The sequence below is a fragment of the Flavobacterium arcticum genome, assembly GCF_003344925.1.
Classification (GTDB): domain Bacteria; phylum Bacteroidota; class Bacteroidia; order Flavobacteriales; family Flavobacteriaceae; genus Flavobacterium; species Flavobacterium arcticum.
Genome location: NZ_CP031188.1, coordinates 2,795,001 through 2,852,671, shown reverse-complemented (window position 1 = coordinate 2,852,671; position 57,671 = coordinate 2,795,001). Strand labels below are relative to the sequence as shown.

Genomic DNA, 57,671 nt, shown 5'->3' with positions numbered 1-57,671 from the left:
GCATGGTTATTACAATTTTTTTAGGAGAGGCTAGTAATGCTTTAATCGCCTCTATATCTTCTTTTATCATCATTTTGCGAATTTACACCTTTTTCCTATATGCTCAATGCGAGTATAGCAAAAGACAGCAAAAAGCAAACGTTTTATGTAGCCTTTATAGTATATATAGTAGTAGTATTGTTTTACATATTTAGCCTTAAAGTTATTACAAGTATTAATTTAAAGTATTTTTATGTATTAAAATTTTAACGACTCTAAGCATCGCGAAACGTCAAAGTAAAAACCTTCTAACTGGTATGAATTTTTGGCTAGTGTTAGGTAGTCATAGCCACCATCTATAAGTGATTGCTTTCCGCCAAAATCAAAACCAAGTAAATTCAATAATTCATATTCATTTGATGTGTTAATAACATAAAAACAAGTTTCTTTTTTAGTACCATCCCCACTACTTAGTATAGCATCTATAATAATTTCGGCTTGTATGTTTTCTTTCTCTACTTCGGCTATTTTTCCTAGCTCACGAAAAGAGTAAATACGATATTCTTTCATTCGTATACTAAAAGGATATTGTTTTAAAATAGCGTCGGTATATTCAATAATTTTTTCGAGGTCTTTTTTATCGGCATTTTCTTTTTGTAACAGTTCACGCAGTTTATTCTCTTCTTCAGCTCTACCATAGGGGGAGTATTCATCCTGAAAAGAATAGCCATAATATAAATGTCTTTTTTCTTCAAGCGTCATGGTGCTATCAGCTTGAGTGTAACGGTTAAAAAGAGTATCGAAGTATAGTGTAGATTTTTTGTCTTTTACATTCTTCTCGATTTTGCTGTAATCTGGAGGGAAAAACTCTTGCGTTTGTGCATAGATACAAGTACAAAAAGTAAAGAGTAGTAGTGCTATAGTATATTTTTTCATGACGTTGAATGTTATAGATTTAAAGATACTAAAAAAACTATATGTATTATATAAAACTCCTTTAGTCAATTTTTAAAGTTGTTAAAATCATAGAATGATGTAAATAAAAAAACGAAGTGACATTTTCATTTACCAATTTTATAGCTATTTTTGCGCATGCAACACAACGTACTAATTTTAGATTTCGGATCGCAATACACACAACTTATTGCGCGAAGGGTTCGCGAGTTAAATATCTTTTGCGAAATTTTCCCTTATAATAACCCTCCAACTGATTTATCCACCTACAAAGCTGTAATACTTTCGGGTAGTCCTTTCTCTGTAAGAGCAGAAGATGCACCGCATCCTGACCTTTCAGAAATTCGAGGAAAACTACCATTACTTGCAGTTTGTTATGGAGCGCAATATCTAGCTCATTTTCATGGCGGAGAAGTAGCACCTAGTAACACACGTGAGTATGGGCGTGCTAACCTTTCGTACCTAAAAGAACAAGAACCTTTTCTTGATGGTGTGCAGGCAGGTAGTCAAGTATGGATGAGTCATAGCGATACCATTAAACAACTACCCACGAATGGGATAAAACTTGCAAGTACTAAAGATGTAGAGAATGCTGCTTATAGAATAGATGGCGAAGATACCTATGCTATACAGTTTCACCCAGAGGTGTATCACTCTACAGATGGTAAGCAAATACTAGAGAACTTCCTTGTAAATATAGCCGAAGTACCTCAAAACTTTACCCCAGACACTTTTGTAGAAGATATTGTACAGGAATTAAAAGGTAAAATACAAAATGATAAAGTAGTACTTGGGCTTTCGGGCGGAGTAGATTCTACCGTGGCAGCAGTATTGCTACACAAAGCAATAGGGGCTAATTTATATTGTATTTTTGTAAATAACGGATTACTGCGCAAAAACGAATTTGAAAGCGTATTGCACCAGTATAAAGATATGGGCTTGAATGTGAAAGGTGTCGATGCATCTGACCGTTTCTTGTCGCAATTAGCAGGAGTTGACGACCCTGAAACAAAACGTAAAATTATAGGTCGTGTTTTTATAGAGGTGTTTGATGATGAAGCGCACCAACTTACTGATGTAAAATGGTTAGCGCAAGGTACTATATACCCAGATGTCATTGAGTCGGTTTCTGTAAAAGGACCATCGGCAACTATAAAATCACACCATAACGTGGGTGGTTTGCCTGATTTTATGAAACTACAGGTTGTAGAACCGTTACGTATGCTTTTTAAAGATGAAGTACGTCGTGTAGGAGCATCACTAGGTATAGACCCTGAACTGCTGGGTAGACATCCTTTTCCTGGACCAGGGTTATCTATAAGAATATTAGGAGACATCACTCCCGAAAAAGTACGTATTTTACAAGAAGTAGATGCAATATTTATTGAAGGACTGAAATCGCACGGACTTTACAACCAAGTATGGCAGGCAGGTGCAATATTACTTCCTGTAAACAGCGTTGGGGTAATGGGAGACGAGCGAACCTATGAAAAAGTAGTAGCACTTAGAGCAGTAGAGTCTACTGATGGTATGACGGCGGACTGGGTACACTTACCTTACGATTTTCTTATGAAGATATCAAATGAAATAATTAATAAAGTAAAAGGTGTTAATAGAGTGGTATATGATATTAGTTCTAAACCACCTGCTACTATTGAATGGGAATAATAACTCATTTTATATAAGTATGCCAATTATTTAATGATAAAATATATTGATATCGTATTATTCCTTGTTTATTTTCATTAAAATTGCAAAGAATATATTTGTTACCCCATGATTAGATAAAAATATATTAAGTTTTAAACCCTACCGTAAAAAGTTGAAGAGAATAAATATTTGTATCAATTTTTAACGGTAATTGTAATTAATTATAATGAAAAAGAATCTGGTTGCATTATTGGCCTTTGGTTTAATGTTCAGTAATGGTGCTTTTGCACAAGAATCGCATACAGTTGTATCTGAAAAGCAAGAAACAGAAGAAGTGATTAATCACAGAGTTACCTTAGGTGAAACTGTAGCATTGATTGCTAGAAGGTATGTTATACGCCCATCTGATATATATGAATTAAATCCTGATGCGGTTGAAGGTATAGCGCCTGGAGTTTTTTTGAGAATTCCTATAGGTAGAAGTATGTCTACCAAAGGTTCAAAAAAGACTAAACAATCTGTAAAAAGTAAAAGGGCAGTTGTACAACAGTCACAACCTATGGTTTTACCAGTAGAAAAGGATACTTTAGTTGTAGTTGATGAGGTCATAGATGATGAGATAGCACAAATAGGTGTTGAAGAAACTTTAGTTGAAGTTGCGCCTGTAGTTGTGCCCTATAAGCCTGTTGCATTGCCTGAAAATGGAGTGTTTGAAGTTAAGCACCAAGTAGTTTCTGGCGAAACATTAACAAGTCTTGGTAGGCGTTATAATACAACTATAACTGCAATAATGAATGCTAATGAAGCAAAGCTACGAAATGGATTAAAAATAGGGCAAGAGCTTACTATACCTGCAGGACCAACACCAGAAACGCTAGATGGAGTTATAGTTCATGAAGTAAAATCGGGCGAAACATTAATAGGGCTTTCTAGGCAGTATAACACGACTATAGAGGAGATTACCGAGTATAATAAGCGAAAACTAAGACATGGTCTTCAGGCAGGGCAAAAACTTAGTATTATGCCAGGACAACATGATTAGGTACTATTAAACTCTGTTTAGAAGAACTATTTGCTATTAAAAGGCAATATAATTTCATAATATAAGATTAAAGTTTATTATTAAGTCGTTACAAAAGTTAACTTTGTAACGGCTTAATTTTTTATATAGATACAATGAAAACAAGGTTAGTTTTATTTTTAGCATTACTACTTTTCTCAACAGTAGCTTTTTCTCAGGAGTATAAAAAACACACTGTAACTAAAGGGGAAACAGTAAGAGACATTGCAAAAAAATATAAAGTTACACCTTATGATATACACAGGTTAAACCCTGATGCTAAAAATGGTGTTAAAGATAATATGGTTTTGCTTATACCTACACAAGGAGCTGTAGTGCCACCAGTTTTGCCAAAAGAACAACCAACAAAAGTGGTAAATACAATTCATGTATTACAACCATCAGAAACATTTTATAGCCTTTCAAAAAAATATAATGTAGCTGTTGTTGATATTGAAAAAGCAAACCCTCATACAAGTATAGATGATTTACAAATAGGGCAAGAAATAGTTATCCCTATAAAAGGTAGTACTGTTGCTGCACAGGTTAAAAAAGTAGAAAAAGTTGATGCTAAAGAGAATGTTGATGCTTATATATATCATACTGTTGTTGTAGGAGAAACAAAATACTCTATAGCACGTGATTTTGGTATGACACTACAACTGCTTGAAGAGTTAAACCCAGAGGTAAAAGATTTATTGCCGCTAGGTTATGAGCTAAAACTGGTAAATAAAAAAATAGTAAACAATCAAACGGTTATTACCACTATAGTCTCAGACCCTAACTACATGACATATATTGTAAGACCAAAAGAAACATTTTATAACCTTGGTAAGAAAACAGGTCTTACCGAAGAGGAGATAATAGCGCTTAACCCTGATGCAAAAGAAGGGCTTAAAGAAGGTATGGAGTTAAAACTACCTAAAGCTAAAACGGTAAACGATACAATAGTAATAACAGATATAAAAGTCATTGACTTAAAAACAACATTAGTTAGGTCTATGCCTAAAGAAATAGCCTTACTAATACCTTTTAATCTTGAAAGAGTAGAGACTGATACAGTAAGAGCGCAATTACTTAGAAACGATAAATTCCTTAATATAACCCTCGATTTTTATGCGGGAGCACTTGTGGCTATAGACTCTGCAGAAGCATTAGGACTACCATTAAGAGTAAAAATATTAGACGCAAAAGAAACAAGAAATACATCAGATATTGCAGCTATAAAAAGCAGTCTTTATAATACTGATGTGGTAATAGGTCCTTTTTTTCCTAATAATGTAGAAACAGCAGCATCTATATTAGGTAATGTACCTGTAATATCGCCACTGTCTAAAGAGTATAGTAAGCAATACCCTAATCTTTTTCAGTCTATACCATCTCCTAATGACGCTAAAAAAGCATTATTAGATTATCTTACTGCGCAAGGAGGGAATATATTAGCCATTACAGATGCCAAAAAAGCAAGTTCTAGACAATATCTGAGAGAAAAATATCCAACAGTAAAAATGGTTGCTCTTAACGCCGAAGGAAAGATTGATGTGGCGGTATTAAAAGCAATGATGATAAAAGGTACAACAAATTATGTACTACTAGAAACAGAGCGTACTGCTATGGCTATAAATGTCACAAAATTACTTGCCGATTTGCTTCCTGAATATGCTATACAGCTTGCAGTGCCAGAAAATAATGAAATATTTGAAAATGCCGAAATACCAATTAGTAGGCTTACTGATTTAAAAATGATATATCCTTCTGTAACAAATGATAGCAAAACAGAGCAAGAGCAATTGTTTGTGAAAAAATTTAAGGAGAAAAATGGCTATGTGCCAAATCAGTTTGCAACAAGAGGTTTTGATGTGACTTTCGATATTATATTACGACTGTTTCAGCCAGAGTTGTTTGCGACGGTAATGGATACTGTAACAACAGAACAAGTAGATAATAAATTTTCATATAAATTAGAAAATGGAGGTTACCGCAATACAGGTATATATATCATGCAGTTTGACGACAATTTTACCATAAAACAAGCTGGTGCAAAACCTATAAACCCCTATACTACATTACCTATATTAAAACAAGGAGAATAAATTATGACATCAAAAGTAACCTATCTTGGCAATTTAAGAACATCATCTGTACACCTACAATCAGGTAATGAAATACTATCAGACGCCCCATTAGATAATAATGGTAAAGGCGAAGCCTTTTCACCTACCGATACTGTAGCTAACGGGCTGGCAAGTTGTATGCTTACCGTTATGGGGATAAAAGCCGGCGATATGAGTGTTAATATAGAAGGCTCTATAGCTGAGGTTACAAAATATATGCAATCAGAACCTCGTAGAATATCTAAAATAGAAGTAGTATTTACTATGAAATCTGATGCTGATGAAAAAGCAAGAACAATATTAGAAAGAACTGCTTTAACTTGCCCAGTACATAAAAGCTTGCACCCAGATATTGAAAAAGATGTAACTTTTAATTGGTAATATTTGGAACCGATCTCTACTAAGCAACAAAAAGAATTTTTAATAAAACTAGCGCATACTAAAATGCCTTTTGGTAAATATGAAGGGCGTTACCTTATAGATTTGCCTGAATATTATGTAGTATGGTATAGTAACAAGGGTTTCCCTAAAGGACAGTTAGGGCAGCAGTTACAATTAGTATACGAGCTAAAAGTTAACGGACTAGAAAATATAGTGCGAAATATTAAAGCACAATATAATAAACCATAAATTAGTGTAACATTATTATAATATTAGTTACTAATACCTAGAAGTAGTACTGTATTAAAAATCGTTGACTCTATTAATCCCATCAAGATTAATTTTCGTACTTTTGCCTCGTTTTTTACAACTACAACACAACAAATATTATAATGAATCAAACAAAGTATATTTTTGTTACAGGAGGTGTGACTTCTTCACTTGGTAAGGGTATTATTGCTGCCTCTTTAGCAAAACTACTGCAAGCAAGAGGATACAGAACTACAATACAAAAATTTGACCCGTATATTAATGTAGATCCAGGTACACTTAACCCATATGAACATGGAGAATGTTATGTAACAGATGATGGTGCTGAGACAGATCTTGACTTAGGGCATTATGAGCGTTTTTTAAATGTACCTACTTCGCAAGCAAATAACGTTACTACTGGTAGGGTATATCTTTCGGTGATTGAAAAAGAGAGAAGAGGAGAGTTTCTTGGTAAAACGGTACAAGTAGTACCGCATATTACTAACGAGATTAAAGACCGTATGCAACAATTGGGGCATAGTGGCGATTATGATATTGTAATAACAGAGATAGGTGGTACAGTAGGCGATATTGAATCGCTACCTTATATAGAGTCGGTTAGACAATTAGTTTGGGAACTTGGCGAAAACAATGGTATTGTTATTCATTTAACGCTTGTACCTTTCCTTGCTGCTGCAGGAGAACTAAAAACAAAGCCAACACAACACTCGGTAAAAACATTAATGGAAAGCGGTATAAAAGCCGATATCCTTGTTTGTCGTACAGAGCATGAACTTTCTAGCGACTTGAAGCAAAAACTAGCTTTATTTTGTAACGTAAAACGCGAAGCGGTAATACAGTCTATAGATGCTTCTACAATATATGATGTGCCTAACCTTATGCTAGAAGAAGGGTTAGATATAGTAGCGCTTAAAAAACTAGATTTACCAAAAAAGAACACACCCGATTTAAAACAATGGAATGAGTTCTTGTTTAGACTTAAAAACCCTAAACATACAGTAAATATAGGTCTTGTAGGTAAATATGTAGAATTACAAGATTCGTACAAGTCAATATTAGAAGCCTTTATACATTCGGGCTCCACTAACGAAACAAAAGTTAATGTTATCAGTATTCATTCAGAGTATATTGATAGAGAAAATGTAGCCGAAAAGCTAAAAGGGCTTGATGGTATAGTAGTCGCTCCTGGTTTTGGAGAGCGTGGTATAGAAGGTAAAATAGAAACTGTACGCTATGCAAGAGAGCACAATATGCCATTTTTAGGTATATGTCTTGGTATGCAAATGGCAGTTATAGAGTATTCTAGAAATGTATTAGGATTAAAAGATGCTAACTCTACAGAGATGAATGCGAGTACTAATAACCCTGTTATTAATATAATGGAAGCGCAAAAAAGCATAACCGATAAAGGCGGAACAATGCGTCTTGGCGCATGGAAATGTAACCTTGAAGAAGGTTCGCTTGCTAAAGAAATATATGGTGCTGCCGAAATACAAGAAAGACACCGCCATCGTTATGAGTTTAATAGCGAGTATAGAGAGGCTTTAGAGAAAGCAGGTTTAAAAGCATCAGGTATTAACCCAGATACAGGATTGGTAGAGGTAATAGAGTTACCAAACCATCCATTTTTTATAGGGGTACAATATCACCCAGAATATAAAAGTACAGTAGCCAACCCACATCCGTTATTTGTACACTTTATAAAAGCTGCTGTAGCAGGGAAAAAATAATTATATAACTGTTTGCAATAGGAATTAGATAAAAGAAACAATTTTTAAATATAGATGGAAGAAAAAAAATTAGACGTTAAAACGTTACTTGGGTTTGGTTTAATAGGGGCTCTACTTATATGGATGATCTACAACCAAACAGCTAATACCGAAGCACAGTTACAAGAAGAAGAAAAGAAGGAGCAGATAGATAAATCTAGCCAACAACAGTTAACAGAGACAAATGCTGCTATTGTAGAAAAAGATACTACTGTTAGCGACTCAGTAACTCTATCGCAGTATAAAAGTTCATTAGGGGCATTTGCATACAGTGCTACACTACCATCTGCAAAAGATAACATAACAGAAATTACAAATGAGCTATTATCATTAAGTATTGCCAATAAAGGTGGTTATATAAAAACGGCTACTTTAAATAATTTTGAGCAATTTCATAAAAACTCAAATGAAATAGTATCTCTTATAAAAGATAATAACGCTAATCTTAACCTGCAAATTCAGACTAAAGATAACCGTATACTTAACACAAGAGATCTTTATTTTGAACCTGTAGTAAGTAAAGAGGGAGAAAACCAAGTACTTACTATGCGTCTTAAAGCAGGACCGCAGCAATATTTAGAGTACCGTTATGTACTGAAACCTAATCACTACATGATGGATTTCTCAATCCGTACACAAGGACTTGCTGATATTGTTAATACGTCTAAACCAATGGATTTAGAATGGCAGTTAAAGGCTTATCGTAATGAAAAAAGTGTTACCTATGAAAATAGATATACTGATTTGGTTTATGAATATGAAGATGGTAAAGATGATGATTTAGGGCAAGGTAGTAATGAGGCAGAAACTGCCGAAGAAGTTACTTATGTTGCTTATAAACAACACTTCTTTACTTCTATACTATTGACAGATACTCCTTTTAAGACTGTCGATATGAAATCGGAAAACTTAGTTAAGGATGAAGAAGTAGATACATTATTTACAAAAAGTTTCTCTACTAAAATACCATTAGAGTTTAAAGGCGGTGAGTTGAGCTATAACATGAACTGGTACTATGGTCCTTCAGACTATAAGATATTAAATAGTTATGATAAAAACCTAGACGAGGTAATGCCATTAGGCTGGGGTATTTTTGGTTGGATAAACCGTTATGTTTTTATACCTCTATTTGGGTTATTAAGTGGTTTTATACCTTATGGTATAGCGATTATAATCTTTACTATACTAATAAGGCTTGTAATGTCGCCAGTTACTTATAAGTCATATTTATCTCAAGCTAAGATGAAGGTAATTCGTCCTGAAATCACAGAGCTTAACGAGAAGTATAAGAAAGACCCAATGAAAAAGCAGCAGGAAACAATGAAGCTGTACAATAAGGCAGGTGTGAGTCCTATGGCAGGATGTTTACCAGCCCTAATGCAAATTCCTGTATTCTATGCACTTTTCCAATTCTTCCCATCATATTTTGAATTGAGACAAAAAAGCTTCCTTTGGGCAGATGATTTATCATCTTATGATTCTGTTATACATTTAGATTTTTATATCCCATTTTATGGTAACCACGTAAGTTTATTTCCAATATTAGCCTCGCTAGCAATATTCTTCTATATGAAAATGACAACGGGCGACCAGAGTATGGCTCAGCCACCGCAAGAAGGTATGCCAGATATGGGTAAGATTATGAAGGTAATGATATACATATCTCCAGTAATGATGCTTATATTCTTTAATAACTATGCATCAGGGTTAAGTTTGTACTACTTTATATCTAACCTTATTACTATAGGTATTATGTTTGTAATTAAAAATTACATTGTAAAAGAAGATAAAGTACACGCTATGATTCAGGAACATAAAGCCAAGCCGAAAAAGCAAGGCAAGTTTCAGCAGAAAATGCAAGCCATGATGGAACAAGCACAAGAGCAGCAGAAAACAAAACAAGGCAAAAAATAATTTTAAAAAGCACTCTTCGGAGTGCTTTTTTGATTGGGCATATATTTTGCGTTATAATAAATAAACTATATTTAGGGATATAATAAAAAAGTATATAATTTTTAATATGAAGATAAAATTTGCAGTACTACTAGCTTTCCTCATAACTACTGTTAGTACATGGGCACAAGATAATAAGTTTGACGATAAAGGCAAGCGTCACGGTAAATGGGGTGATGTTTATGATACAACCAAGCTACCACGATATGAGGGTGCATTTAATCATGGTAAAGAGACAGGTGTATTTAAATTTTATCAAAACGATAAAAATAGTACCTTGATTGCCACACGCGATTTTAGTGCAGGTAACGGAGTATCATATACTATATTTTATGATGAGAAAGGTAAAAAACTAAGTGAAGGTAAAGAGGTAAACAGGCTTCGTGAAGGTGAGTGGAAGTTTTATCATCCTGGTAAAGAAGCGATACTTTCTATAGAACAATATAGCAAAGGAAAGCTAACAGGAATGCGAAAAGTATATTTCCCTAACGGAAATATTGCCGAAGAAGCCCAGTACAAAGATGGACTTAAAAATGGTGTATATAAAAAATATACAGAAGACGGTACGTTACTTGAAGAGTCTACATATAAAAATGATGTGCTACATGGTATGGCTATTTTTAGAGATGCAACAGGCGAAATATCTAGCAAAGGTGAATTTAAAAACAATATAAAAACAGGTGTTTGGGAATATTTTGAAAATGGTAAACTAGTAAAAGAAGAAGATAAAACCAATCTGAAAATAGAACTAAAAAGGATAAGGGAGTAATATTGAAAATTGCCGTACCTTTGCAGCAATTTTTAGAAAGAATAACAATGAAGCGTGTAGTAGTAGGATTATCAGGAGGGGTAGATTCGAGTGTAGCAGCCTATTTGCTTAAAGAGCAAGGCTATGAAGTTATTGGCTTGTTTATGAAAAACTGGCATGACGATTCGGTTACCATATCTGATGAATGCCCATGGCTAGAAGATAGTAATGATGCACTGTTGGTTGCCGAAAAACTAGGCATACCATTCCAAACAGTCGATTTGAGTGAGCAATATAAAGAACGTATCGTTGACTATATGTTTAACGAATATGAAAAAGGCAGGACACCTAATCCTGATGTGCTTTGTAATCGCGAAATAAAGTTTGATGTATTTATGAAAATAGCCCTCAGCCTTGGTGCTGATTATGTGGCTACAGGACACTATTGCCGTAAAGGAACAATAGAGAAAGATGGAGAAGAAGTATATCAGCTTTTAGCAGGAGCAGATGGCAATAAAGATCAATCGTATTTTTTATGCCAACTATCGCAAGAGCAGTTGAGTAAAGCATTATTCCCAATAGGAGAGTTGACTAAACCACAGGTGCGTGAAATTGCAGCAAAGATGGAACTAGTTACTGCGGATAAAAAAGACTCGCAAGGACTTTGTTTTATTGGTAAAGTACGCTTGCCTGATTTTTTACAACAACAACTTCAACCTAAAGAAGGAATTATATATGAAATAGCCGCCGATGCTGCTATTTATAATACAGATACACCTCAATTTACATCAGTAAAAGAGCAGTTAGCCTATGAAGCTAAAAAAACGGTTTATACTCCCGAAATGGGTAAACCTGTTGGTAAGCATCAAGGGGCACATTATTTTACCACTGGGCAGCGTAAAGGGCTTAATGTAGGCGGAACTAAAGAGGCACTTTTTATTATTGCTACTGATGTAGTTAGTAATGCTATATATACAGGGCAAGGTAATGCTCACCCAGGTTTATTCCGTAAGGCATTGTTTATTCAAAAGAATGAAGTGCATTGGATTCGTGAAGATTTAGCATTGAAAGATGGTGAAACTATGGAAGTCATGGTACGTATTCGTTACCGTCAGGACTTACAAAAAGCAACGCTTCATAAGTTTGATAACGGTATGTATATCTCTTTTGATGAGCCTCAAAGTGCTATTACCGAAGGACAGTTTGCTGCTTGGTATATCGCCGATGAGCTTATAGGTAGTGGGGTAATTTCGTAAGTGATTTATCGAATTTCATAGCGAAGATGCTCTACAACCTCCATACCCATAACTTTACTAATACCCCCAATATTTTAGAGGTAGTAAATCGCTACCCGTATGAGGCTATTGATGTACCTTATTTTTCTACAGGAATACACCCTTGGTATATTGATGAGGAAAAGGTAGAAGAGAATTTAGCAATTATAGAACAGCGATTGTAAATGGATAATTGCTTGGCGCTGGGCGAGTGTGGTTTAGATAAACGTATCGAGATATCTCTCGAAATTCAGGAAGCTATTTTTGAAAAGCAATTGCTATTAGCAAAAAAATACAATAAACCTGTAATTTTGCACATCGTTGCTGCATTTCAGGAATTGATTGCCATAAAAAATAAGATACAGCCCAATGTACCAATTATCGTACATGGCTTTTCTAAAAATGCACAAGTAGCAAAACAGTTATTAGATAATGGCTTTTACTTATCATTTGGTAAATACCTGTTGCGAAACCCTGAACTTTTAGAAGTGCTAGCTCAAGTACCTGAAAATCGTTTTTTCTTAGAAACTGATACTATTGAAGAAGGTATAGGCGAAGTGTATAAAAAGGCAGCAACGGCAAGAAATACAGATATAGAGAATATTAAAAATATAATAAATAACAACTTTAAAACGGTTTTTAGGAATGGCTGAATGGACAGAGCGTGCCGAGCTTTTGTTTAAAAAAGAAGGACTTGAAAGATTAAAAAATGCCCATGTGTTAGTAGTAGGGATGGGGGGTGTAGGCTCGTTTGCAGCCGAATTTATCGCTAGAGCAGGAGTAGGCAGTATGACTATTGTAGATGGCGATATAGTAGATATAACCAATATTAACAGGCAGTTGCCAGCATTACACTCTACAGTAAATAAACCAAAAGTAGATATTGTAGGCGATAGGCTAATGGATATAAATCCTGAGTTAAAACTGATAAGAATTAAAGAGTTTCTTTCGCCAGAACGTGCTTATGAACTAGTTACTAAAGATTATGATTATGTATTGGACTGTATAGATAGTATTACCCCAAAACTAAATTTAATCATGTCAGCAAGGCGGCAAAAAGTTAAAATAATCAGCAACATGGGGGCTGGTGGTAAATATGAAGCATCTAAAGTAAAAGTTACTGATATAAGTAAAACAGAATACTGTCCGTTAGCTAAAATCATTAGAAAACGGTTAAGAAGAGAAGGAATATCACGAGGAGTGAAAGTCGTTTTTTCTGTAGAATCACCCGATGAAACAAGTATAAAAACAACTGATGGTACAAACTATAAGAAATCATTTTATGGTACTAATAGCTGGATGCCCGCACTATTTGGGCTACATGCTGCCGAAACAGTTGTGAAATATATTATAAATAAAAATAGTAATATTCTGGCTTAATTTTCGGGTGTAGTATCATTTATCATACTGGCAGGAGTAGATGTTTTTTCTACTTCTTGCCTTGATGCTTGTTGTACAGGAGTTAGTCTTGCATTGGGTAGTATAACAGTTTTCGTTAAGCTATCAGTAATAGTTATCGGGAAGTAAATATCAGTAATCCATTCTGACGGATTTTTAGATTGATGCAATCCGTTGCGATATACCTCTACATAGTTTCTTGTAGTATCTATTACTAACGCTTTCTCTTCAATATACTTATTGGAAGTAGCCCATGCTTTTTTCAGGTTTAAGTAATCTCCTTTAAGTGTTGTTTTAAGAGCAGGGAATGATTGCAGTACTCCACCTTCAAATTCACTTCCTTCGGATGTAATAATTTCCTCTTCGATAGGAATACAAATAGTATAGATTGCTTTAGTAGTATTACGATTGTATTTTTTATCATAAATAACGAACGGTTCTCCTTTGGTGCTAATTCTATTTGTTTTTATAAAGTCTAATAACTTAGGCAGTACAGCAATTATATTTTTATCAATATTTTCGATACTTCCTGTTACAGTATAACCTAAATAGAAATTGTTTGTTTTTATGGTTTTACCCATTACCATTATGTTATAAGTGGTAAGTTCTTTTTCTATAAAATGACTCATTTTAGTAAGCCCTTGTTTTAATGCAGCTTCTGCACGATTCTCTATGCTACCTCTTATTATGGCATATGCTTTTTCTGTAAAAGTTAATTTACCTTTTATTCTTACACTTATTTTTGTGCTATTTAGTGTATCTTTAAATGTCCAAATTATTTCTTGTTTTTCATTATCAGTATAAGCATACTGTATAATACTGTCATGTTTTACAGTCTTTACAGTTTGTATTTCTCCTTCTCTTTCTCCTGTATTCCAGTTAGCTATTGCTCCTTTACCTATAGTTTTATCAGTAGGGTAGGTGTATACTGTAGTAGAATCAGTATCAGCAAGTATATTAATGGTATTCCAGTTGGTATAGTCGTTTATATAATTATACAACGAAGTTTTAGGTACTTTTATAAGCTTACTTTGCTTAATTTCATATTTGCCATCATGGGTGGCTATAAATACAGTAAATGCTACCGAAGCCAAAAGCAATAGTAAGAAAATATATTTTGCAATTTTCATATAGTGAAAATTTAAGTTCATGTAAAAATATAAATATTTCTTGTAAGATACTAACATAAAAAAAGCCCGTATAACGGGCTTGTATTTTAATGATCGCAGTCTAAAAAGTTTTCGGGATAAGGCGATAAGCTCAATTTATCTACCAATAAAAAAACATCTTCTTCTTTAGTATACACATCTGTTATATCACTTACTTTATTGGCATAAAGTGTTTTTCTGTGTGTAGTGATGTTATATTCTTGTAACTTATCTGTTACGTGATAGTTAAACGAAATAATTTGAGGATATTCATTTTTAAATTGTACTTGCCAATGGTGCTGTGTGCCGTTTTGACCTACATACTTTAGTCTGAAATTAACTTTACTATAGCAGTTAGTTTGTTCCCATTTTTGCCATCCGTTATCAGTTTGCGCTTGTGCGAGTATTATTCCTCCTAGTAAACAAAGTAATAAGAATATCTTTTTCATAATTATTTAATATTAAGTATGGTTACATAAAAGTCTGGTAAAGTTTGATATACCGTTACCGCAGTTGTTTCTTTACCTGGCTTTATCTTTTCGGTAATTTTATAATATTGCTTTTCTGCTTTTTGATTCATTTGGCTATCATAATACTCAAATTCATTTACTTCTATAAAACTGCGGTTAAAAGGTTTTTCAGTCACGGTAAAAGTAACATTAGACGTATCTTTATTATCAGATTGTAAGATTACTTTTTTTACATAAAACAATTTTCCGCCTCGATTTTCTGTTTCATACGTTACTTTATAAGATATACCATTACCGCCGTCTGTCCAAGTATTATACTTTGCAAGTACTTTATTGGTTACTGTTGTTTCTGGTTCAGACTTAGAAATAGGTTTTACTAATGCAGTCGTACCTTTTGATTGCTCGAAGCTATTTTTTTGTAGCGTTGTAGCACTAGGATTTTCAAGTAAAGGTTTTGCAACAGGAGTGTTGGGTATAACTTGTGTTCGTCCAACATCAAAATAACTTACAATTTGTAAACCACGTTTATAGGGGATATAAAGTGTATCGGTATCTACGCCCATTGGTCCATACTTACGGATTATAAATTTGTTTTCGCCTTCATGTAATGGTACACGTGTATAAGATATTGTGGCAGGTAATGTTTGCCAGTTTCGTGTATCTGCTTTTTCGGTTGCAGCTCCCGCTACATCAGCACCTAACTTTATTAGGTCGCCCCCTGTGTCTCCTAGTAGTTGTTTACCTATAGCACCTAGTCCTGCGCTTGTCGCTTTTTTTGCTGCAAACCGCGTTACAAGACCTATAGTTTCACGTAGCATTCTGTCTTTAAGACATTGTTTTGCTATGGGGTAAAAATCTTGTGCGAGGTTAAAGTTTTGCGGTTTTCCATTAACTATAATTTCAGCCTTATTGTAATAAGCACCTCTTTCGCGATATTTAGGTATAGCTATAGCATTTATACTACCAATATTTGCACCAGTAGGTATAGGAATAATAATTTCTTCTAGCATATCACCATCCATATAGCTGCCATAAAATATTCCGCTACCACCCGATGCTGTAATTACTATTTGATCTTTTGCAGGACCTACACCGTTTTCCCAAAATATAATAGCTTCGCTTGTTGGCTTTGCTTGATAATCTTCTGGAGTTGTTTTTTTTGGTGTGTCTTCTACAGCAATATTAAACTTAGTGCGATAATCATTATACTCTTGGGTAAACCCCATTAGTTTTGAGGTGCGCAATAAATCTTTTTTTAGCTGCTCTGGCATTGGTACGCCAAAAAAGTCGCCTCCATTTTTAGTATATATTTCTTCGGCATTACGATAGGCTATAAAAGCATTATTGATATCGCCTACTGACTCGTATATTATACCTTGCAATATCTGCGAAAAAGCATCTTCGCTATATTTGTTTTTATTTTCTTTATACTTCTCGTTAAGCTCATATAGCTTAATGTTTATCCTTTTGGCTTCTACAAGTGCTTCGTTGGGCTTGCCCAACATAAAGTAGTTTAAAGCTTTGTAGTAATAAATAGTGACTTTTTCAAAATCTTCACCTTTATATGGCATTGCCATAGGGTTGGTAAGTTTTGATGCAATTGCTTGCCCTGCATTTGTTTTTATTATATCATCTATCAATATATAAGCCTCTTCTAAGAGCTTGTTGCTGATCTCATAATTACCACGCATATACTCTACTTTACCCTTCTCCATAAGGTATAAAAGCTTATTCCTCTTCTTTTTAAGGAACTTATTGCCTTCTATGCCGGCAACAGCTTTGTCAAAGTTGCCGTTATAGAGGTCGCTTTCAATATCTGAGGTTTTGGAGTTGTAGGTTCCGCAGGATTGAAAGCCTATCAATAACAGTAGCATTACCGTTTTTACAACGGTACGTTTGTTTTTAATTGCTTTCATAAAATATCAGGTATATATTGGCTTACAGTTTTTTGCCAATGTATTTTTTAATCTTTTTATCGCCTATCCATACTTTTTCATTAGTTTGTATGTTAGTCAATTCAAGATCTATCTGATAGTATATTGTTTTTTCTTTTGAATATTGATCTACAATAGAGTTTACGGTTCCCTGTAGCATAAAATCGGCTCCGTTTTCAAGACCAAATTTTTTCATTGTAGACTGCGATGCAAAGTTTTGTTGGTCAGATCTTTCAGCTCTTATTTCTTCACGCATATTTCCTGCTTGTACCAGTTTCATCCTACCAGAGTTAATAATCTCTTTTTCTATATCTTTAGAGAAAGTCTCTATAGCTATATGCTCGTGTGATTTATTAACAATCATACCTACAATTATAACAGGCTTTTTTCCTTTATTTTCAGAAGCATAAGTACTATACCATCCATGTTCCATAAGTTCGGCAGTAATTTCCTCGGCAGTAAGTCTAGAATCGGTTTCATTCCAACGTCCACTAAGGTCGGTTACTGTATTTTCGCTTACACGCTGCACATTATGCGTAGAGCAGTTGGTTATTGTAAGTCCTAAAGCAAAAAGTAATGATAGATGTAGAGATCTTGATTTCATAATAAATATTTTATTGATTAATAATTTAAAGGTATTAAATATTTTAACATCTTAACTCTGCATTCTTACAAATTATATGCCAGTAGCGTTTTTCAATAGTATTTAACAAAAAAAAATATCCCTGAGGGGATATTTTTTCGCTAAACCAACTACTTTGAATAAATTTAAGAAACTACATAATTGAATTGAAAGAAGAAATAATTGAATTGATTGGATGGATCAATAGTAGTTACTTGTTTAACTTCTTTGGCAAAGGTGTTGAAATTACTAATGGTAAAAAATACCCATTAATGGGTATTTTTAAATTTTAACACCTTGTTAAAAATCATACTTGCGCTCCATAGCATAGCGTAATAGTTCACTTTTTCCTTGCAAGTTTAATTTTTTCAAGATGTTTTTTCGGTGTGTATCAACAGTTGTTTTTCCTATAAATAGTAAATCGGCAATTTCCAGAGACGTTTTACCTTGGCCTATTAATTTTACAATCTCCATTTCTCTTTTACTTAATATAGCATCGCTATTACCTTTTCTGTCATGTTCTTTTCTTAAAGAATCATCAAAGAATTTTTCACCTTCCATAACACCTTTTATAGCGTTTACTACTGTTTTTAGTGATGAGTTTTTTACTACATAACCTGATGCTCCTGCCTCTTCCATTTGGGTTATGGCTTCGTCTTGCTCAAACATACTAAAAGCAATAACGTGGCAATTCGGAAATTCTTTTTTTATAAGCCTTGTAGCTGTAATGCCGTCTACTTTAGGCATACGTATATCTGTAAGTACAACATCTGGTTTTTTAAGATGTACAATTTCAAGCAGTCTTTCTCCATCATTAGCTTCGCCTACAACACATATATCATCTTCATATTCTAAAAATATTTTGATACCGTCTATTAATGATTGGTGATCTTCGGCTATTACAAGATTTATCATATTGGTAGGTCTATTAGTATGGTTGTACCTTTATTAGGTGTAGAGTCTACAACAAAGCTACCGCCAAGTTGTTTTATTTTTTTCTGTATAGAAACAATACCCATTCCGTCTTCAGGATCAATTTTATCAATATTAAATCCTACTCCGTTGTCTTCTATAATAACATTAATTATATCATCATGATTTGTTAGTTGTATAGAAGCTTCTGTAGCCTGTGCATGTTTTATAATATTAGTGGTAAGCTCTTGCACAATCCTAAATATAGCAATTTCCTGACTATTGTGTAATTTTTCATTGAAACCGTAGGCGCTAAAGTCAAACTTTAATGAAGGAACAGATACCTTTTCGGTTAATTTCTTTAAAGCAGGTATAAGCCCTTCGCTGGCTAATACCCCTGCATTTTTAACATGAGCCAATCTTCTAACTTTTTGGTATGCCTCTTCTATAAGCTCATCTGTTTTTTTATATAATTTGTATTCGTCTTCTCTTAGTTCGCCTTTTCTTAACTTTAAATTTTCAAAGTTTATTTTTAATGTGGCAAGCATACTACCTAAATTATCGTGCAGTTCATTAGCAATACGTTGCCGTTCTTTTTCCTGCCCTTCAAGCATAATATCTATGCTGTTTAGTTCATAATCTTTTAATGCTTTTTCTAGTTTTTGTTTTTCGATAAGTTTCTCTTGACGTGAAATTTTTTCTTTTCTTTTGGCATTTTTTACGATAAGAAATGCTATAACAATGCTTACGAACAGTAACCCAACAATAATGTAAAGCAAAATTTCACTGTTTTTTGCATCTTTTTTTAGTAATTCATTTTCAAGTTCTTTTTCCTTAGTCTTATACTTGGTATGTATATCGTTTATAGCAATATTTTGTTCGGTTACATTTATACTGTCATTATACTGTTGTGTTAATAACAGGTATTTATAAGCATTTTCATAGTCGCCTAATTCGGCATAGTTTTTATGGAAATTACTATATATAATAAATTTCGATTTTAATTCATAGTTTGTTATAGGTAAACTATCTGCCGATTGTAAATGTATATTAGCAGTAACGAAGTCTTTTTTATGATGATAGGATGCTGCTAGGTTTACATAATAATGGTAATAATCTTCTGGAGCAGCATTTATCTCATTAAGTATTATAAACTTTTTTTTTAGATAATAGATTCCTGAATCAGGTTGGTGTAGATTTTCATTATATAGATTTGCTAAGTTGTTATAGAAAGCAGATTCTACGGTTTTATGGTTTTGTCCTTTTATAAGGTTTAAGCCTTTTCTATAATAATTAACGCATACTGGATAATCTCCATTAAAAGCATGATACATTGCCATATTGCCATAACCACGTGCCAATCTTAGTGTGTCTTTTATTTCTTCTGCATAACCAATATATTCTTCGATATATGACTTGTAGCGTATATTATTTTGTTCTTGAGACTGTAACAGATAGGTAATGTCAAGATTTATATCCATCGCTTTTCCAATGCTGTCTATAGCGATGTATAAACTTCTTGAGACTCTTAGATATTCATATGCTTTATCATCTTCATTATTAACTTCATAATTTTTTGCATTAAGATAATAATATAAAGCCTTATCCTGAAGAGATAGTGAGGAGCTGTCTATTTCTTTCAAGGCAATTTCAAACCCAGTAGAGTTGCCAGAATGCAATTTGTTCTGGAGGTTAATTATTTGTTTTGAGTTTTGAGAAAAAGCCGTGCTGAATAATAAGATATTACACAACACGGCTATATTATGGATAATATATTTCATTTATATTTTAAAGTCTTTCAAGTGAACCAACTCCTATTTTTGCAGGACCCGCAACACTCTGACAAATACCTTTCAATATAGAGGCATCTATCGTCGTTCTGTTACAAAGCTCTGTATGGCAGAACATATCATTTGTTGCATATGAATTGGTGTCTTTATGATGATATATAAAAACAATTATAGGTTTGCTGTAATCAAAACTGGCTGCATGGGGACTACTTATTTTAGATACTTTATCTAAGTCTATTAAAAGAGTTTCAAAATTCATGTCTGGGTTGTCTAATCCGTGCCCAGGGTCGTCAATTTTCATTTTTAAGCTTATAACTAATCCATTCCAGTTACTGGTAGAGATATTGCAATATTCATAATCATAATCTTCTTTGGGCAATGCTACTTCTAGTTTAGCTAGGTGGTTAGAGTAGTGATAGCCGAAGCAATTGTAAGTTTCCATAAGATGTGTGTATGTATTATAGGTTAATATAACAAATATCAACATTTATATGTTAAAAAAAAATCCCCATATATGGGGATTTTTAGTTCATTTATTTTATGTACTACTCCTTTAAATAAATTTTAATAAAAAATAATAATGCTATAAAACCTAAAAAGACTAATAGTACCTTATAGTTGCCTTTGTAATATTTTTTATGAAGCTTTAAATCTTTACGATATACATATATCATGGCAGTGACAAAAATAATTATAAAAAATGCTGCAAATGACCATTGACCTGTTGTAAACATGTTAAAATCTTTTTTGCAAAATTACAACAACCCATTTATTTTAAGGTATTTTTAAACCAATAAAAATAATAAGAATGAAAAAACAACTTGAAGCTGTAAAAGAATTTCATACTGCATTTGGAATAGGTGTGAGTAATACGCCTAAAGACTCATTAGGCGAAAATGTAAACTTACTTCGTTATAACCTTATGAAAGAGGAAAATGAAGAATACCTTGAAGCAGTACAAAATAATGATATTGTAGAAATTGCTGATGCTCTTGGCGATATGCTATATATACTTTGTGGTACTATATTAGAACACGGGCTACAAGATAAAATAGAGGCTGTGTTTGATGAAATACAACGTAGTAATATGAGTAAACTGGGTGCCGATGGAAAACCAATTTATCGTGAAGATGGTAAAGTAATGAAAGGGCCAGATTATTTTAAACCTGATTTTTCGAGTATACTAAAAAAATAATAAAAGACTAAGGCAGCTATATAGCTGCCTTAGTCTTTTACTCTAAAAATAGGAACTATATTTTTACAGTCCAGCCAAAAGTATCTTCGGCTATTTTATATTGTATGTCGTTAAGCTTTTGCTTTAGTTGTAACGCTACTGAGTTTTCCTGTTTTGGTAACTCATAATACTTATCTTGATAACTAAAACCTACAATAGGGTTTACTACTGCGGCAGTACCTGACCCAAAAATTTCTTGTAATGTACCATTTTCGGCAGCTTTTATTAGCTCTTCTACTAGTACTGGTCGTACTTCTACATTTATATTTTCGCGTTTAGCTATGTCTAATAAGCTTTTTCGAGTAACCCCGTCTAATATTCTTTCGCTAGTAGGTGCTGTGTATAAGGTATCGTTTATTCTAAAAAACACATTCATAGTACCTGCTTCTTCTAGCTTTGTGTGGGTAGCATCATCCGTCCAGATAATTTGCTGGAAACCTAAATCATTTGCTAGTTTAGTAGGGTAAAATTGTGCCGAATAGTTACCAGCAGCTTTTGCTGCCCCAATACCTCCATTGGCAGCCCTACTGTAATGTTCAGCAATTATAACCTTAACCTCCCCTGAATAATATGATTTTGCAGGAGATAGTATAATCATAAAACGATAAAATTGTGCAGGTGCAGCTATAACACCAGGACCTGTAGCAATCATAAATGGGCGTATGTATAGCGAATTACCCATACCTGTTTTTACCCATTTTTCATCAATTTCAATAAGCTTTTTCATCCCTTCAATAAAAACATCTTCAGGAACTTCGGGCATTGCTAGTCTTGCAGCCGATTTATTAAAACGCTTATAATTTTCATCAGGTCTAAAAAGCCAAACATCATCATGATCGTCTTTATAAGCTTTCATACCTTCAAAAATAGCTTGTCCGTAATGAAATACTTTAGCCGAAGGGTCTATAAGAAATGGTTCGTATGGTTTTATAATAGGTTTTTCCCATACGCCTTGCTTATAATCGCAAATAAGCATATGATCAGTAAAAATATTTCCGAAAGTAAGGTTTTCAAAATCTACAGAGTCAATTTTAGTAGTTTCGGCTCTGTTAATGATAATATTGTCAGCGTTATTGCTCATTAAAGGTTAAGTTTTGTGGGGTAAATAAATGTGTTGTGTTTCGCGCAAATTTAATAAAAAAAGCGGTTTATTGAGCTTTTGCATAGTATTTTAAAGCTAGACAAGCGATTAAGTTTTAAATAATAAGCATTATAGTAACGATTAACAGAGGATATTTATAGTTTTTACATAAATTTGCTGTATAAAATTAAAATTTTGTTACAAATGAAAAATATAGCATTACTTGCTGCAACAGTTTTATTAATGACTGGTTGTAAAGAAAATAAGTCAGAAACATCTGAAACACTTATTGAAACAGTTACTGAAGAAGCTCCAGTTTATGAAACATTTGGAGATGAAATACTTGCTGAAAATGCAATTGATAAAGCAGAAATGCTAGAAAAGTACAAAAACCTTAAACCTGGCGATACTGTAAATGTTAAGTTTAAATCATCTATTAAAGATGTGTGCCAAAAGAAAGGTTGCTGGATGGCTATGGAACTTCCTGATGAAAAACAATCTTTTGTTAAGTTTAAAGATTATGCCTTTTTTGTACCATTAAATGCAACAGATCAAGAAGCAGTAGTTAGTGGTAAAGCATTTGTAAGCGAAGTATCGGTTGCAGAGCTAAAGCACTATGCTAAAGATGGTGGAAAATCGCAAGAAGAAATAGACCAAATAACTGAGCCTGAAGTTACTTACGGATTTATGGCTGATGGTGTTTTAATAACAAAGTAAATGAGTAAAACCTTATTTATAGTTATATCAATATCATTGATGTTGTGGAGTTGTGGCGGTAAAACAGAATCTGCTGCTGATACGCAGGTATCTAGTACAGACACTACATCGGTAGAAAAAGATTTTAAAATGTACGAGATGTCTGAAATGGCAACACTGATGGAGCAGATGTATGTAGATAACCAGCGCCTAAAGCAACGTATAATAAATGGAGATACCATAGGTAATTTTCCAGAACACTTTTTAAATATCCATGGCTCTGTAATGACAGATGAAGGCGAAAGAGATTCTTTTTTTAAAGATCAGGCTGCTAAGTTTTTACAAGCGCAAGAGCTTATTTATAACGATTCGTTAAATGCAAAACAGCATTTTAACGATGCAGTATCGGCATGTGTAAGGTGTCATGAACAAAAATGTGGTGGACCTATACCAAGAATTAAGAAACTATATATTAAATAGTGAAGCGAGAAATTATAACAACTTCAGACGGTTCGGTTACTATATACCTACCCGAAATGAAGGAAACATATCATTCTAAATTTGGAGCCATACAAGAGGCATACCATGTATTTATACAAAACGGGCTGACTTTAACACAAGGTCAGCCTGTTTCTATTTTAGAAATAGGTTTTGGTACAGGGCTAAATGCTTTTATAAGTTATTTAGAATCTAAAAAATCAGGACAAGAAATACATTATACGGCTATAGAGGCATTTCCTGTAGCAACAGAAGAGGTTTTACAGCTTAACTATGTAACACAGCTTGATGCAAAGGAAGATGATAATGTATTTAAGCAGATGCATGATGCTGATTGGGGCAAAAATATCCCAGTTAATGATAAATTTATGTTATATAAGCGACAACAACACTTTGAAGCCATTAATGATGTTAACACATACAATCTTATTTACTTTGATGCATTTGGCTATCATGCACAACCAGAGTTGTGGAGTGTTGATATATTTATAAAAATGTTTTCTGCTCTTAAAACTGGTGGAGTATTAGTTACTTATGCTTGTCGTACGGTTATTAAAAAAGCAATGCAAGAAGCAGGGTTTATTACAGAAAAACTACCTGGACCACCAGGTAAAAGAGAAATGCTAAGAGCTGTCAAACCTTAATTATTTGTTAAAAAAATATTAAATTAAAATTTTTAACACACTTAAGATATCATATTAATGATTATCGTATTTAAATTTTTATTATATTTACATACGTTCTTATCCTAATAACCAATTTTATAATTTGTAAAAGAATTATGCCCAGAACTATGATTAGTTACACAAAACAAATATTGGAGAGCGTAAGCTTTGACCAGAAATTGTTTTGTAAAGAAGTAGAAAAAGCAGTTAAAACACTGTTGCCTTATGAGATCGAACAACTGGTAGACTGGCTTCAGAATTTTACGACCGAAAAGCCTGAATTAAGAGCCTGTCTGGCATATGTTGAGCAATAAAAAAAGGAGCCTATTTTTAAAATTGGCTCCTTTTTTCTTTTTAGATTGTTTATTTCTTTTGTTGTAACGGACTGGTAATTTTAACATCCTGAAAAGTAATAGCGCCCTTTACCACACCTGCTATAGTAGCTTTTAATGCTTCTATAATATGTAATTTCAGCTCTTTTTTAGAGTATATAAGGCTTACTTCTCGCGATGGTCTTGGCTCTTTAAACTGACGAAGTTTTTGCTTTGCTCTTTCACTCATATCTAGCGTATGCAGGTAGGGGAGTAGTGTCATTCCTAAGCCTTCATCTGCTAGTTTAATCAATGTTTCAAAACTACCACTCTCTATTTGAAAGTGATTTTCATTAGACAATCCTTTTGCTTTACATAAGTTTAGTATATTATGCCTAAAACAGTGTCCGTCTTGTAGTAGTAATATATTGTCAATATTATGTTCAAGATCTTCAACTTCAAACTCTTTTTTATTGTAAGCATCCATATTTTCAGGAACATAGGCAACAAAAGGCTCATAATATAATACGATTTCCTTTATACTATCTTCATTAAGTGGGGTGGCTGCAATAGCTGCGTCCAATTGTCCGTTTTTTATGAGTCGTATTATTTCTTCGGTAGTATGCTCTTCTATAATAAGATTTACTTTCGGATACTTTTTTATAAAATTACTCATAAACATAGGGAGTAACGTAGGCATTATAGTAGGGATAATACCTATTTTAAACTCACCTCCTATATATCCTTTTTGCTGGTCTACTATATCTTTAATTCTCCCCGATTCATTTACTATATTTTTTGCCTGCTCTACTATTTGTACGCCTACATCAGTAAGTTGTATAGGTTTTTTGCTACGGTCAAATATTTGTATTCCTAGTTCCTCTTCAAGTTTTTGAATTTGCATACTCAAGGTAGGTTGGGTAACAAAACATTTTTCTGCAGCTAGTGTAAAGTTTTTATTTTCGGCAACAGCCAGTACATATTGTAACTGAGTTATGGTCATATTATAAATTTTTATGATAAAATTATAAAAACTATTGATAACGCCTATAATTATTATCGTTAAATTTGTTTAACTTTATAGAGTAAAATACTTACAAAATAATAAAAACTTATATTTATGAAAACTAACGAAAGCAAAGTAGAAACTAATATTTTAGGATTACCGGTAAAAGAAGCAGAGCTTGTAGCAGCCGAACTTAACATACTGCTATCAAATTTTCAGGTATATTATCAAAACTTAAGAGGTATTCACTGGAATATTCGTGGAAAAAGGTTTTTTGACCTTCACGTAAAATTTGAAGAATTATACAATGATTCACAGTTAAAAATAGACATGATTGCCGAAAGAGTACTTACATTGGGCAGTACGCCATTACATACTTTTGAAGATTATTTGTCTAATAATAAATTAAAAATAGGTAAAAATATATCTAAAGATGTAGACGCTGTACAGCTTATAATGACATCATTATCTGATATACTTAAAATAGAAAGGGGAATATTAGACAAATCAGATAAAATAAATGATGAAGGTACTAACTCTATGATGAGTGACTTTATTACAGAACAAGAAAAAACTATGTGGATGATGAAAGCATGGAGTGAGGAAGAAATTTAATATTTTATTATTAATATTAACATTTTTATATAAATAATAATTCCTATTTTCGCCCCGAAATGAAATTTATAGTAAGTATAGTACTCCTTATGTTTATATCATTCTTAGCAACTCCTACTATTGTGAGTTTGCTGGATGATAATACTGATGTGTCTATATGTTACAGTTTAAATGAAGAAGAAATTCACAAAGAGATCAAAGAAATTAAAGCAGGTCCTAGTGAATTTAGTTTTTGTTTTTTAGGTGCGATAAAAAAATCATCAAAAATAACTTCAAATAATCTCCGAAGACACAAGCGTGTGTTCGGAGATGTTTTATCTCCCCCCCCCGATGTAATATAATATAACAGTAAAAGCTCGTAATGAGCAATTTTTTAAGCGTTTATAGTAAACGTTTAGCTTAACTTATATTATATTTCTTTTCGGTTATGACAAAAAAGATGAATCTTTTTGCAAATCTAAAGGCTGATTTTCCATCAGGTCTTGTAGTTTTTTTAGTAGCATTACCTTTATGTTTAGGTATTGCATTAGCATCTGGCGCTCCGCCATTATCAGGTATATTATCAGGTATAATAGGAGGAATAGTTATAGGATCACTTAGTAACTCAAACATAAGTGTTTCAGGACCCGCTGCAGGGCTTATAGCTATTGTATTAACAGCCATTTCTACACTTGGCTCATTCGAAGCTTTCTTGCTCACAGTATCTTTAGCAGGTTTAATGCAACTGGCACTCGGATTTCTTAAAGCAGGTAGTATTTCAAACTACTTCCCTTCTAATGTAATAGAAGGAATGCTTGCTGGTATTGGTGTCATCATTATTATTAATCAAATAGAGCATGCTCTTGGTTATGATATAGTAGGATACTCAGGGTCAGAATCACTTTTTAGATTAGATGGCGGAAATCCTTTTTCTGATATACCACAAATTATAAGCCGTTTTGAAGGTGGAGCCGTTATAATAACGCTTGTATCAATATTCATACTAGTACTTTGGGAAAGAATTCCTGCTCTAAAAAAACTTAAAATGCTACCAGGTGCTTTGGTAGCCGTTATTGTAGGTATCCTTATAAATGAATTTTTTATATATACAGGTAGTTCGTTTGCTTTAGGCAGTTCTCACTTGGTAAAATTACCAATTCCAGAGTCTTTTGAAGATTTTAAAAATGTTATAGTAACACCTGATTTTTCAGCAATAACAAATGTTGAAGTATGGGTTACAGCAGCTACTATTATGGTGGTAGCTTCTATAGAAACACTTTTATGTATAGAGGCTTCAGACCGTATGGATGTACATAAGCGTTATACTGATACTAATAGAGAGCTTAAAGCACAAGGAATAGGTAATGCCATAAGTGGTCTTATAGGAGGTTTGCCTATCACATCAGTAGTAGTGCGATCTTCGGCAAATGCTAGTGCGGGAGCTAAAACAAAAATGTCTGCTATTATTCATGGGGTATTATTACTATTATGTGTATTGGCAATACCAACCTTGCTTAATAAAATACCTTTTGCTACACTTGCAGCAGTACTTATAGTAATAGGTTATAAACTAGCACGACCTGTAAAACTTAAGCATTTTTGGAGTAAAGGCATATATCAATTTATTCCTTTTATAGCTACATTATTAGCTGTAGTACTAACAGATTTACTAAAAGGAGTTGCGTTAGGTATGATTATAAGTTTTATATTTATTCTTAGAGGTAACCTTAAAAGAGCTTATAATTTTAGAAAAAAAGAATATAACGAAGGCGATATTATACATATAGATCTTGCACAAGAGGTCTCTTTTCTTAATAAAGCATCTATAAAAGCAACATTAAATGATATACCTGAAAACTCTAAAGTAATAATAGATGCTTCCGAAACGGTATATATAGCCTATGATGTACTTGACCTTATTGAAGAATTTGCTACTGTAAAAGCGATAGAAGAAAATATAGATGTTACGCTAATAGGTTTTAAAACAGCCTACCAGTTACAAAACGCTGAAAATAATAATGTTTTTGTTACTCACAACGATGATAATGTGAATGATAGAAAAGAAAAACAAGACATTTACTAAATAACAACATTTAAAACAAAGAAAATCATGGGAATAGATTTTTATAAAAAAATATTAGACAATAATAAAGCGTGGTCGGATGCTAAACTATCAGAAGACCCAGAATATTTTAAACGCCTTGCTGGAGGTCAGCAACCACCATTATTATGGATAGGTTGTTCTGATAGCCGAGTACCTGCCAACGAAATCATTGGTGCACAGCCAGGTGAAGTATTTGTACATAGAAATATAGCCAATATGGTAGTACACTCTGATATGAATATGCTTAGTGTGCTAGACTATGCTGTTAATGTGTTGAAAGTAAGACATGTAATAGTATGTGGGCATTATGGTTGCGGAGGTGTTAAAGCGGCTATGGGAAATCAGTCTATTGGCATTATTGATAACTGGATTAGACATATAAAAGATGTTTACAGACAGAATAGAATGTACCTAGATTCTATAGTAAAAGAAAGTGATAGGTTTGACTCTTTTGTAGAAATTAATGTAAAAGAGCAGGTGCGCGATCTAGCCAAAACATCGATAGTGCAAGGCGCATGGAATAACGGACAACAACTTCACCTTCACGGTTGGGTATATGGCTTAGACACTGGAGTAGTAAAAGACCTTGAAGTTAATTTACATAATAATAATGATCTTGATAAAGTTGATAGATTAGAATTCTAAAAAAACAAAAGCCTCATAGAAATATGAGGCTTTTTTTATTATTCGTTATCAAGGTTTTCATTAAATACCGAAGGCAAAAGTTGTGGTATAAATTTAATTAGTAAAGGTAGGAGCAGGCTGCCACCTGGTAACAAGAAAATAGTAAGCGATGGTACCGTTTTACATATTTCTAGCAATTGCTTTTTTACCTTCTTTTTCTCACTACTATCTAAACTTCGTAATGTAGATTGAGATAATAACACCATTAGTTCACCGTTATTAGAAAGTTCTTTTCCTAGTCTATTTTTATTTCTTTTAATAAGGCGTATTACATTTTGCGAAGCATGGTCATAAAAGTGTTTTACAGGATTAGAATATTTAAAATAAGGAATATTCTCTCTGTTTGCTTTTATAAAGACATCAAAAAAAGTAATACTTTCTTCTACATATTCTTCTTTTATATCTAGTTGTATAGCAAGCTTATATAAAAAGCTTGTTTCGGTTTTTTCAATAGTGCCATCACTCCACATAGCCATACCTGCTATATCTAGTAAATAATAGCGTTCTAACTCTGATTCAAAATAACCAAGCTCTAGTTTTTCTAAATTATCAGCATTTACTTTATTTAGCTTGGTATATCGCACAGACGATTCAAACAGCTTTATAAGTAAATCATCATAAGCCGTTTTTTGTGTTTTTCTGTTTAAAGCTAATGATGCTAGGCTTACTACTGTTTCTTCTAGTTTTCTAAGATAATTATCGGGTATTTTAGCACCAATAAGGTATTGCCTAAAGGCAAGTACATCCATAAATAGCAGAGCATTGGTAAGTATATGCGAAAAGTTCCTACTGATGATATTATCATTAGTACGCACTCTCTGGTCAATAATACCTTCTAGTTCATGACTGCGTGGTGAGCTAGGTAATACTCTTTTCAGAAAACCATAGCCTTCGGGAGTCATTTGCTCATAGAATAGTACTGTTTTTTCTATAAAAGTAATAGAGTTTTCGTCTTTTGTATATTTTCTATAGGACTCGTATAATGTATTTAGTAATGCAGCTTTAGTTGTTTCCTCAGCAGTCCATCCCTTACTATCTTCTTCATCCAAATGATTTACTACCCACACGTGCCCATATACAAAACCTGTATTTCGCACAAGCTTATAAAACTCATGTGTACTTATGTCCGAAGGCATTTTGTTCTTATATCGGGAAAAATATTTATCTATCCATCCGCTTGCCGAAGGGTTAATCATGGTAGCTGTATTAGTGGTACAAATCTATAATATTTTACCCACACTTTACAAATTTCAATAATAGTTAAATGTATATTATAATTTAAGGTATTAGTATTTATATTATTTTTTAAAATGATAAATTTATAAGTAAATTCAACTTAACTATGAACTTAAAATCAGGTTATCCGTTTTCTATCATTAAAAATGGCATTCCGTACAATTTTCCAAAACTCGACCACGATATTGAAACAGATGTTGTTATATTAGGTTCTGGTATAACAGGAGCATTAGTCCGATATCATTTGGTAAAAGCTGGTATTAATTGTGTAACTATAGATGCTCGTACCATTGGGTTTGGGAGTACCAGCGCAAGTACATCGCTACTGCAATATGAGATAGATCTACCATTGTATAAACTTACTGAAATGATAGGTAAGAAAAAAGCCGAAAGGTCTTACCAGCTTTGCGATAAAGCAATTAATGACCTTGCTGCTATTGCTAAGGAACTTAATATTGAGGATTTCGAAGCGAAAAACAGTCTGTATTATGCTGCTTATAAAAAAGATGTGGTATGGTTAAAAAAAGAGTTTAAAGCCAGGAAAGAAGCTGGCTTTAAGGTTGACTATCTTAATGTAGCAGAAGTCAAAAAACAATATGGTATTGACTGTTATGGAGCAATTTTGTCACATCATGGAGCACTAACAAATGCTTATATGTTTACACACAACTTACTACAATATAAAGCAGCAGAAGCTAGCTATGCAATTTATGACAGGTCGCCTGTAAAAGACATTAAACATAAAAAAGATGGAGTAGTGCTTACTACCGAAAGTGATTATACTATCAAAGCAAACAAACTTATATATGCTACCGGATATGAAGTTGTAAATTATATTGACGAACCCATTGTAGATTTACTATCAACTTATGCTGTGGTGAGTGAACAGTATAATGAACGCAACTTTTGGAAAGATGAAGTGCTTATATGGAACACAGCTGACCCTTACTTGTATATACGAACTACAGCAGATAATAGGGTATTGATAGGGGGTAGGGATGAAGAATTTAGCGATCCAGCCAAGCGCAATAAACTCTTGAAAAAAAAGACAAAACAACTTACTGCTGATGCAAATAAGCTATTCCCTGACCTTAATTTTATACCAGAGTTTAGTTGGGCAGGTACTTTTGGATCTACTAAAGACGGTCTTCCATACATTGGTTCATATAGTAAAAAGCCTAATAGCTATTTTGCTTTAGGTTTTGGAGGAAATGGTATTACATTTAGTCTTATAGCTGCACAGATAATAAGAGATCTTATACAAGATAAAGAAAATAAAGACGCAACATTGTTTGCATTTGAGAGGTGAAAATATTTAGATAATAATTTTTAGTATATCTATAACACTAATTGTGATAACCCTAACAACTAGGCTATATAATATATCATAACTTAGCTTGAAGAATTTTTGAACAATAAAAAATATATCATGAAAAATTTATTATATATAATTGCCTTAGTACTTGTAGTAGCTTGGGCTCTTGGAAGTTTTGCCCTTCATGTAACTAGTGCATTAATACATCTATTACTTGTAGTAGCGGTGGTAATGATCCTACTTAATTTATTTAGAGGAAAAAGATAATAGTTTTTTTAATAACAATTATTTTAACGCCATTATGGCTTTTAAAGAATTAGTTTATCTCATAATGGAATAGTAATGAAAAATTCCCCATACAAAATATGTATAGGGAACTCTCATTATTAAACTTAACTTGACTAAAATTCTTATTTAAAAAGGATAGTTATTCTCAGCTACTATTTTAGCCGCAATGGTTTCTCTTAATGCTATTACATTTGGTAAGTTTGTGTACTTAGTAAAACGTTTAAGTCCCATAAGCATCATGCGTTGTTCATCGCCTTCTGCAAATGATGCTATACCTTCTTTACCTTTTGCATTTACAAGATCTACAGCGTCATATAAGTATAATTGCGCCATAGCTATTTGCTCTTTTACATTCTCTGCACCTTTACTTTTAGCAAGCTTTTCAGTACGTAGTATTGTAGACTCTGCCATATAGATTTCAATAAGGATATCGGCAGCAGCCATAAGCAATTGTTGGTGCTCTTCTAAATCAGGACCATATTTTTGTACAGCACTACCAGCAACCATTAAGAATGCTTTTTTTAGCTTTCCAATCATTTCTTTTTCCTCTGCAAATAACTCAGAGTAGTCAGGTGTATCAAATGACGGGATACCCATCAATTCTTCCCCAACCTTTGTAGCAGGACCTAAAAGATCTACATGACCTTTCATTGCTTTTTTAATAAGCATACCTACCGATAGCATACGGTTTATTTCATTAGTACCCTCATAAATACGTGCTATACGTGCATCTCTCCAAGCACTTTCCATAGGAGTATCTTCAGAGAAGCCCATACCACCAAATATTTGGATACCTTCGTCAGAGCAGTGCTGTATATCTTCAGACACGGCTACTTTAAGTATAGAACACTCTATAGCAAACTCTTCAACACCTTTCAGTTCAGCATCTTGGTGGCTTTCACTTTTTGCAATACGTGCATTTATGCGATCTTCTATATTTTTAGCAGCTCTATAACTAGCACTCTCACCTGCGTAGCAGCTTGTTGCCATATTAGCTAATTTAGCACGAATAGCACCAAAATTAGCAATAGGAGTTTCAAACTGTATTCTTTCGTTAGCATAGTTAACCGAGTTGGCTACTGTTCTACGTTGTGCATCTAGGCAGGCAGCAGCTAGTTTTATACGACCAACGTTAAGTGCATTCATAGCTATCTTAAAACCATTACCTCTTTCAGATAGCATATTCTCTACAGGTACTTTAGTTTCATTAAAGAATACCTGACGGGTAGAGGAGGCTCTAATACCTAATTTATGTTCTTCTTCTCCTAAAGAGATACCGTTTTCAGGATCATTTTCTACAATAAACCCTGTAATATTTTTATCATCTTCTATACGAGCAAATACAATGAATACACTACAGAAACCTGCATTGGAAATCCACATTTTTTGCCCACTTATTTTATAATGCGTTCCATCTTCAGATAGTACTGCTTTTGTTTTTCCTGAGTTGGCATCACTACCCGCACCAGGCTCAGTAAGGCAATAAGCCCCAAACCACTCACCTGTGGCAAGTTTAGGTACATATTTCTGTTTTTGTTCTTCTGTTCCGTATAGTGTTATTGGCATAGTGCCAATACCAGTATGCGCACCAAATGCAGTAGAGAAAGACCCTGTAGCTCCAGATATATAATCGCAAACAAGCATAGTAGAAACAAAGCCCATTCCCATTCCGTTATACTCTTCGGGTACTGCTATACCAAGAAAACCAAGTTCTCCTGCTTTACGCATTGTTTCCTCAGTAAAAGCATAATCTTTCTTTTCAAAACGGTCTTTGTGAGGCCATACTTCACGGTCAATAAATTCTTTAACCGAGTCACGCATCATTATTTGCTCTTCCGAAAAATCTTCGGGTGTGAAGATATCTTCACTTTTTGTTTCTGTAACGAGGAACTGACCTCCTCTTGCTATATTGTCGCTCATCTGAAATGTATTTTAAATGTTGAATTATATAATCTTTATCTTTAAATGATTAAAGCAGCTCATAAATACCTGCTGCTCCTTGACCAGTACCTACGCACATAGTAACCATACCATATTTATTACCTCGGCGTTTCATTTCATCAAATAGTTGAACAGATAATTTAGCTCCTGTGCAACCTAGTGGGTGACCTAAAGCAATAGCACCTCCGTTAACATTAAGAATATCAGTATTAATACCTAATTCGCGTACTACGGCAAGCGATTGTGACGCAAAGGCTTCATTAAGCTCTATAAGCTCAATATCTTCTAGTTTCATGCCTGCTTGTTTCAGTGCTTTTGGTATTGCTTTTACAGGACCTATACCCATTATTCTAGGTTCTACACCAGCCGCCGCATAGCTCACCATTCGTGCAATAGGTTCAAGGTTTAATTCTTTTACCATATCCTCACTCATAATCATTACAAAGGCTGCGCCATCACTCATTTGGGATGATGTACCTGCGGTAACACTACCATCGGCAGCGAAAACAGGGCGTAACCTGCCTAATGCTTCTACAGATGTGTCAGCACGAGGTCCTTCATCTTGTGTTACCGTATAGCTTTTAGTAGCTTTTTTGCCATTACCATCTACATATACCTGTTCTACAGTTATAGGTACTATTTGTTTATCAAATTTACCTTCTGCTTGTGCTTTTAATGCTTTCTGGTGCGATTCAAAAGCAAATTTATCTTGATCTTCACGGCTTACATTATATTTCTTGGCTACTGCTTCGGCAGTAAGTCCCATACCCCAATAGTAATCTTCATTTCCAGCTTTTGCAGCTTTATAATCGGGTACGGGTTTGTAACCTCCCATAGGGATATAGCTCATACTCTCGGCACCACCAGCTATAATACAATCAGCCATTCCGCTTTGTATTTTTGCTGTAGCCATAGCAATGGTTTCTATTCCTGAAGCACAGTAGCGGTTTACCGTTACACCCGGTACATCTTCAATTTTAAGCCCCATTAGAGAGATAAGCCTTGCAACGTTTAGCCCTTGTTCGGCTTCGGGCATAGCATTACCTACCATAACATCATCTATTCTGGTTTTATCAAAATCAGGCAGTTCACTCATTATATGCTGAATGGTTTCTGCTGCCAGTTCGTCGGGTCTTTTAAATCGGAACACGCCTTTAGGAGCTTTACCCACTGCGGTTCTGTATGCTTTTACTATATATGCTGTTTTCATTGTTTCAATTTTTAGCTATTAGTTTCTCAAAGGTTTGCCCTTGGTTAACATGTGTTGTATACGCTCTAAAGTCTTCCTTTCTCCACAAAGGGATAAAAATGCTTCACGTTCTAAATCTAAAAGATACTGTTCTGTTACAAGTGTTGACTCTGATAAATCGCCACCTGCCATAACATAAGCAAGTTTATTAGCTATTTTCTTATCATGTTCACTAATGTAGTTTCCTGCTTCCATACTGTCAGTACCCACAAGGAACATACCTAACGCCTGCTTACCTAAAACTTTAATGTCTTTACGCTTAACAGGTTGTGTATATCCTGCTTCGGCAAGTATTTTAGCATATTTCTTAGCTTCGGCAAGCTGTCTGTCTTTATTTACAACAATTACATCTTTACCTTTTTGTAGTATGCCTGTATCAAAAGCTTCATAAGCCGAAGTAGATACTTTTGCCATAGCTACAGTAAGGAAATATTCTTGTAGTACATTTAGTTCTACATCATTTTTATGGAAAAGATCTGAAGCGCGAACTGCCATTTCTTTAGAGCCACCACCACCAGGGATAACTCCTACACCAAACTCAACCAAGCCAATGTAAGTTTCGGCAGCAGCAACTACTTTATCAGCATGCATACTCATTTCGCAACCACCACCCAGTGTCATACCATGTGGTGCAACCACTACTGGTGCTGCTGAATAACGTACGCGCATCATAGTGTCTTGGAACATTTTTATAGCCATATTAAGCTCATCATATTCCTGCTCTACAGCCATCATAAATATCATACCAATGTTAGCACCTACCGAGAAGTTAGCTGCTTGGTTACCTATAACTAGTCCGTCATATTCATTTTCGGCAAGGTCTAAGGCTTTGTTTATACCTTGAAGTACACCTCCGCCTATGGTGTTCATCTTGCTTTGGAATTCTAGGTTAAGAATACCATCGCCTAAATCTTGTATAATAGCATCGCTATTACTCCACACTTTTTTGCTTTCGCGTATATTGTTCAGGATGATAAATGAATCTTGCCCTGGAACTTTTTTCTGTGATTTAGACTCAATATCATAATAATACGTGTTGCCTTCTTTTACAGTATAAAAGCTTTTATTACCCGATTTAAGCATATCATTTACCCAAGCAGCAGGCTCAAGTCCTTCGGCTTTCATAAGTTCTATACCTTTTTCTACACCTATGGCATCCCAAATTTCGAAAGGACCATTTTCCCATCCGAAACCAGCTTTCATGGCATCGTCTATCTTATAAAGATCATCGGTAATTTCAGGAATTCTGTTTGCTACATAAGCAAACATACCTGTAAAGTTTTTACGGTAAAATTCACCTGCTTTGTCCTTACCTTTTACCAGTACTTTAAAGCGATCAATAGGTTTGTCTATTGTCTTAGTAAGTTCTAGTGTTGCAAAAGATGCTTTTTGCTGCGGTCTATATTCTAATGTATCAAGATCTAAAGAGGTAATTACTTTACCTTCTTTTTTATAAAAACCTTGTCCTGTTTTACTGCCCAACCATTTATTCTCCATCATGCTATTGATGAAGTCAGGTACTTTAAATAGTTCGTGTACTTCATCATCAGGGCAGTTGTCATAAATACCGTTAGCAACATGTACTAATGTATCTAAACCTACTACATCAACAGTACGGAAGGTAGCCGATTTTGGTCGCCCAATTACAGGTCCTGTTAATTTATCTACTTCTTCTATAGTAAGTCCCATTTCTTTAACCTGATGAAACATACTCATAATACCATATATACCAACACGGTTACCAATAAAAGCAGGAGTATCTTTGGCTACTACAGAGGTTTTACCTAAGAACTTTTCACCATACCCATTTAAAAAGTCTAATACTTCTTTAGATGTATTAGGACCTGGTATTATTTCGAAAAGTTTTAAGTAACGCGGGGGATTAAAGAAGTGTGTACCGCAAAAATGTTTTTGGAAATCTTCACTTCGTCCTTCACTCATAAAGTGGATAGGAATACCCGAAGTATTAGAGGTGATAAGTGTACCTGGCTTGCGGTATTTTTCTACTTGTTCAAATACCTTTTGCTTAATATCAAGTCGTTCTACTACTACTTCAATTACCCAGTCGGCATCAGCAATTTTAGACAAGTCATCGTCAATATTGCCTGTCGTAATTCGCGATGCAAATTTTTGATGGTAAATAGGTGAGGGCTTCGACTTTAGTGAATTGGCAAGGTGCTCATTTACAAGTCTATTTTTAACAACTTTATCTTGTAATGTAAGTCCTTTTTTCTGTTCTTTTTCTGTGAGTTCCTTTGGTGCGATGTCGAGCAAAAGGACTTCTACACCAATATTGGCAAAATGGCAGGCAATACCCGAACCCATAATACCTGAACCAATAACGGCTACTTTTTTAATAGTGCATTTCATTTGCTATATATAGTTTTTTTGGTTGTTTGCTTAGGCTTTTGCCTAAACTGTTTATTTTATACTACTTGTTGTTTCTTGTTCTTTACCTTTCTCAGTATTGTAAATTTGCTTCTCCGAAATTAATCCGTTTATTATTTCGGCTACTTCGGCAAAATGATCTAATTTCTCTTGAGATACACGTTGCTTTATAACGTCATTAAATTTAAGTACTGTAGTTTTAGACAACTCTCTTTTTTCTTTGCCCAATTTAGTAAGGTGTATTATAACACCTCTACCATCTACAGGGTTTTTCTTTCTAACTATTAACCCTTTTTCTTCCATCGATTTCAATGTACGGGTAAGGCTTGTAGGCTCCATACCCATTTGCGGTCCTAACGCTGTAGACGATATTCCGTTTTCTTTATCAATAGATAATAGTGCAAAACCGATTGACATTGTAGCGCCATATTTTGAGGCTTCTTCATTATACATTCTTGCTACTGCCTGCCATGTTGCCCTCAGTATATAGTCTATAGTTTTCTCTTTCATAAAGTAATTATTTTCAAATATACGAAAAATTAGTATGCACGCATATTATTTTTATAGGTTTTAATGTTAATAAAAAAATAAATGTTATTTTGAGTTATTATAGTTTTGATTGGTTAGTTATTGCGAATTTCTTTTATATCATGCTAAAGTTTCAGTTTTAAAGGCTGTTCTGTTTTTGTGTTATATGTAAATATAACTAATAATTACGATATATTTATATATAAAAAAACTCCCTATTATAAGGGAGTTATGATGTGTAATAGTCTCTATTTTTCTATTTTAAATTCGTGATAGTTATTATAATTTCCAGGGTTAAAAGCTCTATAATAAATATACTTTTTATCAAAATCGAGTCCCGTATATATTCTTTTTATTTCACGTTTTACTTCTTCAAATTCCATTTCTAAAATAATAGTGTCTTCTACAGGTACTTTTGTTTCATAACTAAATAGCGGAAACATTCCTTCTCTATTATTTATAGGTCTTAATTCAGCCACCATAGGAACGCTACTTATATTACGAAGTGGCTGCGGAAATTTATATTCACTTTTTATTTGCTCTTGCCATGTTTTTTGATAGAACAAAATACGTTCTTCGTTATTATATTTCAGCATTTTTTCGGCAGGGGTAAGGCAACTTCCTGCTATATCGACATTAAAAAAAGCATCAATAACAAAACCTTCTTTTTCTTTTTGCTGAGCTATGTCAAAATAATCTTGTGCATTATTACCAAATTGTCCTAACGGGTCTAGATGTATGTAATCTAACTTCCACTTGCCATCAATTTTTTCATATATAATAGTTATTAGATAGTCACCTAAATTATTATATGATGTTTTTAATAATGATATATAAGTTTCTTTAGCGTTGTTGGTAAAGCTAAATGTATATTGCCTTTTTTCAGACTCTATTTTACTATTATTGGGAGCTTTACCATGCTTATTGTAGTATTCATCATATACTTCATAGTCTGTTTTAAGGTAACCTTTTCTAAAAGCCCATACAGCATTCTCAATGCGACCTTGTAAGTGCTTTACAAAATCAGGGGAACCCAAGGTTTTAAAGGTTTTCATGTCGCTATTAGAAAGTGCTGATAGCAGACTGTCATTTTTTGCTTTTATAGTTTCTTTTAAGTTTTTGTCTATTTTTTCGTTTGCAAGTGTTTCAGTAGAATCATACATGCATCCTTGTAGTAATAAAGAAAATAATAAAAACGAGAGTAATAATTTTAGTTTCATTGGTAAGTATTGATTTATTGCCGCTAAATATAGAATAAAATATATTTAACAGCAATAATATACTCAAAGCATTTATATAGCCGTTAGCCCCATTAAGGTGGCGGCTTCTCTGGCATGTAGGTAATTTTTGTCGTAAGGATTTATAAGTATGTTAGTAACAATAACTTTCCAAGTATCACAGTCAGTTATTTTTGCAATGATTACTAAGCAATCTGTAATTTTACGATCATTCCATTTGTTATCTCTTTTAGTATTTAAAAGCATTTCATTTAAATATGCTTTTATTTTATGTAATAAAACAAAGTCTTTTATATGATTGGCGTGCTGATAGGAGTGTTTTATAAAAGCCATTAATGCTTTAGGAGCATCTTCATAACTCGAAATGTCATCACAAGGACCAGGGGATAAGAGTACATCTAAAATTTCTGAAGCAGCAATATATAATTCTGGCTCAATAGTTTCATGATCTAATTTTGTGCTCAGTTCACCATGTATAGCACAAGTACTTGCAAGATATTGATTGTGAATGTTATTTTTATAACCATCTGTTATAAGCCATTCTTTTACTTCATCACTTTCACTTATTCTTGCTAGTCTGTCTACTAACTGTATTTTTCCCCATCCGTTTACTTGTTTCCCAAGCTCAAATAAATCCTCTTCTGGATTTTCAATTAAATTAAGTAATGCTATAACTACATATAATGTAAACTCTTCATGAAGGCCTAGTAATTTTAATTTCTCTATAACAACTTGATTTTGACAAAGCCCTAGAATAGCAATACCAAATTTTACACTATTTTGGTGTCCAGTATTCAAAGCCATATCGTTTGCAAAAGCAAATAGATGAGGCTCTATAATTAAGGAGTAATTAGATATTTCTTCTAAAAATGGATCTATGAGGTTTATAACATCGTCATATTTAGTAATAGCAGCATAAAATGATACAGCAGTTTCTTTATCGCCTATAAGAGCTATTTCTTGTAGCTTTTTAGCAAGTTCGCGTATCTCTTCAAGAACAGGCTCTTCTTGTCCAAATTCAAATACTACATCATATATAGATGCTTTCTTGTGTTTTTTTTCGTTTAAAGTAATTTTGATATTATTAGGTAATACATAGCCATTAGGCAGTTTGCCAGTATCGTTAATATTATTAATAATATCTCTGTAAAGGGAGTGTTTAGTGCGCCATTCTCCAATAATAACCTTATCCCTTGGTTTTAATATACGGGATAACCATTTTATCATAATGTATTTTTTTAGATGTGTGTGCGTAATATGATAAAACCGTGATGACTGTTATATCTTTACTTACTAAGTGCGGTATATTTTGTCATACAGTTCTTTATATTTTTCTTTTATTGCTTTACGTTTTAATTTTAATGTAGGCGTCATTTCTCCACCGTCTACAGACCATATTACGGGAGTAAGTTCAAATCGTTTTACTTGTTCCCAATGTCCAAATTTTTTGTTTATATCAGCTACTTCTTCCTGTACTCTATTTATAACTTCGTCGTTATTTATAAGATCTTCATTGGTAACTCCTTGTTTAATTCCTTTACGCTCTGCCCATTGCTTTAAAAATACAAAATCAGGCTGTATAAAAGCAGCAGGCATTTTCTCGCCATCGCCTATAACCATTATTTGCTCTATAAAACGCGATTGTTTCATAGCATTTTCTATAAGCTGCGGAGCGATATATTTACCACCAGATGTTTTAAACATCTCTTTTTTCCTATCGGTTATTTTAAGGAAACCATCATTATCAATAATACCTATATCTCCAGTATGGAAATAACCATCGGTCATTACCTCTTTAGTTTTCTCTTCATCATTATAATAGCCCATCATTACATTAGGACCTTTACATAATATCTCACCATCTTCGGCAATCTTTACCTCAACACCATTAAGTGGTCTTCCTACTGTACCTACCCTAAATCCTCCATTACGCTCGTCATTAACGGCTATAACAGGCGAAGTTTCTGTAAGTCCATAACCTTCCATCACGGGTATTTCGGCAGCAGCAAATACTCGTGCCAGTCTTGGCTGTATAGCGGCACTACCAGATACCATAAGCCCAAGCCTACCGCCAAGTCCTGCTTTCCATTTACTGAAAATTAGTTTTCGTGCCAGCCAAAGTTTAGCGGCATATATAGGGCCATTGGCGCCATATGGCTCATATTTAAGACCTACATCTACTGCCCAGAAGAATAACATCTTTTTAATCCCGCTAAGGTCTGACCCTTTAGCAATTATTTTATCATATACTTTTTCTAGTAAACGTGGTACGGCTGTAATAACATCGGGTGTAGTTTCTTTAATGTTATCGCTTACTTTTTCAATAGACTCTGCAAAGTATATAGATACACCATAGTATTGATATAAATACAATATCATACGTTCGTAAATGTGGCATATAGGTAAAAAACTCAATGCTCTATATTTACCAGCTTCAAATGGTACTCTTTCGGCACTCATCAACACGTCAGATACTATATTTTTATGCGATAGCATTACGCCTTTTGGTCGTCCCGTAGTTCCAGATGTATATATTACTGTAGCTAACTCGTCTTCTTTTATATTGTTTTTACAAGCTTCTACTTCATCTTGGTTGCTTTCATCTTTACCAAGCTCTAGTATTTCGTTCCAACTTTTACAGCCATTAATACCTACAAAAGAGTATATCTCTTTTAGGTTAGGCAATCTATGTCTTATTTTAACTATTTTATCATATAGCTCTTGGTCAGATACTATGCAGTATATAGCACCACAATGGTTTAATATATATTCATAATCCTCTTCAGATATAGTAGGATATACAGGTACATTTTGAGCCCCTGTTTGTAATATACCTATATCTACAATATTCCACTCCGTTCGGTTGTTAGATGATATAACCGCTACTTTATCATTCTTTTTTATACCTAACCGTAGTAATCCCCTCGAAAACGCATTTGCTTTAGCAATGTATTCTTCTGTAGATGTTTTTATCCATTCGTTCCCATACTTGGTAACCAATGCTTCCTTAAGATTATATTTCTCTAGCTGATAGTAAGGAAAATCGAACAAACGGGTGATTGTATTCATGTTTTCTATAAAATTTTATTATGCAAATTATAAAAAAAATACATATATTCTATAAAAATATTAAATATAGCATAGAAAATATTGAGATTTTATTCTAATAGACACGTTAAGCTATAATTAAACTATGTTTATTTTATAATGGATGATGTTATTAAAACTGTAGGTGTATTTGATAAGATAACATAAATGTATAAAAGATAGGGCAGGACAGTTTAGAACAATGAAAGATAACAAACACAGAGTAATTATATCTCTTAGCCTCAAAATCTTTATATTTGCAGTCCTAATAAAAACCTACCAATGAAATTAGAAGACCTACTCAAAGAACGAAGCGGAAATGTATGTGAATTAAGCGGAGAAGCAGAAAACTTGGTTATTTATGATGTACCACCCACTAAAAATGGTGCAGATACCGCCATTTTAATTACAGAAAAATTGCAGAGTCAAATTGAGAAAAAAGAAGAACTAGACAGTCGCCTATGGGAGCGTTTTTTGCCTACTGCTATGTGGAGCGAAGTACCTGCGGTACAAGTAGTATCTTGGCGTATGCTTAACCGTTTTAGAAACGAAAGTTGGGCTGCCGATGCATTAGAAATGATGTATTTGGACGAAGATAATTTAGCATGGGCAGAAGCTACAGGCGATCATTTAGGAGACGGCTCTGTAGAGCTACATAAAGATAGTAACGGTAATATTTTGCAAAATGGCGACACTGTAACACTAACTAAAGATTTAGATGTAAAAGGTTCTACCATAAATGCAAAAATGGGTACGGCAGTGCGTAACATACGCTTAGTACATGATAACGTAGAACAGATAGAAGGTAAAATTGACGGACAAATGATAGTGGTACTTACCAAATTTGTAAAACGACAGTAAAGTTTTAAATCTACTTTCTAATAGTATATGAACAATAAAAGCAGCCTGTACAGGCTGCTTTTATTGTATAGACTGTAATCAATAAATTTCGGGCTATTTTTTCAAATTTCTGATATTGATTAGAGTCTTTATGTAAACAAATAGTAATCAGAACAGTATATTTATAGTTGAATTCAAAAAATAGTTGATACATATAATTATTTTAATTACGTTTGGAATTCCAAACTTTAAAATATTAAATAATTATGAAAAAATTTAGATTACACAATGTTATTGTGTGTTCTAACACTATCTTTCTTTTCTTGTTCAACTGAAAATAATGATGCAACTACTACAGAGAATGCGGCTTCTACTTCCTCAGCATTTCAATTAAAAAGTTTAAGTACTACTGATTTGGGTACTGCCAAACAACTTTACATTGATATGATGGGTACTCAAAAGTACTCTGATTATAAAAGTGCATTAGCAGCTTTTACAGATAAATTAGGATTAAACAAAATTACAGGGACTACTAAGATTGAATGGATGAGTTGGATAAATAATAACCTTAACAAAACCTCTTTTACCAGTGTTACTGAGTTTGAAAGTATGTATGATGATTCTGTAAATAAGCTTAGTATTATGATAGGAGCAAATACTGCTTTATATGATTATATGAGTAAAGCTGACGTTTATCAAATAGGTATTATTCTTCAGCCTGAACATGACAATCATACTGTTGATTACCCAGTTCAAACTAATAGTTGTTTGGATGATTGTATTAGTATTTGTGATAGTGCCCAAGATGTTTTGCAAGATCAATATGACCAGAATGTGCAGTTTGCAGCCTCCGCTGGATATGATTCAGGTTTGATGATTGGTGCTGAAGTAAATTATAATTCAGCATATATTGAATTAGCCTTAGAGTTTAATTCCTGCGCTGGAGCATGTTAATGAATATAATTTTTTTATATAGTAAAAAATGAAATATCTACTATTATTTTTTTGTATATCCTTTTTCCATCCTGTACATTCACAACCTAGTGATGATGAAAAAATGAAAGAATCTTTTAGGAAAGGAATTACTGAGTATGAATTTCAAATTGCTAAACAAAGGTATTTAGATATGATAGGAGATGAAACTTACATACAATATAAAAACAATATCAATATGTTATCACAAAAATTGAATGGGGTCAAAGTTTTTCCTGAAGGTGAAAAAGTTAAGGAAATAATGGCTCAACACAATACTGATGTTGCTTTAGAAGAATATATTAAGAAATCACTTAAAGAAAATCTAAATAAAACTGATTTTAGTTCTGTAGATGAAGCTTTGGAGTTATATAGAGCAGGAAAGGTTTTACTTGAAAGCAATCGTGAAAAACATAAAGAGTTATACGATTTGTTATGGAGATCCTCTCAAAGACAATGGCGAGAGTTAAGAGAAATTGAATATGATAATGTAAATAAGATACTTATTAATTCTCCAAGACATTAAAAAACTGTAAGTGTGTTATCACTAAACATAAAAATGCCTCCAAAAATGGAGGCATTTTTTTATTATAAAAGTTTTAAACTATTTATTTTCAATCCACTTACGTGCATTAACAAAAGCTTCATGCCAAGGTGAAACGGCATCGTTTCTGCCTTCAGGGTAGTATGCCCAGTTCCACTGGAACATAGAGCGCTCAATGTGCGGCATCATTACCAAATGACGACCATCATTACTACTCATCATAGCAACATCGTATGACGATCCGTTAGGGTTAGCAGGGTAACCGCTATAGGCATACTTAGCAACTACGTTATATTTGTTTTCCTCATAAGGTAGGCTAAATTTACCCTCGCCATGACTTATCCATACCCCAAGCGTACTGCCGGCAAGCGTGTTAAGCATTATCGAGTTATTTTCCTGCACGGTAACCGATGTAAAGTTACTTTCATGTTTGTGGCTATCGTTATGCAGCATACGTGGTTTTGCTTCATGGTCAGGGTTTATTAAGCCAAGCTCAACAAATAACTGACAACCATTACAAATACCTACCGATAATGTGTCTTCACGCTTAAAGAAGTTTTGTAATGCTTCGTTTGCTCTATCGTTATACATAAATGCACCAGCCCAACCTTTAGCCGAACCTAATACATCACTGTTAGAGAAACCTCCCACAGCACCAATAAACTGGATATCCTCTAATGTTTCACGACCACTAATAAGGTCGGTCATGTGAACGTCTTTAACGTCAAATCCTGCCAAGTACATAGCATTTGCCATCTCACGCTCAGAGTTACTTCCTTTCTCGCGGATAATAGCTGCTTTTGGTCTTGGTTTAGTGCTGTCTAGAGCTGCTTTCTTCCCATCAAAATGCTCAGGGAATTTATAGTGTAGCGGTTGGTTTTTATAGTTGTCATAGCGTTCTTTGGCTTTCTCTGCTCCGCTTTGTTTTTTATCTAAAAGGTACGAAGTTTTAAACCAAGTATCACGAGTTTCAGTAACATCAAAAGAAAGGTTGGTTGCACCATTTTTAATAGTAACCGTAGTACCTTCTTTTGGCTCGCCTATTTTAGTAAAGTTAACATCATTAGCTTCAAATGCTGCTTCAATAGAAGCATCAGCTTGTATCACTATCGCTATGTTTTCTGCAAATAGTGCTTTTACAGTATCTACTTCATTAAGCGCAGATAAATCATATTCAGCACCCAAGTTCACTTCTGCAAAACTCATTTCGAGTAATGTAGTTATTAAACCACCACTACCTATATCGTGTCCTGCTGCAATTTTACCTTCCTTAATTAATTGTTGCAGGGTATTAAAAGTAGTTTTAAACTTCGTTGAATCAGTAATAGTAGGTACTTCGTTTCCTACCTTATTTAACACCTGAGCAAAAGATGAACCACCCAGTTTAAAACTGTCATTACTTAGGTTGATGTAGTATATATTACCACCATTTTTTTTCAATACAGGCTCAACTACCTTAGTAATATCGTTACAGTTACCTGCCGCCGATATAATTACCGTACCTGGAGCGATAACATCGCCATCAGCATATTTTTGCTTCATACTAAGTGAATCTTTACCCGTAGGGATATTTATCCCTAACTCAATAGCAAAATCACTACAGCTTTGTACTGCTTCATATAAACGAGCATCTTCACCTTCATTTTTACACGCCCACATCCAGTTAGCCGAAAGCGATACACTTTTTAGTCCGTCTTTAAGCGGAGCGAAAACAATATTACTTAAAGACTCTGCAATAGCGGTACGGCTACCTGCAACAGGGTCTATTAATGCCGAAATAGGGGAGTGCCCTATAGAAGTAGCAATACCTTCTTTACCAGCATAATCTAGCGCCATAACACCACAGTTGTTTAATGGTAACTGCAGTGGTCCTGCACATTGTTGTTTGGCAACTTTACCACCCACACATCGGTCTACTTTATTAGTAAGCCAGTCTTTACAGGCTACAGCTTCTAGTTGTAGTACTTGGTCTAGGTATTCGTGTATTTTATTTTGATTGTATTCTGGTGTACTATAATTAGTAGCAACAGTTTTATCTGTCATTATTGTTTTTGGCGATGAGCCAAACATATCTTCTAGCGCAAAATCCATTGGTTTTGCTCCTGTAGTAGCTGACTCAAACGTAAAACGATGGTCACCTGTTACATTACCTACAGTATACATTGGCGAACGCTCACGGTCGGCAATACGTTGTAAAGTGTCAATATCTTTCTCACCGATAACAAGTCCCATACGTTCTTGGCTCTCGTTACCTATTATTTCTTTAGCCGATAGGGTAGGGTCACCCACTGGCAATTTGTCTAAATCTATTTTGCCACCAGTTTCTTCTACTAGTTCGCTAAGACAATTGAGGTGTCCGCCCGCACCATGGTCGTGTATAGAAACGATAGTGTTGTGTTCACTTTCTACCATACCACGCACGGCATTGGCAGCACGTTTTTGCATCTCTGGGTTACTACGCTGTATAGCATTAAGCTCTATACCACTACTAAATTCTCCTGTATCGGCACTCGAAACGGCAGCACCACCCATACCAATTCGGTAGTTTTCGCCACCCAGTATTACTACTTTATCGCCTGTTTCAGGTTTCTTTTTGGCAGCTTGTTCTAGTTTACCATACCCAATACCTCCTGCAAGCATTATTACTTTATCAAACCCAAGTTTGCGAGCATCTTCTGTATGCTCAAAAGTTAGTACAGAACCAGCAATAAGGGGTTGTCCAAATTTATTACCAAAGTCCGACGCTCCGTTAGATGCTTTTATCAAGATATCCATTGGGGTTTGGTACAACCATTTGCGCTCTTGCATACCGTTTTCCCAAGGTCGATTTTCTTCTAAACGCGAGTATGATGTCATGTATACCGCTGTGCCTGCTAATGGTAAAGAACCTTGACCACCTGCAAGCCTATCTCTAATTTCGCCACCTGCACCTGTCGCAGCACCGTTAAAAGGCTCTACTGTAGTAGGGAAGTTATGCGTTTCTGCTTTTATAGAGATAACCGAATCAAATTCAGTAACATTATAATAGTCAGGCTTGTCTGCTGTTTTAGGAGCAAATTGCTCCACCCGTGGTCCTTTTACAAAGGCTACATTATCTTTATATGCCGAAACAATATCATTAGGGTTTTCTGACGATGTTTTACGGATCATTTTAAATAATGAAGATGGTTTCTCCTCACCATCGATTACAAATGTACCGTTGAATATTTTATGACGACAGTGTTCTGAATTTACCTGAGAGAAACCAAATACCTCTGAGTCGGTTAAATTTCTACCTAATTTCTTAGCAAGATTATTAAGATATTCTACCTCTTCAATATTTAGTGCCAAACCTTCTTTTTCATTATACGCAGCAATATCTGTAATCTCTAGTATTGCTTCGGGTTTTGCATTAACGGTAAAAATCTCCTGATCCAGTCCGTTATATTTTTGCGAAAGCATCGGGTCAAAATCTGTAGTGTCGTTAGTTGTTTTAATAAACTCTTCAATACGAATAATACCTGCAATACACATATTTTGTGTAATCTCTACGGCATTGGTACTCCAAGGCGTTATCATGGCAGCACGAGGTCCAACAAAAAAATCCGTTAGTACGGATTTCTCAATTTTATGTGCGTTTCCAAAAAGCCAGTTTAATTTTGCAGTATCTTCTGCCGAAATTTCGTTTTGCGATTGTACCGCAAAAACAGTATTGGTCTGGTTTCCGAAGAAATGAATCATCTATAAGGTAGTTATGTTGTTGAAAACGCAAAATTAGTTATTAATTTGGTTATTTGGAAATGGTTTTTGTGTATTTACTTGAAATGTAATCCACAATCTGGACAGATATAGACTTCATCTAAAACTTTGGAATTACAAGCAGGGCAAGCATCTATTACCTCAACATAATTAGCTTCTATCTTTTCTGTTGAGTATTGATTATTTTCCTCTTCATTATTTGTGGCAAGATATTCTTTTAAATCGAGAATGTTTTTTATTGTTATTTCGAAGTGATTTTCACTTACAAAACAAGCATATTTTTCAGAACCATCAATCTTTAATACTAAAACTTCTTTATTTAAAAAACCACTTTTAAAAAGATGACTCTCTTTATTTGTTTCAATTAATAAATTCCCATTTCCTAAATATTCCCAAGAAGACTTGTCAACTTTCCCATTTACGGAGATTAATAATTCTTCATTTTTTCTGAATATATACACTATTTTTTCTACAGATGTTTCATCATTAATATATACCCAATTATTATTTCTCAATAAAGCAATGACATCTATTTCATTACTGAATTTCTCAAGTTTATTTATAATATTTAAAAAATAAAATTTCATTGAATTAAATATATTTAAAAATCCGACTCAATAGCCGGATTTTATTATTTTAGAAAGGAAGCTAGAATTACATTTTTCTTCTCATTACTATTTCCATGTTTTTGTGTCCCTCGCCCATTTTGTTATCATACATTTCCATTTTGCGAGTGTTTTCGTCAACTATAGTATATACTTCACGCATGTTACAAGTTTTTCCCGTCATAGGGTCAATAGTTTCACCTTTAAGTGTCATAGAGTTAGAACCTTCTTTCATTTTACCTTTCATAACCATAAGTCCTGTGCCCATATTGTCTATCCAAGTAGAGGTGTATTCATTGGCAGCATTATCATAGGCTACAGTAGCTCTACCTTCAAAAGGCATACCCATCATTTCGCCTGAGTACATACTTTCTTGATAACGACCTCCCATAATCATTTTTATATTAGCTATAGATTTATATGTTTCTGGTGGTGCATCAGGAGCCATCCAAAAGGTCATTTCGCAATCCCATTTCCCAACTTCATCAGCCATCATTTTGTGAGGTTCGCTTGGAGTCATATATTTTTCCCAAGCTTGTGCCATTGCTGTAGAGTCCATAGGTTGTTCAGGAGCTATTTCCTCATGAACAATAGTATCGCTCATGGTTTCTGCTGCTTCTGGTTCCACTTTTTCTTCTTTTTTGCATGATGCAAAAGCTATTGCTATTACAGCAAGACTAACGTAAATTTTTTTCATAATTAGTTTGTTTAATGTTTGTAGCTATAAAATTATGAAATTTTTCATCACAAAATCAGTTAGTTATATTATTCTGTAACATAATATTCATAAGCGCCTATGTCAGGTATGCCTGTAGTAGGGTTTGGTCTTACATTACCATTAAGATCGATGGTAATACCAATATCGGTAGCAGCATCTATAGCATCAGAATCCTCACCAAGATTAAGGTCATTATCCCTTGGTGCTATAAAATCAGGAGTAGTATTTGAACTTTCAGCAATTATACAATTATTATATTGTACTAATGCTATGTCGTTTCCATCAAACGGATATAATGGTTCGTTTCTCAATTGATTGCTATAATCTATAAGTTTTATTAAACAGTTATTAAACTTACAATCAAAACTTACTTCGGTATCTGCTTGTCTTTCCATAGAAAGGGCATAATTTCCTGAACCATATATAATACAGTTATCAAAAGTGGCATCCATATCGCTAAGGTATAGCACATCATCTATTACCTGATAGTCATTAAGTGCTACGGGTACTTGGTTAAAGCTGTTAAAGTAGTTAGCAAAAGTACAGTGTTTAAAGTTGTATGTACCACCCAATGTACAAGCCAATGATGCCTCTCCTGAGTTATTCATGGCAAGGTTAGTCCCTGATAGTGTTGCTCCTCTTGCTAATATTCCAAAATTAGTACAGTTATATAGTTGACTATTATCTATTGTTAATTTTGGTACGGTTTCATCAAAAAGCCTATCCATTAAAATGCCAACCGTTGCATTTTTTAGCGTAAGGTTATTAATAGTGTTTTCCTGCCCCGAAAGTAAAAATATACCATTCCATTGCCCTGAAATATCCGAAAATTCAGGTTCTAACCTGTCACCTTCAAAAACAACTTCATTCTCCATTTCTTCAGTAGCCGATTGTGTACCATTAATAATAAGAGTACCACTATCATCTACAATCAGTCCCGATTTGGCATGAAAATGCACTCTTGCACCTGCATCAACAGTAAGCGTGCTACCGTTTGGTACTAAAGCATAACCATATATTACATAAGGTTTTTCATTTGTCCAATTCAATTCTTGAGGGGTTGCTAGTTCATGTCCTTGTATATCTGATGGTGCTCCGCTTATGGTAAGCGTTTCTTTCATATCAGTAGGTAATGCACGGTCGGGTTTTATAAATACAGCATCTTGTACCAGTGTTACCAGTTCTACTTTTTGATAATTATTACCATTATCAAATTCTATTTTATCAGTATATAAAAAGTTGGTGTTTTCATTAGTATATTCTGTATAATCTATTGTTGTTTCTATAAATACATACATACTGTCTTTTGCAAGCAGCTCAATATTATTAAAAACTCTACCCGGTAGCCCATCTACCATGAGGCGGTATTTAGACTGTTCGCCTTCGCCCAATCGAATACTAGGTATGCTTATGTCTTTATCACTATGGTTATATACTTTTAGGGTATAAGTACTCGAACCAATATTGGTAAAAACAGTATCAAGATAAACGGTATCACGAGAAAAGCCAAGATTTCCTGTACTCGGTTCAAACTCAAAGTCGTTGCGACAAGAGGTAAGTAGTAATACAAATCCGGCAATAAATAAAAGTAAACAGTTGCGCATAGCAGTAACAATTTTTGGTAAAAGTAGCTATTAATTTGAAATTTTTAAAAGCGATTTTAATGTAAACGTAGGTTTATGTGTTTTAGTTTGTTTATCTCTTCTTAGTTTTGTGTTATTGCATCGGTTCATTTTTTGTATTTTTACATTCCAAAATTTTTAATATGCCATTTGATAAAGAAAAAGCACTCGAAATGTGCAATCGTTTTTCTGACAACACCTTAATGCTAACTCTCGAAATTGTTTATACTGATGCTGGCGAAGGTTTTCTAGAAGCTAAAATGCCTGTTAACTCACGTGTACACCAGCCTATGGGATTATTACATGGTGGGGCAACGGTAGCATTAGCAGAAAGTGTAGGGAGTGCAGCGTCGTTATTATTTGTAAACCCAGAGCTGCAAGAGGTAAGAGGTATAGAAATATCGGCAAACCACTTAAGAAGTAAGCGAGAAGGAGTGGTGACTGGTACTGCAAGAATAGTACATAAAGGTAGAAGCCTACACTTGTGGGAAGTAAAAGTAACAGATGAAGAAGGCAGGTTAATATCGCTTTGTAAAATAACCAATATGGTATTACCTAAAAAGCGATAATTCTTCTAGATAATGACTGATACAGATATTTTTTTAAAAATAAAATCACATCTTAAGGAAAAGAAACCCTTCGTGGTATACTGTAAGCCAGGTTTAGATAGTGTAACGGGGATTTTTCAAAAAGAAGCAACACAATATTATTTAGATACTTTTACCGATGTAGGTTTTGTTTTTGCTCCATTTAGTGGAGATAAAAAAGTATTCATCCCCGCAAAGGTTTCCGATGTGTTTACAGCCAAAATAAGTATAGAGAATTTGGTAGCTACTAAAGTAGATGAAGCACCAGCTATTAACGAAGAAGCAAAAGCAAATTTTGAAAATCTTGTATCCAAAAGTATTAAAGCGATTAAAACAGGAGTATTTAATAAACTGGTTACTTCTCGTACCGAAATAGTTTCAGAGTCTGAAATTGATATTATAGAAGTATATCAACGTTTGTTACATACATACCCTAATGCTTTTAGATATTGTATTTATACCCCTGATACAGGATTATGGACAGGAGCTACACCTGAACAACTGTTAAAAGTAGATAATAAAACCTTAAATACAGTAGCCTTAGCAGGTACTCAACTATATATAGAAGGAGAAGAGGTAGTTTGGGAAAACAAGGAAAAAGAAGAACAGCAAATTGTTACTGACTATATAATGAGTTCGCTACAAGAATATAGTGATACTATTACCACTACACCACCTTATACTTTTAGAGCAGGAAATATAGTACATATAAAAACCGATGTTACAGCCGAGTTAAAAAATAACAATGCTTTGGAGGATGTAATAAATAAATTGCACCCTACACCAGCAGTATGTGGTATGCCCAAAGCAGAAGCAATGCAATTTATATTAGAAAACGAAGGTTATAATCGTGAATACTACTCAGGATATTTAGGCGAGATGCATCACGATTTTACAGCAGGTAGTAATAACCATACAAACCTATTTGTAAATTTACGCTGTATGAAAGTAGTTGATAACGAAGCACACCTATATATAGGTTGTGGTATAACGAAAGATAGTAATCCTGAAAAGGAATTTTTTGAAACAGTAAATAAAAGCATGACAATGCGTAAGGTTATTTAACAAGAGTTTTAGAATACAAAACTTATACAGTATTAGTATAGAGTACTACCTTTGTATACTGTTATAATAAATTTAAATTACATGAAACTAGATATACTTGCCTTTGGCGCACACCCCGACGATGTAGAGTTGAGCTGTGGTGCTACGATAGCCAAAGAAATCTCATTAGGTAAAAAAGTAGGAATTGTAGATCTTACCCGTGGAGAGCTTGGAACACGAGGTACTGCCGAGATTAGAGATGAAGAAGCTGCTAACGCTTCAAAGATATTAGGAGCATCTGTTAGAGAAAACCTACGCTTTCGCGATGGATTTTTTACTAATGATGAACAGCACCAGCTTGAAGTTATAAAAATGATACGCAAGTACCAGCCCGATATTGTAATATGCAATGCAGTTGATGACAGGCATATCGATCACGGTAAAGGCAGTAAGTTAGTATCTGACGCTTGTTTCCTTTCAGGACTACGCAAAATAGAGACAACTATAGAAGGGCAGGAGCAACAGGCTTGGCGACCTAAAGTAGTATACCATTATATACAATGGAAAAACCTTGTTCCCGATTTCGTTGTTGATGTTACAGGGTTTATAGATATTAAAGTCGCATCTTTAATGGCATATAAGTCGCAGTTTTATGATCCAAATAGTGATGAGCCTGTTACACCTATAGCAACCAAGAACTTTAAAGAAAGCATATATTATCGAGCGCAAGATCTCGGTAGGCTAATTAATACCGAATATGCCGAAGGTTATACAGTAGAAAGATATTTGGCAGTGAACAGTTTAGGAGATTTAGTGTAAAAAAAAACATTTTTTTTTTGTAGAATTCATAAAAGAGCATATATTTGCACCCACAAAACAAACGGTGAATGTAGCTCAGTTGGTTAGAGCGTCGGTTTGTGGTACCGAAGGTCGGGGGTTCGAGACCCCTCTTTCACCCTTTCAGCCCTATGATTTTTTCATAGGGCTTTTTTGTTTTATATAGTATTTGTATTCTAAAAATTAATATTCTTCTTTTATTAATACTATAGCTTCATTTACTCTTTCAATAAGAATTTTACAAGTTTTGTTTACACAAATGTAAATAAGTGTTTTATTTAGCTCATACTGGTTCTCTAGTAATAGTAGTTTATTAGATATATGGTATATATGAGTAGTGTTTAATATTAGATTGTTTCTCTCTATAGATTTTTCTATTAATAACCATAGCTACTAAGATGTCTTCAAAATTTTCATGTTCCATAAGGTGGCGCTAGTGATTAGAAGAGTAGTTAATGCTAATTAGTAATAGTTTATTCTCAGCTTTATCATTTCGACTGTTCCAATTTATAGTATTGTTTGCATACTGTAATCAAGGTAGAGGTTTGTTTTATATATAAAGTTGTTGGTGTATTCATCATTTACCAATTTTGTACCTTGACTTTTATAGTTTATTAAATAATAAGTAATAAAATGTATGTGCGTTTCATTATTAGAAGTTAAATATTAAAAAATAGAGGTTAAATACCTCATAGTCCAATTTTAGAAATATTAACCTAACACATATATGTATAGCGATAATGTATATATTCTTTAATTTATTGATACAATATGTGTCTTGCTTACAAATTAAAAACATTACCATTATGCAAAGTAAAGGTTACCAGAGTATTACCAAAAACTTTCAAAAAAGGCAAAAAAAAAGCTTGCAAGAGAAAATAAAGTTCTTACATTTGCACCCGCATTCAAGGCGAAGTTCATACGACATATTGACAACGGCAACCCTTAAAAACATTAGGTTCTTACTATAAGTAAGCGTTTAAAAAAATAAAAAGGCAGCCCTTAAAAAAAAGCAAAAAAAGATTTGCAAGATAAAGGAAAAAGATAGTATCTTTGCCCACCCAAACCGAGAGGAATGGTGATCATTGCAAAACTGAAAAACACTTAAAAAGGGCAGCGAAAAAAAAGTAAATTTTTTTTCAGAAAAGCTTGCCAGTTAAAAAAGAAGTTGTACTTTTGCACTCGCTTTAACAAACAACGCCGCAAGGCACAATAGTTAAGCGATACGAATAAGAAGACACGTTCATAGACATATTGAATTGACAGCATAAGAGAGAGTAAGAAAACTTGATTTTATCGAAAAAAAACACCTGAGATACAGATCGTAAAAATATTTAAAATATACGATGAAGAGTTTGATCCTGGCTCAGGATGAACGCTAGCGGCAGGCCTAACACATGCAAGTCGAGGGGTATAAGGAGCTTGCTCCTTAGAGACCGGCGCACGGGTGCGTAACGCGTATGCAATCTACCTTGTACAGAGGGATAGCCCAGAGAAATTTGGATTAATACCTTATAGTATATGATTTTGGCATCACTATCATATTAAAGATTTATCGGTACAAGATGAGCATGCGTCCCATTAGCTAGTTGGTATGGTAACGGCATACCAAGGCAATGATGGGTAGGGGTCCTGAGAGGGAGATCCCCCACACTGGTACTGAGACACGGACCAGACTCCTACGGGAGGCAGCAGTGAGGAATATTGGTCAATGGGCGCAAGCCTGAACCAGCCATGCCGCGTGCAGGATGACGGTCCTACGGATTGTAAACTGCTTTTATATGGGAAGAAACCCTCCTTCGTGAAGGAGCTTGACGGTACCATAAGAATAAGGATCGGCTAACTCCGTGCCAGCAGCCGCGGTAATACGGAGGATCCAAGCGTTATCCGGAATCATTGGGTTTAAAGGGTCCGTAGGCGGTTTTATAAGTCAGTGGTGAAATCCGGCAGCTCAACTGTCGAACTGCCATTGATACTGTAGAACTTGAATTATTGTGAAGTAACTAGAATATGTAGTGTAGCGGTGAAATGCTTAGAGATTACATGGAATACCAATTGCGAAGGCAGGTTACTAACAATACATTGACGCTGATGGACGAAAGCGTGGGTAGCGAACAGGATTAGATACCCTGGTAGTCCACGCCGTAAACGATGGATACTAGCTGTTCGGTAGCAATACTGAGTGGCTAAGCGAAAGTGATAAGTATCCCACCTGGGGAGTACGAACGCAAGTTTGAAACTCAAAGGAATTGACGGGGGCCCGCACAAGCGGTGGAGCATGTGGTTTAATTCGATGATACGCGAGGAACCTTACCAGGGCTTAAATGTAGAGTGACAGACTTGGAAACAGGTTTTTCTTCGGACACTTTACAAGGTGCTGCATGGTTGTCGTCAGCTCGTGCCGTGAGGTGTCAGGTTAAGTCCTATAACGAGCGCAACCCCTGTTGTTAGTTGCCAGCGAGTCAAGTCGGGAACTCTAACAAGACTGCCAGTGCAAACTGAGAGGAAGGTGGGGATGACGTCAAATCATCACGGCCCTTACGTCCTGGGCTACACACGTGCTACAATGGCCGGTACAGCGAGCAGCCACCACGTGAGTGGGAGCGAATCTACAAAACCGGTCACAGTTCGGATTGGAGTCTGCAACTCGACTCCATGAAGCTGGAATCGCTAGTAATCGGATATCAGCCATGATCCGGTGAATACGTTCCCGGGCCTTGTACACACCGCCCGTCAAGCCATGGAAGCTGGGGGTACCTGAAGTCGGTGACCGCAAGGAGCTGCCTAGGGTAAAACTGGTAACTGGGGCTAAGTCGTAACAAGGTAGCCGTACCGGAAGGTGCGGCTGGAACACCTCCTTTCTAGAGACACGATCCTCAGATGTTAAAAAACGAGAAAAGTAAGACAACTTACTCTCGCTGTTAGTTCAAATATAAAATAAAGAAGAAGAGAGCTGAAAAAGTACAAAGAATTAAGTACCAAGTAATAAGATAGCGGATGCACTGCATCTTAATACCTAACCACTAATACTTAAAACTTTAAAAAGTCTCGTAGCTCAGCTGGTTAGAGTACAACACTGATAATGTTGGGGTCGGCAGTTCGAGTCTGCCCGGGACTACTAATTACGCCATATGGCATAAAAAAAGCTCTTCAATTCAAAAGAAAAGGAAATTTTAGAAGTTGAGTGATTACACGTAAAGTGAGCACGTTATCATATGCTGCAAACTGCTACTGGTAACAAGCAACAAACACGGGGGATTAGCTCAGCTGGCTAGAGCGCCTGCCTTGCACGCAGGAGGTCATCGGTTCGACTCCGATATTCTCCACAACAGCTAAAGTTGCTGATAATAATTATCAGTAGCAATACGCTACAAGTTCATTGACATATTGCGATAAAAAACAAAGTAGAAAAATATAGAAAGCATAAAGGTGCTGTATATATTTATACAGTACAAAAGTACAATAAGCAAAATAAGGGCGTATGGGGAATGCCTGTGGCTCTCAGAGGCGAAGAAGGACGTGATAAGCTGCGAAAAGCTGCGGGGATTGGCACACACGAATTAATCCGCAGATATCCGAATGGGGCAACCCA

The 57,671-nt window shown here is 34.4% G+C and carries 52 protein-coding genes, 3 tRNA genes and 2 rRNA genes (2 of these 57 cut by a window edge); 34 read left to right on the top strand and 23 right to left on the bottom strand.

The window, feature by feature from the left end; all coding sequences use genetic code 11:
- Both DVK85_RS12905 and DVK85_RS12900 read right to left on the bottom strand, forming a co-directional pair.
- Window positions 1-73 carry the 5' end (the start) of a DHH family phosphoesterase gene (locus DVK85_RS12905; protein ID WP_114678837.1) on the bottom strand. The gene continues 941 nt to the left of window position 1, outside the view, so 73 of the gene's 1,014 nt are visible here — the first part of the coding sequence; its start codon is at window positions 71-73; its stop codon lies beyond the left edge, outside the window.
- Window positions 74-237: 164 nt separating this feature from the next.
- On the bottom strand, window positions 238-915 hold the full coding sequence (locus tag DVK85_RS12900) for a DUF4919 domain-containing protein (RefSeq protein WP_114678836.1): 678 nt from the start codon (window positions 913-915) through the stop codon (window positions 238-240).
- 156 nt (window positions 916-1,071) lie between these two features.
- Here DVK85_RS12900 and guaA point away from each other — a divergent pair, with 156 nt between their 5' ends.
- From guaA to DVK85_RS12845, 12 genes are all read left to right on the top strand, one after another.
- Window positions 1,072-2,601, top strand: coding sequence for a glutamine-hydrolyzing GMP synthase (gene guaA, locus DVK85_RS12895; RefSeq protein WP_114678835.1), 1,530 nt, complete (start codon window positions 1,072-1,074; stop codon window positions 2,599-2,601).
- 208 nt (window positions 2,602-2,809) lie between these two features.
- Window positions 2,810-3,625: a LysM peptidoglycan-binding domain-containing protein gene (locus tag DVK85_RS12890; RefSeq protein WP_114678834.1), complete on the top strand. Its 816-nt coding sequence runs from the start codon at window positions 2,810-2,812 to the stop codon at window positions 3,623-3,625.
- Window positions 3,626-3,759: 134 nt separating this feature from the next.
- Window positions 3,760-5,736 carry a LysM peptidoglycan-binding domain-containing protein gene (locus DVK85_RS12885; RefSeq protein ID WP_114678833.1) on the top strand — a complete coding sequence of 659 codons (1,977 nt, stop codon included), beginning with the start codon at window positions 3,760-3,762 and terminating at the stop codon, window positions 5,734-5,736.
- Window positions 5,737-5,739: 3 nt separating this feature from the next.
- A complete protein-coding gene (locus DVK85_RS12880) occupies window positions 5,740-6,138 on the top strand; it encodes an OsmC family protein (protein WP_114678832.1) in 399 nt (132 codons plus the stop codon).
- A 3-nt stretch (window positions 6,139-6,141) separates the two neighbouring features.
- A complete protein-coding gene (locus tag DVK85_RS12875) occupies window positions 6,142-6,387 on the top strand; it encodes a DUF3820 family protein (RefSeq protein ID WP_394338156.1) in 246 nt (81 codons plus the stop codon).
- Between the two features lie 143 nt (window positions 6,388-6,530).
- Complete coding sequence (locus DVK85_RS12870) at window positions 6,531-8,141, top strand: CTP synthase (RefSeq protein WP_114678831.1); 1,611 nt, start codon at window positions 6,531-6,533, stop codon at window positions 8,139-8,141.
- A 54-nt stretch (window positions 8,142-8,195) separates the two neighbouring features.
- A complete protein-coding gene (gene yidC, locus DVK85_RS12865) occupies window positions 8,196-10,094 on the top strand; it encodes a membrane protein insertase YidC (protein ID WP_114678830.1) in 1,899 nt (632 codons plus the stop codon).
- A gap of 106 nt (window positions 10,095-10,200) precedes the next feature.
- Complete coding sequence (locus DVK85_RS12860; protein WP_114678829.1) at window positions 10,201-10,902, top strand: toxin-antitoxin system YwqK family antitoxin; 702 nt, start codon at window positions 10,201-10,203, stop codon at window positions 10,900-10,902.
- A gap of 20 nt (window positions 10,903-10,922) precedes the next feature.
- Complete coding sequence (mnmA, locus tag DVK85_RS12855; protein WP_262510431.1) at window positions 10,923-12,137, top strand: tRNA 2-thiouridine(34) synthase MnmA; 1,215 nt, start codon at window positions 10,923-10,925, stop codon at window positions 12,135-12,137.
- 26 nt (window positions 12,138-12,163) lie between these two features.
- Window positions 12,164-12,340 carry a hypothetical protein gene (locus DVK85_RS13695; protein WP_317048232.1) on the top strand — a complete coding sequence of 59 codons (177 nt, stop codon included), beginning with the start codon at window positions 12,164-12,166 and terminating at the stop codon, window positions 12,338-12,340.
- Window positions 12,341-12,808: a TatD family hydrolase gene (locus tag DVK85_RS12850; protein WP_317048231.1), complete on the top strand. Its 468-nt coding sequence runs from the start codon at window positions 12,341-12,343 to the stop codon at window positions 12,806-12,808.
- Window positions 12,801-13,535 (top strand): tRNA threonylcarbamoyladenosine dehydratase, encoded by a 735-nt coding sequence (locus tag DVK85_RS12845; RefSeq protein ID WP_114678827.1) that lies wholly within the window; start codon window positions 12,801-12,803, stop codon window positions 13,533-13,535. Before DVK85_RS12850 ends, DVK85_RS12845 begins: the two co-directional genes overlap by 8 nt.
- Here the strand turns inward: DVK85_RS12845 and DVK85_RS12840 are convergent.
- From DVK85_RS12840 to DVK85_RS12810, 7 genes are all read right to left on the bottom strand, one after another.
- A complete protein-coding gene (locus DVK85_RS12840) occupies window positions 13,532-14,683 on the bottom strand; it encodes a GyrI-like domain-containing protein (protein ID WP_114678826.1) in 1,152 nt (383 codons plus the stop codon). The two genes, DVK85_RS12845 and DVK85_RS12840, sit on opposite strands and share 4 nt — an antisense overlap.
- Before the next feature lie 86 nt (window positions 14,684-14,769).
- Window positions 14,770-15,150: a hypothetical protein gene (locus tag DVK85_RS12835; protein ID WP_114678825.1), complete on the bottom strand. Its 381-nt coding sequence runs from the start codon at window positions 15,148-15,150 to the stop codon at window positions 14,770-14,772.
- Between the two features lie 2 nt (window positions 15,151-15,152).
- Complete coding sequence (locus DVK85_RS12830; RefSeq protein WP_114678824.1) at window positions 15,153-17,087, bottom strand: COG3014 family protein; 1,935 nt, start codon at window positions 17,085-17,087, stop codon at window positions 15,153-15,155.
- Between the two features lie 22 nt (window positions 17,088-17,109).
- Window positions 17,110-17,709: a penicillin-binding protein activator LpoB gene (locus DVK85_RS12825; RefSeq protein ID WP_114678823.1), complete on the bottom strand. Its 600-nt coding sequence runs from the start codon at window positions 17,707-17,709 to the stop codon at window positions 17,110-17,112.
- A 318-nt stretch (window positions 17,710-18,027) separates the two neighbouring features.
- Complete coding sequence (locus tag DVK85_RS12820) at window positions 18,028-18,642, bottom strand: response regulator transcription factor (RefSeq protein WP_114678822.1); 615 nt, start codon at window positions 18,640-18,642, stop codon at window positions 18,028-18,030.
- Window positions 18,639-20,420: a sensor histidine kinase gene (locus DVK85_RS12815; protein ID WP_114678821.1), complete on the bottom strand. Its 1,782-nt coding sequence runs from the start codon at window positions 20,418-20,420 to the stop codon at window positions 18,639-18,641. Before DVK85_RS12815 ends, DVK85_RS12820 begins: the two co-directional genes overlap by 4 nt.
- A 7-nt stretch (window positions 20,421-20,427) precedes the next feature.
- Window positions 20,428-20,871: a hypothetical protein gene (locus DVK85_RS12810; protein WP_114678820.1), complete on the bottom strand. Its 444-nt coding sequence runs from the start codon at window positions 20,869-20,871 to the stop codon at window positions 20,428-20,430.
- A gap of 366 nt (window positions 20,872-21,237) precedes the next feature.
- Here DVK85_RS12810 and DVK85_RS12800 point away from each other — a divergent pair, with 366 nt between their 5' ends.
- On the top strand, window positions 21,238-21,624 hold the full coding sequence (locus DVK85_RS12800) for a pyrophosphohydrolase domain-containing protein (protein WP_114678818.1): 387 nt from the start codon (window positions 21,238-21,240) through the stop codon (window positions 21,622-21,624).
- A 55-nt stretch (window positions 21,625-21,679) separates the two neighbouring features.
- Here the strand turns inward: DVK85_RS12800 and DVK85_RS12795 are convergent, their stop codons facing one another.
- The gene (locus tag DVK85_RS12795; RefSeq protein ID WP_114678817.1) at window positions 21,680-22,744 is read right to left on the bottom strand and encodes a branched-chain amino acid aminotransferase; all 1,065 of its coding nucleotides are present in this window, start codon (window positions 22,742-22,744) and stop codon (window positions 21,680-21,682) included.
- A gap of 204 nt (window positions 22,745-22,948) precedes the next feature.
- On the opposite strand from DVK85_RS12795, the gene DVK85_RS12790 reads away from it, so the two are divergent.
- From DVK85_RS12790 to DVK85_RS12775, 4 genes are all read left to right on the top strand, one after another.
- Window positions 22,949-23,461: a DUF4920 domain-containing protein gene (locus DVK85_RS12790; RefSeq protein ID WP_114678816.1), complete on the top strand. Its 513-nt coding sequence runs from the start codon at window positions 22,949-22,951 to the stop codon at window positions 23,459-23,461.
- Window positions 23,462-23,920 carry a hypothetical protein gene (locus DVK85_RS12785; protein WP_114678815.1) on the top strand — a complete coding sequence of 153 codons (459 nt, stop codon included), beginning with the start codon at window positions 23,462-23,464 and terminating at the stop codon, window positions 23,918-23,920.
- Complete coding sequence (gene mnmD / locus DVK85_RS12780) at window positions 23,920-24,582, top strand: tRNA (5-methylaminomethyl-2-thiouridine)(34)-methyltransferase MnmD (RefSeq protein WP_114678814.1); 663 nt, start codon at window positions 23,920-23,922, stop codon at window positions 24,580-24,582. Before DVK85_RS12785 ends, mnmD begins: the two co-directional genes overlap by 1 nt.
- A 137-nt stretch (window positions 24,583-24,719) precedes the next feature.
- Window positions 24,720-24,917 (top strand): hypothetical protein, encoded by a 198-nt coding sequence (locus tag DVK85_RS12775; protein ID WP_114678813.1) that lies wholly within the window; start codon window positions 24,720-24,722, stop codon window positions 24,915-24,917.
- 49 nt (window positions 24,918-24,966) lie between these two features.
- Here DVK85_RS12775 and DVK85_RS12770 read toward each other — a convergent pair whose 3' ends face one another.
- Complete coding sequence (locus tag DVK85_RS12770) at window positions 24,967-25,917, bottom strand: LysR substrate-binding domain-containing protein (RefSeq protein ID WP_114678812.1); 951 nt, start codon at window positions 25,915-25,917, stop codon at window positions 24,967-24,969.
- 117 nt (window positions 25,918-26,034) lie between these two features.
- On the opposite strand from DVK85_RS12770, the gene DVK85_RS12765 reads away from it, so the two are divergent.
- The 4 genes from DVK85_RS12765 (at window position 26,035) to can (ending at window position 29,263) form a co-directional block, all read left to right on the top strand.
- Window positions 26,035-26,535 (top strand): Dps family protein, encoded by a 501-nt coding sequence (locus DVK85_RS12765; RefSeq protein WP_114678811.1) that lies wholly within the window; start codon window positions 26,035-26,037, stop codon window positions 26,533-26,535.
- A 59-nt stretch (window positions 26,536-26,594) separates the two neighbouring features.
- Window positions 26,595-26,876: a hypothetical protein gene (locus DVK85_RS12760; RefSeq protein WP_114678810.1), complete on the top strand. Its 282-nt coding sequence runs from the start codon at window positions 26,595-26,597 to the stop codon at window positions 26,874-26,876.
- 86 nt (window positions 26,877-26,962) lie between these two features.
- On the top strand, window positions 26,963-28,597 hold the full coding sequence (locus DVK85_RS12755) for a SulP family inorganic anion transporter (RefSeq protein WP_114678809.1): 1,635 nt from the start codon (window positions 26,963-26,965) through the stop codon (window positions 28,595-28,597).
- Window positions 28,598-28,624: 27 nt separating this feature from the next.
- Window positions 28,625-29,263 (top strand): carbonate dehydratase, encoded by a 639-nt coding sequence (can, locus tag DVK85_RS12750; RefSeq protein WP_114678808.1) that lies wholly within the window; start codon window positions 28,625-28,627, stop codon window positions 29,261-29,263.
- A 38-nt stretch (window positions 29,264-29,301) separates the two neighbouring features.
- Here can and DVK85_RS12745 read toward each other — a convergent pair whose 3' ends face one another.
- Entirely contained in the window at window positions 29,302-30,498 is a 1,197-nt protein-coding gene (locus tag DVK85_RS12745) for an LETM1-related biofilm-associated protein (RefSeq protein ID WP_114678807.1), read from the bottom strand.
- A 146-nt stretch (window positions 30,499-30,644) separates the two neighbouring features.
- Here DVK85_RS12745 and DVK85_RS12740 point away from each other — a divergent pair, with 146 nt between their 5' ends.
- Both DVK85_RS12740 and DVK85_RS12735 read left to right on the top strand, forming a co-directional pair.
- The gene (locus tag DVK85_RS12740) at window positions 30,645-31,847 is read left to right on the top strand and encodes an NAD(P)/FAD-dependent oxidoreductase (protein ID WP_114678806.1); all 1,203 of its coding nucleotides are present in this window, start codon (window positions 30,645-30,647) and stop codon (window positions 31,845-31,847) included.
- 120 nt (window positions 31,848-31,967) lie between these two features.
- Window positions 31,968-32,120, top strand: a complete 153-nt coding sequence (locus DVK85_RS12735) for a lmo0937 family membrane protein (RefSeq protein WP_114678805.1) — start codon at window positions 31,968-31,970, stop codon at window positions 32,118-32,120.
- A 147-nt stretch (window positions 32,121-32,267) separates the two neighbouring features.
- Here DVK85_RS12735 and DVK85_RS12730 read toward each other — a convergent pair whose 3' ends face one another.
- The 7 genes from DVK85_RS12730 to DVK85_RS12700 form a co-directional block, all read right to left on the bottom strand.
- Window positions 32,268-34,061 (bottom strand): acyl-CoA dehydrogenase family protein, encoded by a 1,794-nt coding sequence (locus DVK85_RS12730; protein WP_114678804.1) that lies wholly within the window; start codon window positions 34,059-34,061, stop codon window positions 32,268-32,270.
- Between the two features lie 49 nt (window positions 34,062-34,110).
- A complete protein-coding gene (locus DVK85_RS12725; protein WP_114678803.1) occupies window positions 34,111-35,292 on the bottom strand; it encodes an acetyl-CoA C-acyltransferase in 1,182 nt (393 codons plus the stop codon).
- An 18-nt stretch (window positions 35,293-35,310) separates the two neighbouring features.
- Window positions 35,311-37,701, bottom strand: a complete 2,391-nt coding sequence (locus DVK85_RS12720; RefSeq protein WP_114678802.1) for a 3-hydroxyacyl-CoA dehydrogenase/enoyl-CoA hydratase family protein — start codon at window positions 37,699-37,701, stop codon at window positions 35,311-35,313.
- Between the two features lie 51 nt (window positions 37,702-37,752).
- Window positions 37,753-38,229, bottom strand: a complete 477-nt coding sequence (locus tag DVK85_RS12715) for a MarR family winged helix-turn-helix transcriptional regulator (RefSeq protein ID WP_114678801.1) — start codon at window positions 38,227-38,229, stop codon at window positions 37,753-37,755.
- 266 nt (window positions 38,230-38,495) lie between these two features.
- The gene (locus tag DVK85_RS12710; protein ID WP_127960593.1) at window positions 38,496-39,467 is read right to left on the bottom strand and encodes a hypothetical protein; all 972 of its coding nucleotides are present in this window, start codon (window positions 39,465-39,467) and stop codon (window positions 38,496-38,498) included.
- Window positions 39,468-39,539: 72 nt separating this feature from the next.
- Entirely contained in the window at window positions 39,540-40,712 is a 1,173-nt protein-coding gene (locus DVK85_RS12705) for a hypothetical protein (RefSeq protein ID WP_114678799.1), read from the bottom strand.
- A 66-nt stretch (window positions 40,713-40,778) separates the two neighbouring features.
- Window positions 40,779-42,554: an AMP-dependent synthetase/ligase gene (locus tag DVK85_RS12700; protein ID WP_114678798.1), complete on the bottom strand. Its 1,776-nt coding sequence runs from the start codon at window positions 42,552-42,554 to the stop codon at window positions 40,779-40,781.
- Between the two features lie 300 nt (window positions 42,555-42,854).
- Between DVK85_RS12700 and DVK85_RS12695 the strand changes: the two genes are divergently transcribed.
- The 3 genes from DVK85_RS12695 to DVK85_RS12685 all read left to right on the top strand — a co-directional run bounded on the left by DVK85_RS12695 (window position 42,855) and on the right by DVK85_RS12685 (window position 44,910).
- The gene (locus tag DVK85_RS12695) at window positions 42,855-43,433 is read left to right on the top strand and encodes a PhnA domain-containing protein (RefSeq protein WP_114678797.1); all 579 of its coding nucleotides are present in this window, start codon (window positions 42,855-42,857) and stop codon (window positions 43,431-43,433) included.
- Between the two features lie 267 nt (window positions 43,434-43,700).
- On the top strand, window positions 43,701-44,366 hold the full coding sequence (locus tag DVK85_RS12690) for a hypothetical protein (protein ID WP_114678796.1): 666 nt from the start codon (window positions 43,701-43,703) through the stop codon (window positions 44,364-44,366).
- A 28-nt stretch (window positions 44,367-44,394) separates the two neighbouring features.
- Window positions 44,395-44,910 (top strand): hypothetical protein, encoded by a 516-nt coding sequence (locus tag DVK85_RS12685; protein WP_114678795.1) that lies wholly within the window; start codon window positions 44,395-44,397, stop codon window positions 44,908-44,910.
- A gap of 78 nt (window positions 44,911-44,988) precedes the next feature.
- Here the strand turns inward: DVK85_RS12685 and purL are convergent, their stop codons facing one another.
- The 4 genes from purL to DVK85_RS12665 form a co-directional block, all read right to left on the bottom strand.
- The gene (purL, locus tag DVK85_RS12680; protein ID WP_114678794.1) at window positions 44,989-48,648 is read right to left on the bottom strand and encodes a phosphoribosylformylglycinamidine synthase; all 3,660 of its coding nucleotides are present in this window, start codon (window positions 48,646-48,648) and stop codon (window positions 44,989-44,991) included.
- A 74-nt stretch (window positions 48,649-48,722) separates the two neighbouring features.
- On the bottom strand, window positions 48,723-49,253 hold the full coding sequence (locus DVK85_RS12675; protein ID WP_114678793.1) for a hypothetical protein: 531 nt from the start codon (window positions 49,251-49,253) through the stop codon (window positions 48,723-48,725).
- A 67-nt stretch (window positions 49,254-49,320) separates the two neighbouring features.
- Window positions 49,321-49,968, bottom strand: a complete 648-nt coding sequence (locus DVK85_RS12670; RefSeq protein WP_114678792.1) for a DUF1579 domain-containing protein — start codon at window positions 49,966-49,968, stop codon at window positions 49,321-49,323.
- A 68-nt stretch (window positions 49,969-50,036) separates the two neighbouring features.
- Window positions 50,037-51,593: a choice-of-anchor Q domain-containing protein gene (locus DVK85_RS12665; protein ID WP_114678791.1), complete on the bottom strand. Its 1,557-nt coding sequence runs from the start codon at window positions 51,591-51,593 to the stop codon at window positions 50,037-50,039.
- Between the two features lie 161 nt (window positions 51,594-51,754).
- Here DVK85_RS12665 and DVK85_RS12660 point away from each other — a divergent pair, with 161 nt between their 5' ends.
- The 8 genes from DVK85_RS12660 to DVK85_RS12625 all read left to right on the top strand — a co-directional run.
- Window positions 51,755-52,180 carry a hotdog fold thioesterase gene (locus tag DVK85_RS12660; RefSeq protein ID WP_114678790.1) on the top strand — a complete coding sequence of 142 codons (426 nt, stop codon included), beginning with the start codon at window positions 51,755-51,757 and terminating at the stop codon, window positions 52,178-52,180.
- A 12-nt stretch (window positions 52,181-52,192) separates the two neighbouring features.
- Window positions 52,193-53,263: an isochorismate synthase gene (locus tag DVK85_RS12655; protein ID WP_114678789.1), complete on the top strand. Its 1,071-nt coding sequence runs from the start codon at window positions 52,193-52,195 to the stop codon at window positions 53,261-53,263.
- Between the two features lie 81 nt (window positions 53,264-53,344).
- Complete coding sequence (gene bshB1, locus DVK85_RS12650; RefSeq protein ID WP_114678788.1) at window positions 53,345-54,061, top strand: bacillithiol biosynthesis deacetylase BshB1; 717 nt, start codon at window positions 53,345-53,347, stop codon at window positions 54,059-54,061.
- Between the two features lie 63 nt (window positions 54,062-54,124).
- Window positions 54,125-54,200: transfer RNA gene (locus DVK85_RS12645), tRNA-His, on the top strand.
- A gap of 1,222 nt (window positions 54,201-55,422) precedes the next feature.
- Window positions 55,423-56,940: ribosomal RNA gene (locus tag DVK85_RS12640) — 16S ribosomal RNA — on the top strand.
- A gap of 183 nt (window positions 56,941-57,123) precedes the next feature.
- Window positions 57,124-57,197, top strand: a tRNA-Ile gene (locus DVK85_RS12635).
- A 134-nt stretch (window positions 57,198-57,331) separates the two neighbouring features.
- Window positions 57,332-57,405, top strand: a tRNA-Ala gene (locus tag DVK85_RS12630).
- 134 nt (window positions 57,406-57,539) lie between these two features.
- Window positions 57,540-57,671 (top strand): 23S ribosomal RNA (locus DVK85_RS12625) (it continues 2,744 nt past the right edge of the window).
- The 16S and 23S rRNA genes sit together here with 2 tRNA genes alongside, the layout of an rRNA operon.

Bases quoted from the DNA above. Each gene is read 5' to 3' on its own strand.
- DVK85_RS12900 (WP_114678836.1), bottom strand. From the start codon at position 915: ATGAAAAAATATACTATAGCACTACTACTCTTTACTTTTTGTACTTGT.
- guaA (WP_114678835.1), top strand. From the start codon at position 1,072: ATGCAACACAACGTACTAATTTTAGATTTCGGATCGCAATACACACAA.
- DVK85_RS12890 (WP_114678834.1), top strand. From the start codon at position 2,810: ATGAAAAAGAATCTGGTTGCATTATTGGCCTTTGGTTTAATGTTCAGT.
- DVK85_RS12885 (WP_114678833.1), top strand. From the start codon at position 3,760: ATGAAAACAAGGTTAGTTTTATTTTTAGCATTACTACTTTTCTCAACA.
- DVK85_RS12880 (WP_114678832.1), top strand. From the start codon at position 5,740: ATGACATCAAAAGTAACCTATCTTGGCAATTTAAGAACATCATCTGTA.
- DVK85_RS12870 (WP_114678831.1), top strand. From the start codon at position 6,531: ATGAATCAAACAAAGTATATTTTTGTTACAGGAGGTGTGACTTCTTCA.
- yidC (WP_114678830.1), top strand. From the start codon at position 8,196: ATGGAAGAAAAAAAATTAGACGTTAAAACGTTACTTGGGTTTGGTTTA.
- DVK85_RS12860 (WP_114678829.1), top strand. From the start codon at position 10,201: ATGAAGATAAAATTTGCAGTACTACTAGCTTTCCTCATAACTACTGTT.
- DVK85_RS13695 (WP_317048232.1), top strand. From the start codon at position 12,164: ATGCTCTACAACCTCCATACCCATAACTTTACTAATACCCCCAATATT.
- DVK85_RS12850 (WP_317048231.1), top strand. From the start codon at position 12,341: ATGGATAATTGCTTGGCGCTGGGCGAGTGTGGTTTAGATAAACGTATC.
- DVK85_RS12845 (WP_114678827.1), top strand. From the start codon at position 12,801: ATGGCTGAATGGACAGAGCGTGCCGAGCTTTTGTTTAAAAAAGAAGGA.
- DVK85_RS12840 (WP_114678826.1), bottom strand. From the start codon at position 14,683: ATGAAAATTGCAAAATATATTTTCTTACTATTGCTTTTGGCTTCGGTA.
- DVK85_RS12835 (WP_114678825.1), bottom strand. From the start codon at position 15,150: ATGAAAAAGATATTCTTATTACTTTGTTTACTAGGAGGAATAATACTC.
- DVK85_RS12830 (WP_114678824.1), bottom strand. From the start codon at position 17,087: ATGAAAGCAATTAAAAACAAACGTACCGTTGTAAAAACGGTAATGCTA.
- DVK85_RS12825 (WP_114678823.1), bottom strand. From the start codon at position 17,709: ATGAAATCAAGATCTCTACATCTATCATTACTTTTTGCTTTAGGACTT.
- DVK85_RS12820 (WP_114678822.1), bottom strand. From the start codon at position 18,642: ATGATAAATCTTGTAATAGCCGAAGATCACCAATCATTAATAGACGGT.
- DVK85_RS12815 (WP_114678821.1), bottom strand. From the start codon at position 20,420: ATGAAATATATTATCCATAATATAGCCGTGTTGTGTAATATCTTATTA.
- DVK85_RS12810 (WP_114678820.1), bottom strand. From the start codon at position 20,871: ATGGAAACTTACAATTGCTTCGGCTATCACTACTCTAACCACCTAGCT.
- DVK85_RS12800 (WP_114678818.1), top strand. From the start codon at position 21,238: ATGAAAAAACAACTTGAAGCTGTAAAAGAATTTCATACTGCATTTGGA.
- DVK85_RS12795 (WP_114678817.1), bottom strand. From the start codon at position 22,744: ATGAGCAATAACGCTGACAATATTATCATTAACAGAGCCGAAACTACT.
- DVK85_RS12790 (WP_114678816.1), top strand. From the start codon at position 22,949: ATGAAAAATATAGCATTACTTGCTGCAACAGTTTTATTAATGACTGGT.
- DVK85_RS12785 (WP_114678815.1), top strand. From the start codon at position 23,462: ATGAGTAAAACCTTATTTATAGTTATATCAATATCATTGATGTTGTGG.
- DVK85_RS12775 (WP_114678813.1), top strand. From the start codon at position 24,720: ATGCCCAGAACTATGATTAGTTACACAAAACAAATATTGGAGAGCGTA.
- DVK85_RS12770 (WP_114678812.1), bottom strand. From the start codon at position 25,917: ATGACCATAACTCAGTTACAATATGTACTGGCTGTTGCCGAAAATAAA.
- DVK85_RS12765 (WP_114678811.1), top strand. From the start codon at position 26,035: ATGAAAACTAACGAAAGCAAAGTAGAAACTAATATTTTAGGATTACCG.
- DVK85_RS12760 (WP_114678810.1), top strand. From the start codon at position 26,595: ATGAAATTTATAGTAAGTATAGTACTCCTTATGTTTATATCATTCTTA.
- DVK85_RS12755 (WP_114678809.1), top strand. From the start codon at position 26,963: ATGACAAAAAAGATGAATCTTTTTGCAAATCTAAAGGCTGATTTTCCA.
- can (WP_114678808.1), top strand. From the start codon at position 28,625: ATGGGAATAGATTTTTATAAAAAAATATTAGACAATAATAAAGCGTGG.
- DVK85_RS12745 (WP_114678807.1), bottom strand. From the start codon at position 30,498: ATGATTAACCCTTCGGCAAGCGGATGGATAGATAAATATTTTTCCCGA.
- DVK85_RS12740 (WP_114678806.1), top strand. From the start codon at position 30,645: ATGAACTTAAAATCAGGTTATCCGTTTTCTATCATTAAAAATGGCATT.
- DVK85_RS12735 (WP_114678805.1), top strand. From the start codon at position 31,968: ATGAAAAATTTATTATATATAATTGCCTTAGTACTTGTAGTAGCTTGG.
- DVK85_RS12730 (WP_114678804.1), bottom strand. From the start codon at position 34,061: ATGAGCGACAATATAGCAAGAGGAGGTCAGTTCCTCGTTACAGAAACA.
- DVK85_RS12725 (WP_114678803.1), bottom strand. From the start codon at position 35,292: ATGAAAACAGCATATATAGTAAAAGCATACAGAACCGCAGTGGGTAAA.
- DVK85_RS12720 (WP_114678802.1), bottom strand. From the start codon at position 37,701: ATGAAATGCACTATTAAAAAAGTAGCCGTTATTGGTTCAGGTATTATG.
- DVK85_RS12715 (WP_114678801.1), bottom strand. From the start codon at position 38,229: ATGAAAGAGAAAACTATAGACTATATACTGAGGGCAACATGGCAGGCA.
- DVK85_RS12710 (WP_127960593.1), bottom strand. From the start codon at position 39,467: ATGAAACTAAAATTATTACTCTCGTTTTTATTATTTTCTTTATTACTA.
- DVK85_RS12705 (WP_114678799.1), bottom strand. From the start codon at position 40,712: ATGATAAAATGGTTATCCCGTATATTAAAACCAAGGGATAAGGTTATT.
- DVK85_RS12700 (WP_114678798.1), bottom strand. From the start codon at position 42,554: ATGAATACAATCACCCGTTTGTTCGATTTTCCTTACTATCAGCTAGAG.
- DVK85_RS12695 (WP_114678797.1), top strand. From the start codon at position 42,855: ATGAAATTAGAAGACCTACTCAAAGAACGAAGCGGAAATGTATGTGAA.
- DVK85_RS12690 (WP_114678796.1), top strand. From the start codon at position 43,701: ATGTTATTGTGTGTTCTAACACTATCTTTCTTTTCTTGTTCAACTGAA.
- DVK85_RS12685 (WP_114678795.1), top strand. From the start codon at position 44,395: ATGAAATATCTACTATTATTTTTTTGTATATCCTTTTTCCATCCTGTA.
- purL (WP_114678794.1), bottom strand. From the start codon at position 48,648: ATGATTCATTTCTTCGGAAACCAGACCAATACTGTTTTTGCGGTACAA.
- DVK85_RS12675 (WP_114678793.1), bottom strand. From the start codon at position 49,253: ATGAAATTTTATTTTTTAAATATTATAAATAAACTTGAGAAATTCAGT.
- DVK85_RS12670 (WP_114678792.1), bottom strand. From the start codon at position 49,968: ATGAAAAAAATTTACGTTAGTCTTGCTGTAATAGCAATAGCTTTTGCA.
- DVK85_RS12665 (WP_114678791.1), bottom strand. From the start codon at position 51,593: ATGCGCAACTGTTTACTTTTATTTATTGCCGGATTTGTATTACTACTT.
- DVK85_RS12660 (WP_114678790.1), top strand. From the start codon at position 51,755: ATGCCATTTGATAAAGAAAAAGCACTCGAAATGTGCAATCGTTTTTCT.
- DVK85_RS12655 (WP_114678789.1), top strand. From the start codon at position 52,193: ATGACTGATACAGATATTTTTTTAAAAATAAAATCACATCTTAAGGAA.
- bshB1 (WP_114678788.1), top strand. From the start codon at position 53,345: ATGAAACTAGATATACTTGCCTTTGGCGCACACCCCGACGATGTAGAG.